52 protein-coding genes and 1 pseudogene (2 of these 53 cut by a window edge) are annotated in these 56,476 nt (G+C 74.0%); 17 read left to right on the top strand and 36 right to left on the bottom strand.

Features of this window, described 5'->3' with window-relative positions; translation table 11 throughout:
* A protein-coding gene (locus tag ACGFIG_RS26270; protein WP_393007218.1) for an RtcB family protein crosses the window boundary here: on the bottom strand, positions 1-1,191 show its 5' portion. Its footprint begins 9 nt before the window's first position; only the first 1,191 of its 1,200 coding nucleotides appear in the window; it begins with the start codon at positions 1,189-1,191; its stop codon lies beyond the left edge, outside the window.
* 465 nt (positions 1,192-1,656) lie between these two features.
* Here ACGFIG_RS26270 and ACGFIG_RS26265 point away from each other — a divergent pair, with 465 nt between their 5' ends.
* The 5 genes from ACGFIG_RS26265 to ACGFIG_RS26245 all read left to right on the top strand — a co-directional run bounded on the left by ACGFIG_RS26265 (position 1,657) and on the right by ACGFIG_RS26245 (position 5,788).
* A complete protein-coding gene (locus ACGFIG_RS26265) occupies positions 1,657-2,112 on the top strand; it encodes a helix-turn-helix domain-containing protein (RefSeq protein WP_393007216.1) in 456 nt (151 codons plus the stop codon).
* Entirely contained in the window at positions 2,105-2,521 is a 417-nt protein-coding gene (locus ACGFIG_RS26260) for a DUF4180 domain-containing protein (protein ID WP_393007214.1), read from the top strand. The genes ACGFIG_RS26265 and ACGFIG_RS26260 overlap by 8 nt, the downstream gene beginning before the upstream one ends.
* Before the next feature lie 105 nt (positions 2,522-2,626).
* Complete coding sequence (locus tag ACGFIG_RS26255) at positions 2,627-3,409, top strand: alpha/beta hydrolase (RefSeq protein ID WP_393007212.1); 783 nt, start codon at positions 2,627-2,629, stop codon at positions 3,407-3,409.
* A gap of 192 nt (positions 3,410-3,601) precedes the next feature.
* Positions 3,602-4,729, top strand: a complete 1,128-nt coding sequence (locus ACGFIG_RS26250) for an acyl-CoA dehydrogenase family protein (protein ID WP_393007413.1) — start codon at positions 3,602-3,604, stop codon at positions 4,727-4,729.
* 270 nt (positions 4,730-4,999) lie between these two features.
* The gene (locus ACGFIG_RS26245) at positions 5,000-5,788 is read left to right on the top strand and encodes an SDR family NAD(P)-dependent oxidoreductase (RefSeq protein ID WP_393007210.1); all 789 of its coding nucleotides are present in this window, start codon (positions 5,000-5,002) and stop codon (positions 5,786-5,788) included.
* Positions 5,789-5,863: 75 nt separating this feature from the next.
* Here the strand turns inward: ACGFIG_RS26245 and ACGFIG_RS26240 are convergent, their stop codons facing one another.
* From ACGFIG_RS26240 to ACGFIG_RS26215, 6 genes are read right to left on the bottom strand one after another with little or no spacing between them, the layout of a single operon-like run.
* The gene (locus ACGFIG_RS26240) at positions 5,864-6,796 is read right to left on the bottom strand and encodes a M15 family metallopeptidase (RefSeq protein ID WP_393007208.1); all 933 of its coding nucleotides are present in this window, start codon (positions 6,794-6,796) and stop codon (positions 5,864-5,866) included.
* Between the two features lie 17 nt (positions 6,797-6,813).
* The gene (locus tag ACGFIG_RS26235) at positions 6,814-7,803 is read right to left on the bottom strand and encodes an acetylxylan esterase (protein WP_393007206.1); all 990 of its coding nucleotides are present in this window, start codon (positions 7,801-7,803) and stop codon (positions 6,814-6,816) included.
* Positions 7,804-7,806: 3 nt separating this feature from the next.
* A complete protein-coding gene (locus ACGFIG_RS26230; protein ID WP_393007204.1) occupies positions 7,807-10,185 on the bottom strand; it encodes a beta-glucosidase in 2,379 nt (792 codons plus the stop codon).
* The gene (locus ACGFIG_RS26225; RefSeq protein WP_393007202.1) at positions 10,182-11,003 is read right to left on the bottom strand and encodes a carbohydrate ABC transporter permease; all 822 of its coding nucleotides are present in this window, start codon (positions 11,001-11,003) and stop codon (positions 10,182-10,184) included. The genes ACGFIG_RS26230 and ACGFIG_RS26225 overlap by 4 nt, the downstream gene beginning before the upstream one ends.
* Positions 11,000-11,941: a carbohydrate ABC transporter permease gene (locus ACGFIG_RS26220; protein WP_393007200.1), complete on the bottom strand. Its 942-nt coding sequence runs from the start codon at positions 11,939-11,941 to the stop codon at positions 11,000-11,002. Before ACGFIG_RS26220 ends, ACGFIG_RS26225 begins: the two co-directional genes overlap by 4 nt.
* A gap of 8 nt (positions 11,942-11,949) precedes the next feature.
* The gene (locus ACGFIG_RS26215; protein ID WP_393007198.1) at positions 11,950-13,248 is read right to left on the bottom strand and encodes an ABC transporter substrate-binding protein; all 1,299 of its coding nucleotides are present in this window, start codon (positions 13,246-13,248) and stop codon (positions 11,950-11,952) included.
* Positions 13,249-13,485: 237 nt separating this feature from the next.
* Between ACGFIG_RS26215 and ACGFIG_RS26210 the strand changes: the two genes are divergently transcribed.
* A complete protein-coding gene (locus ACGFIG_RS26210; protein ID WP_393007196.1) occupies positions 13,486-14,508 on the top strand; it encodes a LacI family DNA-binding transcriptional regulator in 1,023 nt (340 codons plus the stop codon).
* An 86-nt stretch (positions 14,509-14,594) separates the two neighbouring features.
* Here ACGFIG_RS26210 and ACGFIG_RS26205 read toward each other — a convergent pair whose 3' ends face one another.
* Together ACGFIG_RS26205 and ACGFIG_RS26200 are read right to left on the bottom strand one after the other, a co-directional pair.
* Complete coding sequence (locus tag ACGFIG_RS26205; protein WP_393007194.1) at positions 14,595-15,413, bottom strand: peptidylprolyl isomerase; 819 nt, start codon at positions 15,411-15,413, stop codon at positions 14,595-14,597.
* 100 nt (positions 15,414-15,513) lie between these two features.
* Entirely contained in the window at positions 15,514-16,884 is a 1,371-nt protein-coding gene (locus ACGFIG_RS26200; RefSeq protein ID WP_393007192.1) for a D-alanyl-D-alanine carboxypeptidase family protein, read from the bottom strand.
* Positions 16,885-17,157: 273 nt separating this feature from the next.
* Here ACGFIG_RS26200 and ACGFIG_RS26195 point away from each other — a divergent pair, with 273 nt between their 5' ends.
* From ACGFIG_RS26195 to ACGFIG_RS26185, 3 genes are all read left to right on the top strand, one after another.
* Positions 17,158-17,490: a cupin domain-containing protein gene (locus ACGFIG_RS26195; RefSeq protein ID WP_393007190.1), complete on the top strand. Its 333-nt coding sequence runs from the start codon at positions 17,158-17,160 to the stop codon at positions 17,488-17,490.
* Complete coding sequence (locus ACGFIG_RS26190) at positions 17,487-18,281, top strand: YwiC-like family protein (protein ID WP_393007188.1); 795 nt, start codon at positions 17,487-17,489, stop codon at positions 18,279-18,281. Before ACGFIG_RS26195 ends, ACGFIG_RS26190 begins: the two co-directional genes overlap by 4 nt.
* A 122-nt stretch (positions 18,282-18,403) precedes the next feature.
* The gene (locus tag ACGFIG_RS26185) at positions 18,404-19,135 is read left to right on the top strand and encodes a class I SAM-dependent methyltransferase (RefSeq protein ID WP_393007186.1); all 732 of its coding nucleotides are present in this window, start codon (positions 18,404-18,406) and stop codon (positions 19,133-19,135) included.
* A 1-nt stretch (position 19,136) separates the two neighbouring features.
* On the opposite strand, the gene ACGFIG_RS26180 is transcribed toward ACGFIG_RS26185, so the two are convergent.
* On the bottom strand, positions 19,137-19,877 hold the full coding sequence (locus tag ACGFIG_RS26180; RefSeq protein WP_393007184.1) for a MerR family transcriptional regulator: 741 nt from the start codon (positions 19,875-19,877) through the stop codon (positions 19,137-19,139).
* A 177-nt stretch (positions 19,878-20,054) separates the two neighbouring features.
* On the opposite strand from ACGFIG_RS26180, the gene ACGFIG_RS26175 reads away from it, so the two are divergent.
* Positions 20,055-22,328 carry an ATP-binding cassette domain-containing protein gene (locus ACGFIG_RS26175; RefSeq protein WP_393007182.1) on the top strand — a complete coding sequence of 758 codons (2,274 nt, stop codon included), beginning with the start codon at positions 20,055-20,057 and terminating at the stop codon, positions 22,326-22,328.
* 51 nt (positions 22,329-22,379) lie between these two features.
* Here ACGFIG_RS26175 and ACGFIG_RS26170 read toward each other — a convergent pair whose 3' ends face one another.
* Together ACGFIG_RS26170 and ACGFIG_RS26165 are read right to left on the bottom strand one after the other, a co-directional pair.
* Positions 22,380-22,799, bottom strand: coding sequence for a protein-tyrosine phosphatase family protein (locus tag ACGFIG_RS26170; RefSeq protein ID WP_393007180.1), 420 nt, complete (start codon positions 22,797-22,799; stop codon positions 22,380-22,382).
* A gap of 92 nt (positions 22,800-22,891) precedes the next feature.
* Entirely contained in the window at positions 22,892-23,479 is a 588-nt protein-coding gene (locus ACGFIG_RS26165; protein WP_393007178.1) for a helix-turn-helix domain-containing protein, read from the bottom strand.
* 130 nt (positions 23,480-23,609) lie between these two features.
* On the opposite strand from ACGFIG_RS26165, the pseudogene ACGFIG_RS26160 reads away from it, so the two are divergent.
* A pseudogene (locus ACGFIG_RS26160) lies at positions 23,610-24,281 on the top strand (FAD-dependent oxidoreductase); the annotation flags it as partial.
* Positions 24,282-24,336: 55 nt separating this feature from the next.
* On the opposite strand, the gene ACGFIG_RS26155 reads toward ACGFIG_RS26160, so the two are convergent.
* Positions 24,337-24,657 carry a MazG-like family protein gene (locus ACGFIG_RS26155; protein ID WP_393007176.1) on the bottom strand — a complete coding sequence of 107 codons (321 nt, stop codon included), beginning with the start codon at positions 24,655-24,657 and terminating at the stop codon, positions 24,337-24,339.
* A gap of 112 nt (positions 24,658-24,769) precedes the next feature.
* Between ACGFIG_RS26155 and gdhA the strand changes: the two genes are divergently transcribed.
* A complete protein-coding gene (gene gdhA, locus ACGFIG_RS26150; RefSeq protein WP_393007174.1) occupies positions 24,770-26,107 on the top strand; it encodes an NADP-specific glutamate dehydrogenase in 1,338 nt (445 codons plus the stop codon).
* Between the two features lie 41 nt (positions 26,108-26,148).
* Here the strand turns inward: gdhA and ACGFIG_RS26145 are convergent, their stop codons facing one another.
* The 5 genes from ACGFIG_RS26145 to ACGFIG_RS26125 all read right to left on the bottom strand — a co-directional run bounded on the left by ACGFIG_RS26145 (position 26,149) and on the right by ACGFIG_RS26125 (position 33,461).
* Complete coding sequence (locus ACGFIG_RS26145; protein ID WP_393007172.1) at positions 26,149-27,939, bottom strand: extracellular solute-binding protein; 1,791 nt, start codon at positions 27,937-27,939, stop codon at positions 26,149-26,151.
* Between the two features lie 167 nt (positions 27,940-28,106).
* Positions 28,107-29,477, bottom strand: a complete 1,371-nt coding sequence (locus ACGFIG_RS26140) for a protein kinase (protein WP_393007170.1) — start codon at positions 29,475-29,477, stop codon at positions 28,107-28,109.
* Between the two features lie 205 nt (positions 29,478-29,682).
* Complete coding sequence (locus tag ACGFIG_RS26135; RefSeq protein WP_393007168.1) at positions 29,683-30,327, bottom strand: hypothetical protein; 645 nt, start codon at positions 30,325-30,327, stop codon at positions 29,683-29,685.
* A 13-nt stretch (positions 30,328-30,340) separates the two neighbouring features.
* Positions 30,341-32,119: a DUF4012 domain-containing protein gene (locus ACGFIG_RS26130; RefSeq protein WP_393007166.1), complete on the bottom strand. Its 1,779-nt coding sequence runs from the start codon at positions 32,117-32,119 to the stop codon at positions 30,341-30,343.
* A 118-nt stretch (positions 32,120-32,237) separates the two neighbouring features.
* Positions 32,238-33,461, bottom strand: coding sequence for a glycosyltransferase family 4 protein (locus ACGFIG_RS26125; protein ID WP_393007164.1), 1,224 nt, complete (start codon positions 33,459-33,461; stop codon positions 32,238-32,240).
* Positions 33,462-33,623: 162 nt separating this feature from the next.
* On the opposite strand from ACGFIG_RS26125, the gene ACGFIG_RS26120 reads away from it, so the two are divergent.
* Entirely contained in the window at positions 33,624-34,178 is a 555-nt protein-coding gene (locus ACGFIG_RS26120; RefSeq protein WP_393007162.1) for a low molecular weight phosphatase family protein, read from the top strand.
* Here the strand turns inward: ACGFIG_RS26120 and ACGFIG_RS26115 are convergent.
* Positions 34,159-35,619, bottom strand: a complete 1,461-nt coding sequence (locus ACGFIG_RS26115) for a polysaccharide biosynthesis tyrosine autokinase (protein WP_393007160.1) — start codon at positions 35,617-35,619, stop codon at positions 34,159-34,161. The two genes, ACGFIG_RS26120 and ACGFIG_RS26115, sit on opposite strands and share 20 nt — an antisense overlap.
* A 332-nt stretch (positions 35,620-35,951) precedes the next feature.
* On the opposite strand from ACGFIG_RS26115, the gene nhaA reads away from it, so the two are divergent.
* Positions 35,952-37,274: a Na+/H+ antiporter NhaA gene (nhaA, locus tag ACGFIG_RS26110; RefSeq protein WP_393007158.1), complete on the top strand. Its 1,323-nt coding sequence runs from the start codon at positions 35,952-35,954 to the stop codon at positions 37,272-37,274.
* A 202-nt stretch (positions 37,275-37,476) separates the two neighbouring features.
* On the opposite strand, the gene ACGFIG_RS26105 is transcribed toward nhaA, so the two are convergent.
* The 9 genes from ACGFIG_RS26105 to ACGFIG_RS26065 form a co-directional block, all read right to left on the bottom strand.
* Positions 37,477-37,758, bottom strand: a complete 282-nt coding sequence (locus tag ACGFIG_RS26105) for a hypothetical protein (protein ID WP_393007156.1) — start codon at positions 37,756-37,758, stop codon at positions 37,477-37,479.
* Positions 37,755-38,120, bottom strand: a complete 366-nt coding sequence (locus ACGFIG_RS26100) for a DUF1622 domain-containing protein (RefSeq protein ID WP_393007154.1) — start codon at positions 38,118-38,120, stop codon at positions 37,755-37,757. The genes ACGFIG_RS26105 and ACGFIG_RS26100 overlap by 4 nt, the downstream gene beginning before the upstream one ends.
* 129 nt (positions 38,121-38,249) lie before the next feature.
* Positions 38,250-38,837: a TMEM165/GDT1 family protein gene (locus ACGFIG_RS26095; RefSeq protein ID WP_393007411.1), complete on the bottom strand. Its 588-nt coding sequence runs from the start codon at positions 38,835-38,837 to the stop codon at positions 38,250-38,252.
* Between the two features lie 339 nt (positions 38,838-39,176).
* Positions 39,177-40,142 (bottom strand): L-histidine N(alpha)-methyltransferase, encoded by a 966-nt coding sequence (gene egtD / locus ACGFIG_RS26090; protein ID WP_393007152.1) that lies wholly within the window; start codon positions 40,140-40,142, stop codon positions 39,177-39,179.
* Between the two features lie 45 nt (positions 40,143-40,187).
* A complete protein-coding gene (gene egtC / locus ACGFIG_RS26085; RefSeq protein WP_393007150.1) occupies positions 40,188-40,934 on the bottom strand; it encodes an ergothioneine biosynthesis protein EgtC in 747 nt (248 codons plus the stop codon).
* Positions 40,935-41,055: 121 nt separating this feature from the next.
* Positions 41,056-42,378: an ergothioneine biosynthesis protein EgtB gene (gene egtB / locus ACGFIG_RS26080; RefSeq protein WP_393007409.1), complete on the bottom strand. Its 1,323-nt coding sequence runs from the start codon at positions 42,376-42,378 to the stop codon at positions 41,056-41,058.
* 11 nt (positions 42,379-42,389) lie between these two features.
* The gene (gene egtA / locus ACGFIG_RS26075) at positions 42,390-43,622 is read right to left on the bottom strand and encodes an ergothioneine biosynthesis glutamate--cysteine ligase EgtA (RefSeq protein WP_393007148.1); all 1,233 of its coding nucleotides are present in this window, start codon (positions 43,620-43,622) and stop codon (positions 42,390-42,392) included.
* 203 nt (positions 43,623-43,825) lie between these two features.
* Positions 43,826-44,569, bottom strand: coding sequence for a hypothetical protein (locus tag ACGFIG_RS26070; RefSeq protein ID WP_393007146.1), 744 nt, complete (start codon positions 44,567-44,569; stop codon positions 43,826-43,828).
* 16 nt (positions 44,570-44,585) lie between these two features.
* Complete coding sequence (locus ACGFIG_RS26065) at positions 44,586-45,215, bottom strand: RNA polymerase sigma factor (RefSeq protein WP_393007144.1); 630 nt, start codon at positions 45,213-45,215, stop codon at positions 44,586-44,588.
* Between the two features lie 547 nt (positions 45,216-45,762).
* Between ACGFIG_RS26065 and ACGFIG_RS26060 the strand changes: the two genes are divergently transcribed.
* Together ACGFIG_RS26060 and ACGFIG_RS26055 are read left to right on the top strand one after the other, a co-directional pair.
* The gene (locus ACGFIG_RS26060; RefSeq protein ID WP_393007142.1) at positions 45,763-47,121 is read left to right on the top strand and encodes a protein kinase; all 1,359 of its coding nucleotides are present in this window, start codon (positions 45,763-45,765) and stop codon (positions 47,119-47,121) included.
* Between the two features lie 224 nt (positions 47,122-47,345).
* A complete protein-coding gene (locus tag ACGFIG_RS26055) occupies positions 47,346-48,608 on the top strand; it encodes a nucleotide sugar dehydrogenase (RefSeq protein ID WP_393007140.1) in 1,263 nt (420 codons plus the stop codon).
* Between the two features lie 78 nt (positions 48,609-48,686).
* On the opposite strand, the gene ACGFIG_RS26050 is transcribed toward ACGFIG_RS26055, so the two are convergent.
* A complete protein-coding gene (locus ACGFIG_RS26050; protein WP_393007138.1) occupies positions 48,687-49,370 on the bottom strand; it encodes a DUF305 domain-containing protein in 684 nt (227 codons plus the stop codon).
* A 139-nt stretch (positions 49,371-49,509) separates the two neighbouring features.
* On the opposite strand from ACGFIG_RS26050, the gene ACGFIG_RS26045 reads away from it, so the two are divergent.
* Complete coding sequence (locus ACGFIG_RS26045) at positions 49,510-50,952, top strand: LVIVD repeat-containing protein (RefSeq protein ID WP_393007136.1); 1,443 nt, start codon at positions 49,510-49,512, stop codon at positions 50,950-50,952.
* Between the two features lie 101 nt (positions 50,953-51,053).
* On the opposite strand, the gene ACGFIG_RS26040 is transcribed toward ACGFIG_RS26045, so the two are convergent.
* The 7 genes from ACGFIG_RS26040 to ACGFIG_RS26010 all read right to left on the bottom strand — a co-directional run.
* Positions 51,054-51,275 carry a DUF2188 domain-containing protein gene (locus tag ACGFIG_RS26040; RefSeq protein WP_393007407.1) on the bottom strand — a complete coding sequence of 74 codons (222 nt, stop codon included), beginning with the start codon at positions 51,273-51,275 and terminating at the stop codon, positions 51,054-51,056.
* 120 nt (positions 51,276-51,395) lie between these two features.
* Positions 51,396-51,641: a PfkB family carbohydrate kinase gene (locus ACGFIG_RS26035; protein WP_393007134.1), complete on the bottom strand. Its 246-nt coding sequence runs from the start codon at positions 51,639-51,641 to the stop codon at positions 51,396-51,398.
* 79 nt (positions 51,642-51,720) lie between these two features.
* Positions 51,721-53,331 carry an asparagine synthetase B family protein gene (locus ACGFIG_RS26030; RefSeq protein ID WP_393007132.1) on the bottom strand — a complete coding sequence of 537 codons (1,611 nt, stop codon included), beginning with the start codon at positions 53,329-53,331 and terminating at the stop codon, positions 51,721-51,723.
* A 5-nt stretch (positions 53,332-53,336) separates the two neighbouring features.
* Positions 53,337-54,296: a hypothetical protein gene (locus ACGFIG_RS26025; RefSeq protein WP_393007130.1), complete on the bottom strand. Its 960-nt coding sequence runs from the start codon at positions 54,294-54,296 to the stop codon at positions 53,337-53,339.
* 139 nt (positions 54,297-54,435) lie between these two features.
* Positions 54,436-55,230 (bottom strand): isocitrate lyase/phosphoenolpyruvate mutase family protein, encoded by a 795-nt coding sequence (locus ACGFIG_RS26020; protein WP_393007128.1) that lies wholly within the window; start codon positions 55,228-55,230, stop codon positions 54,436-54,438.
* On the bottom strand, positions 55,227-56,243 hold the full coding sequence (locus tag ACGFIG_RS26015; protein ID WP_393007126.1) for a cytochrome P450: 1,017 nt from the start codon (positions 56,241-56,243) through the stop codon (positions 55,227-55,229). The genes ACGFIG_RS26020 and ACGFIG_RS26015 overlap by 4 nt, the downstream gene beginning before the upstream one ends.
* Before the next feature lie 62 nt (positions 56,244-56,305).
* Positions 56,306-56,476, bottom strand: the 3' portion of a protein-coding gene (locus ACGFIG_RS26010) for an ArsR/SmtB family transcription factor (protein ID WP_393007124.1). It continues 576 nt past the right edge of the window; 171 of the gene's 747 nt are visible here — the last part of the coding sequence; the start codon falls outside the window, past its right edge; it ends in the stop codon at positions 56,306-56,308.

The raw sequence follows: 56,476 nt of genomic DNA, 5'->3' as shown, positions 1-56,476 counted from the left end.
CACGCAGACCACCTGCTTGAGGTGCGCCACCACCTCGACCAGATCCTCCTGCTGCGCCATCACCTGGGTGATGTCCTTGTACGCGCCGGGGATCTCGTCGACCACCCCGGCGTCCTTGCGGCACTCCACGCCGGCGGTCTGCGCGGCCAGGTCGACGGTGCTGTACGTCCGCTTCGCCTGTGCCCGCGACATCCGCCGTCCTGCCCCGTGCGAGGCGGAGCAGTACGCGTCCGGGTTCCCCTTGCCCCGCACGACGTACGAGCCGGTGCCCATCGACCCCGGGATGATGCCCAGGTCCCCCCGACCGGCCCGGATCGCCCCCTTGCGGGTGACCAGCACGTCGACGCCGTCGTAGGTCTCCTCCGCCACGTAGTTGTGGTGGCAGCTGATCGGCTCGTCGTAGCTCACCTGCGGGAACTGCTCCCGCACCACGCCGCAGAGCAGGGCGAGCATGACCGCCCGGTTGCGCCGCGCGTACTCCTGCGCCCACCACAGGTCCCGGCGGTAGGCGTCCATCTCCGGCGTGCCGGCGAGGAAGACGGCGAGGTCCCGGTCGGGCAGGTCGGTGTTGTGCGGCAGCCGCCGGGCGACGGCGATGTGCCGCTCCGCCAGTTCCTTGCCGATGTTGCGGGAGCCGGAGTGCAGCATCAGCCACACCCGTCCCTCGTCGGCACCGCCCTGCTCCAGGCAGACCTCGATGAAGTGGTTGCCGCCGCCGAGCGTGCCCAGCTGCCGCTGGGCCCGCGTCTCCAGCTGCGCCACCCGCCGGTCGAGGTCGGCGAACCGGCGCCAGAAGTCGTCCCAACCGGCCTGCTCCAGCCCACGGATCCGACGCGGGTCGACCGGCTTCTCCCGCTGGTTGAACCCGACCGGGATGGTGGCCTCGATGGCCGAGCGCAGCCCGGCCAGGTCGTCCGGCAGGTCGGCGGCGGTCAGCGAGGTGCGGACCGCGGACATGCCGCAACCGATGTCGACACCGACCGCCGCTGGCGATACGGCCTGCCGCATCGCGATGACCGAGCCGACCGTGGCGCCCTTGCCGAAGTGCACGTCGGGCATGACCGCGACGCCCTCCACCCACGGCAGCGCGCCGATGTTGCGCAGTTGCTGGGCGGCCTGCGGCTCGATGCCGTACGGGTCGGTCCAGACCCGGACCGGCGCGCGGGTGCCCGCGAGCGGGGTGTAGCTCATCGTCGTCTCCTGGTGTCGTCGGCTGGTCGCGGTGTCGTCGGCTGGTCGCGGCGGCCCGGCCGTGAGTGGCGACGGGACACCCGCGCCGGCACCGGCATCGGTTCGATCGGGGGCAACGCGGGTCCGGGAGACGAAGAAGCCGCCCGGACCCCGGTGGGGTGGGCGGCTGCGCGTACGCGTCGTCGCTAGACGCGCCGCCACCCCGGCTGCCGGCCCTGCTGGGAACGGCGCTGGTGTCGCACTGGTTTGCCTGTGGGCAGCGGGGCACCACAGCGCGGCGTGAGCCACGTGGCGTCGGTGCGCTGCGACACGGCGTACTCCCCTGGGGCGTCTGGTTGACCTTGCGCCGATGACGGTAGGCGCGTCCCGGCGGTGGCCGCAACAAATATTCATGAATCCTCTCGCGTCGAGCGACGACGAAAAGAACTTCCCTATCGTGCCCAGTCATGGCTAGCGTAGGGAACGATGAGTGAGGAAATGTTCTCGGTGGAGCAGGTCGCCGAGCGGCTGGGCCTGCACGTTCGCACCGTGCGCGGCTACATCCGCGCCGGCCGGCTCGCAGCCGTACGGATCGGCAAGCAGTACCGGATCGCCCGCGCCGACCTCGACGCGCTGACCGGCCGACCGGCACCCGCCCGTCCCGTCGGCGGCGCGGCGGTGGAGGTGTCGAGCATCGTGCAGGTCGACGGCGTCGACCGGGCAGCGGCCGACCGGCTGGGCACGCTCGTCCTGGCTGCGGCGAACACCAACCACGAACCCGCGCATCCACTACGCGTCCAGACCGTCCACGACGAGGATCGGAGCCGCATGAAGATCGTGATCCTGGGCAGCGCCTCGGCCACCGCCGACGTGCTGCGCCTGGTCGACGCCGTGCTCGACGGCGACAACGGCCTGCTCGCCGGGGAGGCCGACGATGCCTGACGTCATCGAGGACCGGGCCGGGGTGCCGGTGCTGGTCTGCGACCCGCACGGCCCGCCCGTGACCACCGAGCAGGACGCGCTGGACCTGATCGGCGCGGCCTTCCTCGGCGCGCAACTGGTGGCCGTGCCGGCGGGCCGGCTCGACGCCTCCTTCTTCTCCCTCGGCACCCGCTTCGCCGGCGAGATAATGCAGAAGTTCGTCAACTACCGCATCCGCCTGGTCGTCGTGGGCGACATCACCGCGCACCTCGCGGCCAGCTCGGCCCTGCGCGCCCTCGTGCACGAGTCGAACCGCTCCAGCCACGTGTGGTTCGTCCCCGACCTCGACGCCCTCGACGCCCGGCTGGCGCCGTCGTCGGGTTCCGGCGGCGCCGGACCCGAGCCGGACGGGGCGCCGACGAACGCCTGACCGGCCCGGGGCGGCGACGCGCCGTGGCCGGGTTGCGCTCCCGGTTCGACGGGGAGGACCGCCGGGTCCTTCCTCGCGCGTGCGGATCCGATACGGTCGACGATCGTGGCCCTGATGCGTGTCGACCTCTACTCCGAGGTGCTCGGTCTCAGCACCTCGATGACGGTGATCCTGCCCCAGCAGACCGCCACGCAGATCGGCATGTCCGGCAGCGCCCCGCAGGGCGACCCGCCCGTGCTCTACCTGCTGCACGGCCTGTCCGACGACGACACGATCTGGCTGCGCCGCACCTCGATCGAACGGTACGTGGCGCCGCTCGGCCTGGCCGTGGTGATGCCCCAGGTCGGCCGCAGCTTCTACACCGACGAGGAGCACGGCAACCGGTACTGGACCTTCCTCAGCGACGAGCTGCCCCGGCTGTGCCAGCGGTTCTTCCGGCTCTCGTCCCGGCGGGAGGACACCTTCGTCGCCGGGCTCTCCATGGGCGGCTACGGGGCGCTGAAGTGGGCCCTGCGCGAGCCGGGCCGGTTCGCGGCGGCGGCGAGCCTCTCCGGCGCGCTCGACGTGGCCGCCCGCTCTCCCACGTCGAGCACGCCCCTCGACGCGGGCGTCTGGCACACCGCCTTCGGCGAGCGCACCGTCGCCGGCAGCGACGACGACGTGCTCGCCCTGCTCGACCGGGCGGCGGTCGCCGACCTGCCCGCCCTGCGCGTCGTGTGCGGCACCGAGGACCTCCTGTACGAGGACAACCGGACCTTCGTGGCGGCGGCCCGCGAGCGGGGCGTCCCGCTCACCGTGGACTTCTCCCCCGGCACGCACGACTGGGCGTACTGGGACACGAAGATCCAGGACGTGCTGGCCTGGCTGCCACTGCGCCCCGGCGGCTGAGCGCCGCAGGGACCCGCCCTCGACGCACCGGGCGTGGTGGCCGGGCACGACCGCCGCGCATGACGGCGACGACGTGCGGGACGCGCCGGCCGTCGCGCGTAGCGTGATCGCGCATCCGCAAGCCCTGGGAGGATACGAACCGTGACCCCGTCTGCCCCTGTGCCCGCGCTCGCGTACTTCGGCGTCGACGCCCTGATCGACGACGACGCCCGGGAGCTCCAGGCCGCCGTACGTGGCTTCGTCGACCGGCGGATCCGCCCGCAGATCGCCACCTGGTACGAGGAGGGCCGGCTGCCCGTCCGGGAACTGGCCCTGGAGCTCGGTGAACTCGGCGTGCTCGGCATGCACCTGCACGGCTACGGCTGCGCCGGCACCTCCGCCGTCGCGTACGGGCTGGCCTGCTTCGAGCTGGAGGCGGGCGACTCTGGGCTGCGCTCCCTGGTCTCGGTGCAGGGATCGCTCGCCATGTACGCCATCTGGCGCTTCGGCTCCGAGGAGCAGAAACAGCAGTGGCTGCCCCGGATGGCCGCCGGCGAGGCGATCGGCTGCTTCGGCCTGACCGAGCCGGACTTCGGCTCCGACCCGGCCGGCATGCGGACCAGGGCCCGCCGCGACGGGAACGACTGGGTGCTCGACGGCACCAAGATGTGGATCACCAACGGTTCCGTCGCGGATGTCGCCGTGGTGTGGGCCCGCACCGACGAGGGCGTACGCGGTTTCCTCGTCCCCGCCGGCACCCCCGGCTTCACCGCCCCGGAGATCACCCGCAAGCTCTCCCTGCGCGCCTCGGTGACCTCGGAACTCGTCCTCGACGGCGTGCGGCTGCCCGCCGACGCGATGCTGCCGGAGGCCGTCGGCCTGTCGGGGCCGTTGACGTGTCTCAACGAGGCCCGGTTCGGCATCGTCTTCGGGGCGTTGGGCGCGGCCCACGACTGTCTGGAGACGACGGTCGCGTACGCCCGCAGCCGCCAGATCTTCGACAAGCCGCTCGCCGCGTACCAGGCCACCCAGCTCAAGCTCGCCGACATGGGGCTGGAGCTGGGCAAGGGGATGCTGCTGGCGTTGCGGATCGGCGCGCTGAAGGACGCCGGCACCCTCGACCACCGGCAGATCAGCCTGGGCAAGCTCAACAGCGTGCGCGAGTCCATCGCCATCGCCCGCGAGTGCCGCTCCATCCTCGGCGCGGCCGGGATCACCCTCGACTACCCGGTCATCCGCCACTCGGCCAACCTCGAATCGGTGCTCACCTACGAGGGCACCTCCGAGGTGCACCAGCTGATCATCGGGCAGGTGCTGACCGGCCACGCCGCCTTCAAGTGAGCGGGGCGGCACCCGCCCACCCCGCGCACGCCGCCTCCGGGATGAGCGGGGCGACGCCACCCGGCCCACGCACGCCGCCTTCCGATGAGCGGGACGGCACCCGCCCGCCCTACGGCGGTCGCTGAACCCGCACGCTGGGAGATGCGCCCGCGCGCCCGCGGTCCGACGATGGAGATCGACAATCCGCAGGCCAACCGCACGCCGCCCCGCCCGTCGCCGGTGACACGCCCGGCCCTGGTCGCGTCGGCGAGAGGGTCGGGGAGGCAACACATGGACACACGGCTCACCGACCGGGTGGTGGTCGTCACCGGCGCCGGTTCGGGCATCGGGCTCGCCACGGCCACACTGCTCGCCGAGGAGGGCGCCAGGGTGGTCGGTGCCGACATCGAACCGAAGGCGCTGGAGGAGATCGCGGGCACGGTGCTGCCGGTGACGGTCGACATGCGGGAGGGCTCAGCCGGTGACCAGGTCATCGCCGCGGCCGTCGCCGAGTTCGGCGGGGTGGACGCCGTCGTCAACAACGTCGGCGTCTACCCCTACCGGGACAACGGGTTCCTCTCCGTGGACGACGGCGAGTGGGAACGGACGCTCAACCTCAACCTCATGTCGGCGGTACGCACCACCAGGGCGGCCCTGCCGCACATGATCCGGGCCGGCCGTGGCTCGCTGGTGCACATCGCCAGCGAGGGAAGCCGCGAGCCGGCGCCGTTCTTCGTGGACTACTGCGTGAGCAAGATGGCCCTGCTCAGCCTGTCCAAGTCCCTATCGATCGAGTTCGGCCCGGCGGGCGTCCGCAGCAACGTGGTGTCGCCGGGAGCCACCCGGACGTCGTTCTGGGACGCGCCCGGCGGCTTCGCCGACAGCCTCGCCAACGAGTTCGGCATGGAGCGCGAGGAGGCCCTCAGCTACTTCGTCAAGGAGGTCCGCAAGCTGCCCACCGGCCGGCTCGGCCGCCCCGACGAGGTGGCCGGGGTCATCGTCTTCCTCATCTCCGATCTCGCCGCGCAGGTGACCGGGGCCGAGTACACCATCAACGGCGGCAGCTACGCCGCGGCCTGATCCGCCCCGTCGCGACCGCCGGGACCCGAACCCCGCGGTGCGGCCGGGAGTGCGGGCCCTCGGTGGACGCGGGCGCTACCCACCCGCCGCCTCGGCGGAGGAGCGGGCCACCGGCACGTCGAAGTACGTGTCCGGCCAGGGTTCGTCGCGGTAGCGGTAGTGCCACCACTCGCGGTCGTAGTTGACGAAGCCGCCGTCGGTCATCAGTTGGCGCAGCAGCCGCCGGTTGTCCCGGGCCACGCCGGTGACCTGCGGCGAGTCGGTGTGCGCGAGCGGGTCGAAGCAGTCGAAGCCGGTGCCCATGTCGACGCCGTTGTCGGCGAACCGCTGCCCCTTCGGGGCGGTGCAGGAGACCAGGGGCTGCCCCGGTGCGTACGGGGGCTGGGTGGCGGTCGGCACGTCGACCAGGGTCAGGTCGACGGTGCTGCCCCGGCTGTGGGCGGTGGGGGCGCCGATGTAGCCCTCGTCGAACAGCTCGGACTTGGCCACCCGGGGATAGAACTCGGCCTTCATCCGCTGCTCGCCCGGCTGCCCGGCCCACTCGACGAAGTCGTCGGCGGCCCGGCGGGGCCGGTAGCAGTCGTACACCTTCAGGCTGCGGCCCCGGGCCAGGGCGGCGTCCTGCACCCGGCGCAGCGCCTCGGCGGCCGGGCGGCTCAGCAGGCAGAGCGGTTCGGCATAGCCGGCGACCGGCCGGCCGACGAAGTTGTGCGCGCCCGCGTACCGGATGTCGGTGCGGATGCGCGGGTCGACGTCGGTGAGGACGACGAGGCCCGGCCCGCGCGAGGTCGGTGACGGCGTGGACGTCCTCGTCGCGGGCGTCGCCGGGACGGACGGTGGTGGCGTCGCCGGGACGGACGGGCCCGGCGCGGCGGGTGGTGCCGGCGACGGCGCGGGCCGGGTGCAGCCGGCCGCGAGCGCCACGATCACGAGCGCCGCCGCGACGGCCCGCCCACCGGCGGTCGCGACGCCCGGAGCGCGCCGGCGGATCCGGGCTGGCCTGGCCACGCACCCTGTCTACCAGGCTAGGGGCCGTCGGGGGCCCGGTCCGGCGACAGGTGTACGCGCAGGAAGCGCACGGCCGCCTCGTCGTCGTCGATCCCGCCGGCCTCGTGGCCGTTGTACCGCCAGACCGCCAGCTCCGTCGGCCCCCGCCAGGCGTTGACGGCGGCGAAGACGGTCGACGGCGGCACGATCTCGTCCATCAGCGCGACGGAGAAGCGGGCCGGCAGGTGGCCCCGGCGGGCGAAGTTCACCCCGTCGACGTAGGCCAGGGTGGCCAGCACCCGCTCCTCGGCGTGCCGGTGGACCGCCAGGTAGTCGCGGATCTCCCGGTAGGGGTGCGCGTCGGTGACCGTGATCGCGCGCGGCACGTCGCACAGGAAGGGCACGCCGGCCACGACGGCCCGCAGGTCGGGCCGCAGCGCGGCCACGGCGAGCGCCGCCGCGCCGCCCTGGCTGTGCCCGAGGACCGCGACCCGCGTCGGGTCGACCGCCGGCAGGGTCCGGGCCGCGTCCACCGCCCGCACCGCGTCCGTGAGGAACCGCCGGTAGTAGTACGTGCGGGGGTCCGTCACGCCCCGGGTGAGCACTCCGGGCGCCTCGGGGCCGGCGGCGGCCGGATCCGGGGTGTCTCCCCGGGCCCAGCCCGCCCCCTGCCCCCGGGTGTCCATCTGCAAATGCGCGAAGCCGGCCGAGGCCCAGAGCAGGTTCTCCAGCGGATGGCCCCGGCCGCCGCCGTAGCCGGCGTACTGCACGAGCGTGGGCAGGGGCGCCTCCGCGCCGCGTGGCAGCCGCAGCCAGGCCCGCACCGGCTGCCCGGCGAAGCCGGGGAAGGTCACGTCGTACGCGTCGATCGTGGCCAGCCCGCAGGGCACCGGCTCGACCCGCACCGGCCAGTCGCACTCCCGGGACTCGGCGAGCGTGTCCGCCCAGAACCGGTCGAAGTCCGCCGGCTCCCGCACCCCGCCCCGGTACGCCCGCAACTGCTCCTCGGGCAGGTCGGTGAGGACCACCGCTCAGCCGGCCGACGGCGTGACGGCGAAGCGGGGGTGCAGCCGCCGGGTGTGGTCGACGTGCCGGGCCGGACCACGCAGCGCGACCGCCGCCACGAGCCGGTGGTCCGTGCTGGACGCCGCCAGCCGCAGCTCCAGCTCCCCCGGCTCCACGACCCGTCGCCCGTCGCGCCCCGTGAAGGCGAACAGGTCGGCCGGCACGGCCAGGTCGACCCGGCAGGCCGCGCCCGCCTCCAACGGCACCCGCAGGTAGCCGACCAGCCGCTGCACCGGCTGGACCACCGAGGCCACCGGGTCGTGGGCGTACACCTGCACCACCTCGCTGCCCCACCGGGAGCCGGTGTTGCGCACCGTGAAGTGCAGCCGCAGCTCCCCGTCGGTCGCCGCGAGCGGCTCGTCGAGCACCAGGCCCGACCAGTCGAACGTGGTGTAGCCCAGGCCGTGCCCGAAGCCGTACGCCGGGGTCGGGTCGACGTTGGAGACGTCGCTGGCCTGGCCCAGTCGGGCCGACAGGTAGGTGGTGGGCTGCGCGCCCGGCCCGCGGGGCACGCTGACCGGCAGCCGCCCCTGCGGGGTGACCCGGCCGCCGAGCACGCCCGCGATCGCCGGGGTGCCCTCCTCGCCGGGGAAGAACGACTGCACGATCGCCGCCGCCTCGGTCACCGCCCGGCCCAGCGCGTACGGGCGCCCGGCGAGCAGCGTCACCACCACGGGCGTGCCGGTGTCCAGCAGCGCGTCGAGCAGGTGCTGCTGCGCCCCGGGCAGGGCCAGCGACTCGGCGTCGCAGCCCTCGCCGCTCGTGCCCCGGCCGAACAGGCCCGCCCGGTCGCCGAGCGCGGCGACGACCACGTCCGCGCCCCGCGCCGCCTCGACCGCCGCCGGCACCCCGCCGGTGTCGTCGCCGTCGACGGAGACCCCGGCCACGGTGACCACGACGCTGTCGGGGAACTCGGCGCGCAGCGCCGCCGCCAGGGTGGGCAGCTCGATGCCCACGGGCACCTCGGGGTGGCGGGATCCGACGTGGGCGGGGAACGAGTAGCAGCCCAGCACCGCCGTGGGGCTCTCCGCCTGCGGCCCGACCAGCGCGATGCGGGCCGGCCGGCGCAGCGGCAGGATGCCGTCGTTGGCCAGCAGCACCACGGAACGCTCGGCGACCTCGCGGGCCAGCGCCCGGTTGGCCGGCGGATCCAGGTCGACGGTGCCGCGCAGCGCGTCCGGGTCGGACAGGTCGGCGCCGGCCAGCGCGGCCGGCACCGGGGTCCAGTCGGCGTCGAGGAGCCCGAGCTGCGCCTTCTGCGTCAGCACCCGGCGCACCGCCCGGTCGATCAGCGCCTCCGGCACCGCGCCGGCCGCGAGCGCCGCACGCAGCGGCTCGCCGAACGTCTTCACCGTGGGCAGCTCGACGTCCACGCCGGCGGCCAGGGCCTCGGCCGCCGCCTCGGCCCAGTCGCCGGCCACCCCGTGCAGGGTGTGCAGGAAGGCGATGCCGAAGTAGTCGGCCACCACGGTGCCCGGGAAGCCCCAGGCGTCGCGGAGCAGGCCGGTCAGCAGCTGCTCGTCGGCCGCCGACGGCATCCCGTCGGTGTCGGTGTAGGCGTGCATCACCGACCGCGCGCCGCCCTCGCGTACGGCCATCTCGAACGGCGGGAGGATCACGTCGGCACGCTCGCGGGGGCCCATCGGCACCGGGCCCAGGTTGCGCCCGCCCCGGGACGCGGAGTAGCCGGCGAAGTGCTTGAGGGTGGCCACCACCCCGGCGGACTCCAGGCCCCGCACGTACGCGGTGGCGATGGTGCCCACCAGGTAGGGGTCCTCGCCGATCGTCTCCTCCACCCGTCCCCAGCGCGCGTCGCGCACCACGTCGAGCACCGGCGCGAGCCCCTGGTGCACGCCGACGCGGCGCAGGTCGGCGCCGATGACGGCGGCCATCCGCCCGATCAGCTCCGGGTCGAAGGTGGCCCCCCAGGACAGCGGAACGGGATACGCGGTGGCGCCCCAGGCGGCGAAGCCGGCCAGGCACTCCTCGTGCGCCATCGCCGGGATGCCGAACCGGTTCGCGGCGGCGACGCGCTGCTGGGTCCGCAGCAGTGACAGCGCACCGAGCGCGGGGTCGACGGGCGCGGTCCCGAACGGCCGGGTGAGCTGGCCGAGGCCGACGTCCAGCAGGTCGTCCAGGTCGACCGGTTCCTCCATGTCGTGCTGGTACGGCGCGACCTCTCCCCCGTCGGCGGCGGCGCCGACCCAGACGCCGTAGAGCTGTGCCACCTTCTCCGGCAGGGTCATCGCGGCGACCAGGGCGTCGACCCGGGTCTCGAGGTCGAGGGTCGGGTCGGTCCAGGTCGCGGCGCCGGTGGCGATGTCGAGGGTCACGTTGTCGGTCACTTTCCTCCGACGCCCATCAGCCCCTGCACCAGGGCCCGCCGGGCGAACAGATAGACGAGCAGGACGGGCACCATCGACAGCACGACCGCGGCGAGCAGGCCGGGAATGTTGATCCCGTACTGCGTCTGGAAGTTGTAGAGGCCGAGGGTGATCACCTTGGTGGAGTCGGACTGGGTGAGGATCAGCGGGAACAGGAAGCCGTTCCACGCCTGGAGGGCGGAGAAGACGGCGATCGTGGCGATCCCGCCGCGCGACAGCGGCAGCACCAGCTGGCGGAACACCCGGGCGGGGCTGGCGCCGTCGATCGCCATCGCCTCGTACAGGTCGGGGGTGATGTCGCGCATGACGCCGCTGAGGATCAGCGCGCACACCGGCAGGCAGAAGGCGGCGGTGGGCAGGATGACGCCGACGAGGTTGTCGTAGAGCCCCGCCTTGCTGATCAGGTAGAAGATCGGCACGATGACCGCCTGCGCCGGGATCGCCAGGCCCAGCAGGAACAGCCGGAACACGCCGGAGGTGAGCCGGCTGCGGCTGCGCACGATGGCGTACGCCAACGGCGGCACGAGCAGCAGCACGATGGCCACCACGCTCGCCGTCACCACGAGGGTGTTGAACAGGTAGCGGCCGAAGCCCTCGTCGAAGGCGCCGGTGTAGTTGTCCAGGGTGAAGGTGTCGGGCAGGGCGATGGGGCCGTTGCGGCCGTACCCCTCGCGGGTCTGCACGGTGATCGCCACCATGACGTAGATCGGCAGGCCGATCAGGAGCAGCCAGGCCGTGGCGGCGATCCCGGCCAGCCAGTTCGGACGGTGTCGCTTCACAGGCCCTCCATCGTGGAGCGCATCCTGTCGTAGCCGGAGACCCGGACCACGATCAGCGAGATGAGGGTGGCGACGACGACGAGGATCAGGGCGATGGCCGCGCCGGCGCCGAAGTCGAAGCTGCGGAACGCCTGCTCGTACATGTGGTAGGCGGTGATGGTGGTGTCGGTGCCCGGCCCGCCCTGGGTGAGGATCAGCACGCTGTCGAACGTGGTGAGCCCGCCGACCACCATGAGGACCACTGACGTGATCATGGCGTTGCGCAGCTGCGGCAGGGTCACGTGGCGGAACTGTCCCCACCGACCGGCGCCGTCGACCTCGGCGGCCTGGTAGAGCACCGCCGGCACGGCGCGGGCCGCGCCCTGGTAGATCAGCGCGTGGAACGGGATGAACTGCCAGCTGCTGACGAAGACCAGCACGGCGATCGCGCCCGTCCGGCTGCCGAAGAGGTTGCCGTCGCCGAACAGCCACGGGGCCTGACCGGGCACGCCGAAGTTCGGGTCGAGCAGCGCCCGCCACAGCACCGACACGGCGGTCGCCGACAGCAGCAGCGGCAGGAAGAAGACGGCGGACAGTACGGCCCGGTTGCGCTGCGGCCCGGCCGCCCACACCCCGATCAGCAGGCTCAGCGGCGTCTGCACCAGCACACCGAGGGCGGTGAGCAGGACACTCAGCCAGAGACTGTTGATCATGACGGGATCGCGGGCCAGTCGCTGCCAGTTGTCCAGCCCGACGTACTCGGGTGAGCCGAGGCCCGCCCAGCTGGTGAAGCTGAGCACGACCACGAGGACCAGCGGGGCGAGCGCGAACAGCCCGAAGAACAGGGTCGCGGGGAGGGCCCAGGCGAAGCCCGGGCGGCTGAGGGTGGGGCCGCCCGGGCTTCGTCGGGCCCGTCGCTGCTCCGTCACGGTGGGGGCGGCGAGGGTGGTGGTGGACATGGCCGCGCTCAGCCCGCCTGCAGGGACTGCATGGCCTTGATGAAGCCGGCGGCGTCCATCCGGCCGTTGCAGTACTGCTGCACCGCCTGGTGGATGGTCGTGGTCGCGGCCGGCGGGTACGCCTGGTCCCAGGAGAGCTGGAAGCTCGGGGCTTCCTTGACCAGGGTGAACTGGTACTTCAGGTAGTCCGGGTTGGTGGCGCCGTCGAGGAACTTCTCGGTGTTGGTCGTGGTCGGCAGGTTGCCGATGGACAGCTGCGCCTGGACGAACTCGTCGGAGTACTGGAGCTTGAGGAACTCGGCCACCGCGTCGGGGTGCTTGGTCTTCTTCAGCACCGAGTAGAAGTTGTTGGTGTTGCCCACCACGTTGCGCGGGTCGCCCTTGCCGCCCGGGACGCTCGGGAAGGCGCTCCAGCCGAGGCCCTCGGCGGCGAAGGTCGGGTTGGCGTCGTTGTGGGTCGAGTAGTTCCAGGAGCCCATCAGCTCGAAGCCGGCCTTGCCGCTGGACAGCAGCGTGGGCGAGCCGCCGTCGGTGAACTTGACCGAGTCGAAGTTGGTGCCGAACGCGCCCGCGTCGGTCAGCTGTCGCAGCAGTTCCAGGGCGCGGCGGCTCTCCGGGCTCTCCCAGGCGCTCTTGTCGCCGCCGAGCGCCTTGGCGAACAGCTCGGGCCCGGCCACCCGGTCGTAGAGGTACTGGTACCACATCTGGGTCGGCCACTTGTCGCCGCCGCCGAGGGCGATCGGGGTGATCCCCTTGCCCTTGAGGGTCCGCACGGCGGCCAGCAGGTCGTCCCACGTCTTCGGCGGGGTGAGGCCGGCGTCGGCGAGGACCTTCTTGTTGTGGAACAGCAGCACCGGCTGCGTGCCGCGCATCGGCACCCCGTACGCCTTGCCGTCGACCGTGGCGGTGTTGAAGACCGAGGGCAGGAAGTTCTGCTTGAGCCCCGGGTCCTTGGCGATCATGTCGTCGAGCGGCAGCAGCAGGTCGGCCTTGATGAACGGGGTGATGCTGCCGCCGCCCCAGTTGAAGAAGACGTCCGGCGCCTGCTTGGTGTTGATGATGGTCTGGAGCTTGGTCTGGTAGTCGGCGCCCGGGATGGTGTCCAGCACCGCCTTGACCTTCGACGTCTTGTTGAACGTGTCGACGAGCTGCTTCTCGACCTTGTTGGTGGCGTCGCCGTACACCAGGATTCGGATCTCGTCCGGGCCGGCGGCCGAGTCACCGTCGCCGCAGGCGGTAAGTGGCAACGCCAGGGCCAGGGCGGCGCCGAGCGCGACGACGCGGGCGAGCCGCGTTCGTACAGTCATGATCGACCTCTCGTGGTGGGGGTGTGGTGGGGGACGTCGCCGCCGGCGCGACGACCGAAAGGTGTCCGACAAGTTTCCGGAATACTTCCGTAACTCGTCCGAACGCTAGAACCGACCTGCCGTGTCGTCAACCCCCGATCGTGGGGCAAGATGGGCCGGTGGAGCGGCCCCGCCGTTCCGGACGTTTTTCGGTGGTCACGGGTACGGTCGGTCCTCCGACCGGTGAAGGAGACGCGGGTGGACGGCGACGACGGGCGCAGGATCACCATCACCGCCATCGCGCGGGAGGCCGGGGTCTCGGTGCCGACCGTGTCCCGGGTGCTCAACGGGCGCTCGGACGTGGCCCCCGGCACCCGCGAGCGGGTGGAGGAGCTGCTGCGCCAGCACGGCTACCAACGTCGGGGCAGCCGTACGGTCAGCCGTGCCGGCCTGCTCGACCTCGTCTTCAACGACCTGGACAGCCCGTGGGCGGTGGAGATCCTGCGGGGGGTCGAGGACGTCGGGCACGGCGCGGGCGTCGGCACCGTGGTCTCCGCGATACACCGCCAGTCGACCGCCGCCCGGCAGTGGCTGCAGAACCTGCGGGCCCGCGCCACCGACGGCGTCATCTTCGTGACCTCGCACCTGAGCCCGCCGCTGCACGCGCAGCTGCGCCGCCTCAACGTGCCCGTGGTCGTCGTCGACCCGGCCGGCGTGCCCGCCACCGACGTGCCCACGGTCGGGGCCACCAACTGGGCCGGCGGGCTGGCCGCGACCGAGCACCTGCTGTCGCTCGGGCACCGGCGGATCGGCTTCGTCGCGGGGCCGGCGCACCTGCTGTGCAGCAGGGCCCGTCTCGACGGGCACCGGGCCGGGCTGGAGGCGGCCGGCGCGCCGGTGGAGGAGAGGCTGGTGCAGCCCGGCGACTTCTACCACGCCTCGGGCTTCGCCGCCGGCACGGCGCTGCTCGACCTCGACGACCCGCCGACGGCCATCTTCGCGGCCAGCGACCAGATGGCCTTCGGCGTCTACGAGGCCGTCCGGCGCCGGGGGCTGCGGATCCCCGACGACGTCAGCGTCGTGGGCTTCGACGACCTGCCCGAGGCCCGCTGGGCCTCACCGCCGCTGACCACCGTCCGGCAGCCACTGGTGGAGATGGGCCGGGTGGCCGCCCGCACCGTGCTGCGGCTGGCGCAGGGCGAGGCCATCGACTCCCCCCGGGTGGAACTCGCCACCAACCTGGTCGTCCGCGACAGCACGGCGGAGCCGCGCCGGCCGTGAGGGCCGGCGCGGCTCCGCGGCGCTCCCGATAAGGTTCCGGAAGTTCCGGTCCGACGCCGCCGGCACGACCACCGGGCCTTCGGGGCTCAGCGGTGCGGGTGGTGGTGCCGGGCCGCCTTCCGGATGTCGACCGGCAGGGCGGGCGCACCGTCCACGGGCGCGGGATCCTCGACGGTGGGGGCGATGCCGCCGGCGGCGATCCGGTCGAGGGTGGCCAGGCCGGCCGCGTCGACCGAGCCGAAGACCGTGTAGTTGGGGCGCAGCGCCGAATCCCCCTGGACCAGGAAGAACTGGCTGCCGTTGGTGTCGGGGCCCGCGTTGGCCATGGCGAGCGTGCCCCGGGCGTAGAGCCGGCGCACCCCGGTCGGGTCGGTCGGCGCCGGCGGCAGGTCGGTGGGCAGCTCGTCGGCGTAGCGGTAGCCGGGGCCACCGGAGCCGGTGCCGGAGGGGTCGCCGCACTGGAGCACCCGCAGCGTCGGGTACGCGGTGAGCCGGTGACACGAGGTCCGGTCGTAGAAGCGGTGGCGCACCAGGTGCAGGAAACTCTGCACGGTGCAGGGGGCCGCCTCCCGGTCGAGGGTCAACCCGATCGGCCCCTGGTTGGTCCGCAACGTGACCCGCACGGTGCCCCGGTCGGGGGTGCGCCGCGGGTCTGGCGGCAGCGGGACCGGCCGGGCGGCCGGGTCCTCGGGCGTCTCGGTGTAGGCGCACGGGCCGGGCGTCACCCGGGCGGTGGCGGCATCGGCCGGGGACCCGCCGGGCGCGGCGACCGCGGCGGCGCCACCACCGGTGACCAGCGCCCCCGCGACCAAGGCCACCCCGGCGAGGCGGGTCAGCGTACGGGCCGGCCGGCGGGGTGCCCCGATCGACGGCGGGACGGGGTGCGGTCGGGGTTCGCTCGACACGGGGATCCTCCCTGGACTGACGACGCCAGAAAGACCGGAGTCTATGGATCCCGTCGTCGGTTGTCGATCCGCCCCGCCTGCGCGTCGGGCAGCGCCCGTCCTACCGGCCCCGTGCCACGCGCCGACGCCAGAGCAGCGCGGTCCCCAGCAGCGCGACCGCCGCCGCCACGGCCGCGGCAACCGGCCAGCGCGCGATCAGCCCGCCCCCGAACGGACCGCTGGCCGCGGCCGGACGCGGGACGCCGGAGGCGGCGAGCGGGGGCGGCGAGGGGGTCGCCGACGCGGTCAGCTCCCCCGGCTCGACCAGTCGGCCGACGGCGGACCCGCGGGGCAGCGAGAAGCCCCAGTCGAGCAGGGCGGCACCCTGCTCCCAGCCCCGGGCCGGCTGCGGCTCGGCGCCGAGCAGTGTGACCACGAGCCGCCGCCCGTCCCGCTGGGCCGCCCCGACGTAGGTGTGCCGGGCCAGGTCGGTGAAGCCGGTCTTGCCGCCGAGCGCGCCCGGGTAGCGATGGACGAGCTGGTTCTCGTTCTGGATCTCGAAGCCCTTGGTCCGCTGCGCCGGCTGGGCGGGAATGCGGTGCGTCTCGGTCAGCGCGTACCGGCGGAACGTCGGGTCGGCGAAGCAGGCCCGGGCGATCAGCGCCAGGTCGTACGCGCTGGTGAACTGGCCCCGTCCGTCGAGCCCGGAGGGGGTGACCGCGTGCGTCTGGAGGGCGCCGAGGCGGTGCGCCTCCTCGTTCATCGCCCGTACGCCGCCGGCCATCCCGCCCGACCCGCCGCCGAGGCGGGCCAGCACGTTGGCCGCCTCGTTGCCGGACTGCAGCAGCAGCCCGAGCCAGACGGTCTCGATCCGGTACCGTCCGCCGGCGACGAGGCCGACGGCCGAGGAGCCCGGTTCGATGTCCATGTCCCCGTCGGTGACGGTGACGACCTGCTGCGGGTCGAGCCGGGGCAGCATGGTGGCCGCCAGCAGCAGCTTCTGCACGCTGGCCGGGGTGCCGTACTCGTGCGGCCCGCAGCCGCCCAGCACCTGACCGCTGTCCAGGTCGGCGACCAGCCACGAGGTCGCGGTGACCGCCGGCGGGCGGGCGGCCCCCGCCGGGACGACCAGGCCGGCGGTGTCCAGCGCGGGGCCGCCCACGGCCCGCTCCTGCGGCACTGCCGGTGGCGGCGACGGGCGCGGTGGCCGCGACACCGGCGGCGCGGACGCCTTCGGGCAGGGTGCGGGGGGCACGACGCCGGTCACGGGCGTGGCCACGCCGGACCCGGCGGCACCGGGCGCGGCGGCACCGGGCGCGACCCGAGCGGAGCCGGGCACGGCCTGCACCGAGCCGGGCGCGACCGGGACGGGTGCCGCCGGAACCGGGGCGGGCGTGGCCGGCGCGGAGGCGGCGGGACCGGCGGCGGGGACAGGTGCGCCGGCGCCGAGGAGGGCGGCGGCCGCCGTGGCCGCCAGCAGCCGAACCTTCATGTCCCGCACCCTAGTCGGCCCGGTTCGGGGTGCGGGCCGGGTTCGCCAGGCCCGGGGGTCGGAAAGGCCCCCGGCACTGCGTCGCTCACCCCCGCCCGGACGGCTGCGGCACGGGCCACGGCGGCTTCGGGACCAACGGCCCTGCCGCCGGGCAGCACCGGGACGGAAGCTGGGAACTGAAAGCGGTAGACGATCTTCCGGTTTGCGCGGCGGAAGCCGTCCACGGCGACGACCCCGCAGCGCGGGCCGGACGACACCGACGAAGGGACGACCATGGAAGCCCTCTCGCTGACCCGTTTCGCCGACGAGCAGCTCGACGCCGCCCGGGAGGCCGCCAGCGGACGCAGTGCCCGTTCCCTGCACGCGGGCCGGGACCGTCGGCTGCGGCAGACCCTGCTGGCCCTGCGGGGCGGCCGGTCTCTCGACGAGCACGACAGCCCGGGTGAGGCGACGCTGCAGGTGCTCGTGGGTCGGGTACGTCTGGTCGCCGGTGACGAGTCCTGGGAGGGCGATGCCGGCGACCTCGTGGTCATCCCGCCGCTGCGGCACGCGCTGCACGCCGTCACCGACGCCGCCGTCCTGCTCACCGTGACGCCACGGCCGTGACCACCGTCCCGGCCCACCGTCGCCGCCCGGTAGCCGGCCCGGCCGGGCGGCCCACGACGGGCACCTCCGGTCGTCCCCGGGGCCGGTCGCCGGGGTGGGTGCCGCCACAGCACGGAGCGTGGGCGATGCTCCTGCTGCCCGTCCTGGCGGCGTTGACCGCCACCGGCCCGCACCCGCTGCACCTGCCCCTGCTCGGAGCCGCGTTCGCCGCGTACCCGCTGTCGTACTTCGGGTTGCAGGCGGTCAAGACCGGGCGGTTGCGCCGGGTACGGCCGCAGCTCGTCGGGTACGGCCTCGCCACGGTCGCGCTGGCCGCGCCGGTGCTGGTGGCCCGGCCCGCGATCCTGGCCTACGCCCCGCTCTACGCGGTCCTCGCCGCTGTCAACGCCGGTTACGCGCGCCGGCGCCGGGACCGGGCGTTCGGCAACGACCTGGCCTTCGTGGCGCAGTGCGGGCTGCTCGGTCCCGTGGTCGCCACGGTCGCCGGGATGCCGTGGACCAGCGTGGCCGGGGTGACGGTGGTGGTGCTGGGCTACCTGGTCGGGAGCGTCCTGCACGTCAAGACGATGATCCGGGAGCGGGACAACGTCCGGTACCGGTGGGTGTCGTGGGCGTACCACGTCGTCGCCGCCGTCGCCGCGCTGCTCTGGGCGTCGGTGCCGGTCGCCGTCGTCTTCGCGCTGCTGCTCGCCCGAGCGCTGTTGCTCGCCGGACGCCGGGTCGCGCCGGTACGGGTGGGGTTGGTCGAGACGGCGTGCGCCCTGCTGGTGCTGGCGGCGGTGACGCTCTGACCGTGCCGGCGCGGGCCGCCCGCGTCGGATGGCTCACAAGCCGTTGCCTCCCGCCTGCCGCGCCGACTAGAACCGGGGGACGATCGCCCGGACCTCCCGGCGACGGTGGCGAGGTGATGGCCGTGGCGCTGATCCCGTACGACGACACCGACGCGGCGGCCTTCGCCGCGACCCGGGAACTGCCGCGCAGCGGCCTGGAGCGGTGGCGGCACGCCGTGCAGCAGCACCTGCGCCCGCGCCCCGGCGCCACCGTGCTCGACGTCGGAGCCGGCACCGGCGCCTGGGCCACCGCCTTCACCGACTGGTTCGGCGTCCGGGTGGTGGGCGTGGAGCCCGCCGGGGCGATGCGGTCGCGCGCCACCCACCGGCCGCTACTCGCCGGCGACGCCGTGGCGCTGCCGCTGCGCGACGGCACGGCGGACGCGGCGTGGCTGTCCACCATGATCCACCACGTCACCGACCTCGACGCCGCGGCGCGCGAGCTGCGCCGGGTGCTCCGGCCGGGCGCCCCCGTGCTGATCCGCTCGCCGTTCCCCGGCCGGCACCACCGGATCACGCTGTTCCGCTGGTTCCCCGAGGCCGTACGGGTCCTCGACACCTACCCCGGCCTGGCGCGGGTACGCGCGACGTTCGCCGCGGCCGGGTTCACCGTCAGCACGGTCGAGCCCGTCGCGCAGACCACGGCGGCGTCGCTGGCCGAGGTCGCCGAGCGTCTCGACCGCCGGGCCCACACCCCGCTCCAGTTGATCACCGATGAGGAGTACGCCGCCGGCCTGGCCCGGCTCCGGGCCGCCGCCGCCGACGCGGTCACCGGCCCGGTCGTCGACCACCTCGACCTGCTGGTGCTGCGCTGAGTCACCCCGGCAGGGCCGGGTCGAGGTGGCGCAGGTAGTCGTACAGGGCCGCCGAGGCGCGCAGCCGCCGCAGGCTGCGCCCGTGCAGCTCCTGCTCCCGCCTGCCCAGCTCAGCGTGGACCCGCTGGGCGCTGCCGGTGGTACGCATCTCGGCCAGCACGGCCGCGACGATGTCGAACGGGTACGCCCCCCGGCGCAGCAGCGCGACGACCTGCGCGGCGCGCACCTCGGCCGCGTCGTACACCCGGTAGCCGGTGCCGCGCTCGCGGACCGGCCGGAGCAGGCCGCGCTGCTCCCACAGCCGCAGCTTCGAGGTGCGGACGCCGACCAGGTCGGCGACCTCGCCGATGCGCGCCCCGCGCCGGGGCGCCGGCAGGACGGCGGCCGGGCTGGCCACCACGGTCTCGAAGGCGCCGAGCACCCGCCGGATGTCGGCCCGCTCCCGGTCCAGCTCGGCGTGGCCGGCGTCGAGCGTCGCCAGCGCCGCCGCCAGGTCGCCCCGGTGCACCGCGACCATGATCTCCCGGGTACGCGCCCAGCCGTGCCCCTCGGCCAGCCGCCGGACCACCGCGAGCGCCCGCACGTGCTCGTCGGTGAAGACGCGGTACCCGGCGGGGGTGCGCTCGACCGGCGGCAGCACGCCGAGGTCGACGTAGTTGCGCACCTGCTGGACGGAGATGCCGGCGGTCGCCGCGACCTGCGCCCCCCGCCACCGTCCGGCCCGCGCTCCCGAATCCCCCACCCGGCCACCCTAGCCGACTCCACGTGGTTTGAGACTTTCAGCCCTGCTTCGGGCAGTCATCCCAGCCCAATGAGGCAAAACCCTCCACGGGAGCTCCAATGAGACGATTGAAGGCGGCCTGGCCACCGTAGATGCACCTCGGGCGGAACTGCGCCCACGATCTCGCGAAGGGTTCGCATGCAGCAGCCAGCACGGTCCGCCGCCGACAGCCACGACATGATCGAGGTACGCGGCGCCCGGGAGAACAACCTCGCCTCCGTCTCGGTCGACATCCCCAAGCGCCGGCTGACCGTCTTCACCGGCGTCTCCGGCTCCGGCAAGTCGTCCCTGGTCTTCGGAACCATCGCCGCCGAGTCGCAGCGCATGATCAACGAGACCTACAGCGCCTTCCTCCAGTCGTTCATGCCGAACCTGAGCCGCCCCGACGTCGACTCGCTACGCAACCTGAGCGCGGCCATCGTCGTCGACCAGGAGCGGATGGGCGCGAACTCGCGCTCCACCGTCGGCACCGCCACCGACGCGTACGCGATGCTGCGGATCGTCTTCAGCCGGCTCGGCACCCCGTACGTCGGTGGGGCCGGCGCGTTCAGCTTCAACCTGGCCGAGGGCATGTGCCCGACCTGCGAGGGGCTCGGGCGGGTCTCCGACCTCGACGTCGGTGAGTTGGTCGACGTGGAGCGCTCGCTCAACGACGGCGCGATCAAGGTGCCGAACTTCGCCGTCGACTCGTGGTACTGGCAGAACATCGTCCACTCCGGGCTGTTCGACCCCGACACCAAGCTCCAGGACTTCACGCCGCAGCAGTGGGAGGACTTCCTCCACAAGCCGGCCACGAAGATCAAGGTGGGCGGCAACAACTGGACGTACGAGGGCCTGATCGTCAAGGTCCGCCGGCTCTACCTGAGCAGGGACCGGGAGTCGATGCAGGCGCACATCCGCGCCTTCGTCGACCGGGCGGTCACCTTCGCCACCTGCGCCGACTGCGGCGGGGCCCGGCTCAACCAGGCGGCGCTGTCGGCCCGGATCGCCGGGCGCAACATCGCGGAGTGCTCGGCGATGCAGATCAGCGACCTGGCCGGCTTCGTCCGCGCGATCGACGACCCGTCGGTCGCCCCGCTGGTCGGCAACCTGCGCGACCTGCTCGACTCGTTGGTCGAGATCGGCCTGGGCTACCTCAGCCTGGACCGCGAGTCCGCCACGCTCTCCGGCGGCGAGGCGCAACGGGTGAAGATGGTCCGGCACCTCGGCTCCAGCCTCTCCGACGTCACGTACGTCTTCGACGAACCGACCGTCGGCCTGCACCCGCACGACATCGCCCGGATGAACGACCTGCTGCTGCGGCTGCGCGACAAGGGCAACACGGTGCTCGTCGTGGAGCACAAGCCCGAGACGATCGCCATCGCCGACCACGTGGTCGACCTCGGGCCCGGGGCCGGCACGGCCGGCGGCCGGATCTGCTTCACCGGTGACGTCGCCGGCCTGCGCCGCTCCGACACCCTCACCGGCCGGCACCTCGACCATCGGGTACGCCTGCGCGAGCACGTACGCCGGCCGTCCGGCCAGTTGCCGATCCGCGGCGCCGACCTGCACAACCTGCGCGACGTCGACGTCGACGTCCCACTCGGGGTGCTGACCGTGGTCACCGGGGTGGCCGGCTCGGGCAAGAGCTCGCTCATCCACGGTTCGCTGCACCGCCGCGACGGCGTGGTGGTCGTCGACCAGTCGCCGATCCGGGGCTCCCGGCGCAGCAACCCGGCCACCTACACCGGCCTGCTGGACCCGATCCGCACCGCCTTCGCCAAGGCCAACGGGGTCAAGGCCGCGCTGTTCAGCGCCAACTCCGAGGGGGCCTGCCCGACCTGCAAGGGCATCGGCCTCGTCTACACCGACCTGGCGATGATGGCCGGTGTCGCCTCGGTCTGCGAGCGCTGCGAGGGGCGGCGCTTCACCGACGAGGTGCTCACCTACCGGCTGCGCGGGAAGAACATCAGCGAGGTGCTCGCGATGTCGGCCACCGAGGCGCGGGACTTCTTCTCCGGCGGCGCCGCCCGGGCGATCCTGGACCGGCTGGTCGACGTCGGGCTCGGCTACCTCACCCTGGGCCAGCCGCTCAACACGCTCTCCGGCGGCGAGCGGCAGCGGCTCAAGCTGGCCATCCGGATGGCCGAGCGCGGAAACACGTACGTGCTCGACGAGCCGACCACCGGCCTGCACCTGGCCGACGTGGACCAACTGCTGGCCCTGCTGGACCGGCTGGTCGACGCCGGCAACACCGTCGTCGTCATCGAGCACCACCAGGCGGTCATGGCGCACGCCGACTGGCTGATCGACCTCGGCCCGGGGGCGGGGCACGACGGTGGCCGGATCGTCTTCACCGGCACGCCGGCCGATCTGGTCGCCCACGGCGACACGCTGACCGCCCGGCACCTGCGCGAGTACGTCTCCCGTTGAGCCGCCGCACCGGCCGGGCACCGCCGACTGCGGGTGCCAGGTGGCGGCGGGTCAGGTGAGGCGGCGCAGCCAGCGACGCTGCCAGGGCGTCTCCACGGCCCGCGGCCGGTAGGTGGCGCGTACCCAGTCCACCGCCCGCTCGGGCGGCAGCCCGTCGAGGATCGCCAACGCCGCCAGCGCCGTGCCCGTACGCCCGGTGCCGCCCCGGCAGGCCACCTCGACGCGTTCGCCGTCGTGGGCGCGGCGCAGGGCCTCGGTCAGGGCGTCGATCGCGTCCGCCCGGTCGACGGGAACCCAGAAGTCGGGCCACCGGATCCGCCGGTGCGGCCAGGCTGGCGTCGGCCCGGGCGCCAGCAGCAGGGCGAAGTCGGCGGGTGACGCCTCGTCCGCGATGCGTCGTCCCCGCACCCGCGCCCCGCTGGGGAGTGCGACGACCCCCGTCTGCTCGCCCCACACCCGTACCTCACTCATCCCCTCATCCTTCCGTCTGCCCCCGCTCCCCCGCCGCCCCGCCCGCACCCCCGAGGATCGGGGGGCGGGGCGCGCGGAAGGCGCGAGGGGGGTCAGGGTTCGGCTCTGGGGCGGGCACGCAGGTGGGCGCGTTCGCCCTGTCGGCCGAAGAGGCTGAGGAACTCCACCGGCTCGGCGTCGGCCGACCCGAACCAGTGCGGTACGCGGGTGTCGAACTCCGCCGCCTCCCCCGGCGTCAGCACGAGGTCCTGGTCGCCGAGGACGACCCGCAGCCGCCCGTTGAGCACGTAGAGCCACTCGTAGCCCTCGTGGGTCTGCGGATCGGGCTCCGCCCTGCGGTCGCCGCCCGGGATCACCAGCTTGTACGCCTGGATGCCGCCGGGCCGGCGGGTCAGCGGCAGCATGGTCATCCCGTGGCGGGTGACCGGGCGCAGGTGGATGCGCGGATCCCCGGTGGAGGGGGCGTCGACGAGTTCGTCGAGCGTGACGCCGTGCGCCCTGGCCAGCGGGAGCAGCAGTTCGAGGGTCGGCCGGCGGACACCGGACTCCAGCCGCGACAGCGTGCTCACCGAGATGCCGGTCGCCGCCGACAGGTCGGCAAGGGTGGTCTCCCGCTGCCGGCGCAGCGCGCGCAGCCGGGGCCCGACCGCGCCGAGCGTCTGGTCCAGTTCGTCACCCATGCCGCCATCTTGCCACTTCGGCAACAATGTTTGCCACCACGCCCGTCGCGACCGCAGGGTGGTCGCGGGAGGTGGTCACAGTGACCGATCGGCTGGATGACGGCTACGACGTGGTGGTGATCGGCGGTGGCTGGTGGACGAGCTGCCGGACGTCCCGGGGCTGCGGGAGCGGTGGGGCACCGACGTGCTGCACTGCCCGTACTGCCACGGGTGGGAGGTCCGCGACCGGGCCATCGGCGTACTGGCCAGCGGGCCGTTCTCGGTGCACCAGGCACTGCTGTTCCGGCAGTTGAGCGCCGACGTCACGTACTTCCGGCACACCATGGCGCTCTCCGACGAGCAGGAGGAACAGCTGGCGGCCCGGGAGATCCGCGTGGTCGACGGCGAGGTCGCGGCCCTGGAGGTCGTCGGGGACCGCCTCGTGGGCGTACGGCTGGGCGACGGCACGGTGGCCGGCCGCGCCGCGCTGGTCGTGTCGTCCCGGATGGTGGCGCGCGCGGGTTTCCTCGCGGCCCTCGGGCTCACGGCGACCGAACACCCGGCGGGGGTCGGCGAGCACGTCCCCGCCGACCCGACGGGCCGCACCGACGTGCCCGGGGTGTGGGTGGCGGGCAACGTCACGGACCCGGCGGCCCAGGTCGGTGCCGCCGCGGCGGCCGGCGTGGTCGTCGCGGCCCAGATCAACGCCGATCTCGTCGCCGAGGAGACCCGACGGGCAGTGGCCGCCCGCCGCGACCCGTTCTCCGCGCGCTCCGGGGCAGCGCTGCGCGAACCGGTGGGTGATCGACATCACGGTCTGTGACGCCACGACGGGCCGTCGGCGGGCGGACGACGCGTGGTCGGCGGGCGGGGCCGGCTCAGTCCGGCGGCGGCCCGACGCGGGCACGGACCTTCCCGGCGCACGCGCCGAGCACGGCACGGGCGTCCAGCCCGAGGCTCTCGATCGCGACCAGCGCGGTGAACGCCACGTCCGCCAGCTCCGCCGCCACGTCCTCCCGGCTGTGCGTGACCCCCTTGCGCGGGTTCTGGCCGAGCAGGCCGATCCAGGCACCGGCCGCCTCCCCCGCCTCCTCGGTGAGTTTGAGGATCCGGCAGGTCATTTCGGTCTCTCCGGTGCCGTTGGCGGCGTCCAGCCAGCCGCGCGAGGCCCGCACCGCGTCCCAGATCGTGTCGTCCACGGGACCAGTGAACCGGACCAGGGTTACGGTCCGTATCGCGGGACAGTTGGCGGGTAAGCCGGCATGGGTGATAGCAACAGGGCTACCAGCGCAAACGAAGGGACGTGTCGGTATGCCGGAAACCGTGGAGACGGTGTTCACCAGCGTGGTCGCCCGCAATCCGGGTGAGCCTGAGTTCCACCAGGCGGTACGCGAGGTGCTGGAGAGCATCGGCCCGGCGCTGGCCCGACACCCCGAGTACAGCGAGGCGCAGATCATCGAGCGGATCTGCGAACCGGAGCGGCAGGTCATCTTCCGCGTGCCGTGGGAGGACGACCGCGGCCGGATCCAGGTCAACCGGGGCTTCCGGGTGGAGTTCAACAGCGCGCTCGGCCCGTTCAAGGGCGGGCTGCGCTTCCACCCGTCGGTCTACCTCGGGATCGTGAAGTTCCTCGGCTTCGAGCAGATCTTCAAGAACGCGCTGACCGGGCTGTCGATCGGTGGCGGCAAGGGCGGCTCGGACTTCGATCCGAAGGGGCGCTCGGACCGGGAGGTCATGCGGTTCTGCCAGAGCTTCATGACCGAGCTGTACCGGCACATCGGCGCGGAGACCGACGTGCCGGCCGGGGACATCGGCGTGGGCGGCCGCGAGATCGGCTACCTGTTCGGCCAGTACAAGCGGATCACCAACCGGTACGAGTCGGGGGTGTTCACCGGCAAGGGCCTGGCGTACGGGGGCGCGCAGGTGCGCCGCGAGGCGACCGGCTACGGGGCGGTCTTCTTCGCCGACGAGATGCTCCGGCAGGCCGGGGACAGCCTGGAGGGCAAGCGGGTGGTGGTCTCCGGCTCCGGCAACGTGGCGATCTACGCGATCGAGAAGGTGCACCAGCTCGGCGGGCGGGTGGTCGCCTGCTCCGACTCGTCCGGCTACGTGCTCGACGACAAGGGCATCGACCTGGAGCTGCTCAGGGAGCTGAAGGAGCAGCGCCGGGCCAGGCTCGACGACTACGCCCGGCACGTGCCGCACGCGGTGGCGGTCTCCGGTCGTACCGTCTGGGAGGTGCCCTGCGAGCTGGCGCTGCCGTGCGCGACGCAGAACGAGATCGGCGGCGCGGAGGCCGCGGCGCTCGCCGCCGGCGGCTGCGTCGCGGTGGTGGAGGGCGCGAACATGCCCACCACGCCCGAAGCGGTACGCATCCTCGGCCGGGCCGGGGTGCGGTTCGCGCCGGGCAAGGCGGCCAACGCCGGCGGCGTGGCGGTGAGCGCGCTCGAGATGCAGCAGAACGCCAGCCGGGAGTCGTGGACGTTCGCCGAGTCGGAGCAGCGGCTGCGCGAGATCATGCGGGACATCCACGACCGCTGCTGGAGCACCGCGGAGGAGTACGGGCTGCCCGGCGACTACGTGGCCGGGGCGAACATCGACGGGTTCCGCCGGGTGGCCGAGGCGATGCTGGCGCACGGCGTGATCTGACCGGGCGACGCGGTCCGTCGCGTCGCCCGGCCCCGGCAGGTTCAGAAGCTGCTGACCAGCTTCACGAACGCCTCGTCGATCATGGCGGGGTCGGTGGCGTCGAACGCCTTGCCCGCCGACGCCTTGGCGATGCGGTCCAGGGTGGCGAAGTCGGACTCCCGGTCGAAGGCGATGCAGAAGACCTTGACCGGGCGCTTCGGGTCGAGGGTGACGTCGGCGAGCAGCCGGGCCAGGTCGTTGTCCCGGCTGTACTCGTTCTTGCCGTCGGTCAGCACGACGACGGCGTTGATCCGCTGCGGGTCGTAGCGGTCGAGCACCTCCCGGTGGGCGGCGCGGACCGTCGCGTAGAGCGCGGTGTCGCCCGCGACGTGCAGGCCGGCGATCCGGCTGGTGAGCCGTTTCTGGTCGAACTCGCCGAGCCGGACCTCCTCCCGGTACGGGCCGTTGGGCCGCTTCGACGTCTCGGACGAGAACGACCAGAGCCCGACCCGGTCCTCGGAGTTGAGCAGCGCGAGCCCCTTCGCCGCCGCCGCCGAGGCGACCTGGAAGCGGGTGCGGTCGCCGACGGGGGCCTCCATCGATCCGGACGTGTCCAGCGCGATCAGGATGTTGGCCTTCTTGCGCAGCGTGCTCCAGCCGTCCAGCATCGCCTCGACCACCGCCGGGTTCGGCGGCGCGAAGTAGGTCAACCCGCCGGCGGGCTCGGCGCCGACGCTGGCGAGCAGCTGCGCCGAGGCCCGCCGCTCGTGGTCACGGAAGCCGAGGCGGGCGAAGCTCTCCTGCTGGGTGTCCTCGGTCAGGAACTTCAGGAAGTCGGCCGCCGCCACGCGCTGACGTTCGTCGGCGGACGGCAGCACCACGAACGGGTGGTCCAGGTTGAAGGTGCCCTCCTTCGGGTGGACGGCGACCAGCGGAACCTTCGGCCGGGTGCCCCGTTCCTGGCCCTCCTGCCGGGGGCTCAGCCCGCCCTCGTTGTAGAGGTGGACCAGCTCCTCCTGCATCACGATGGCGCTCATGTCGCCGGTGCCGGCGCCCCCACCGGCCAGGTCGGCCTCGGCGAGGTCGCGCAGCAGGTCCACCGAGTCGTCGCTGTAGTGCGACACGTTGGCCTCGATCTGCCGGACGAACCGGGTCACCTTCGGGTCCGACAGGTCGGCGCGGGTCAGGTCGCTGGAGCGGTTCGCGGCGGCGTAGTAGGTGGCGATCGTCGCCGCCAACCCCGAGGTGGAGAGGTTCGGGTTGTCCTTGCCGAACGTGAAGCGACCCCACTCCGGCCGGCCGAAGCCCGCCCAGCCCTGCCGCCCCGAGAGGCCGAGGACCTCCCCCCAGCCCATCGGCCCGCGCTGGCGTACCAGCTCGCCCTTGGGCTGCGGCATGGCGATGACCAGCGGGCTGTTGGCGATCGACGGGTACTGGTCCGGGGTCTGCGGCGCCCGCCCGGCGGCCCGGTCGAGCAGCTGGAGCTGACCGGTCCAGAGGCTCGACGTCGGCAGCCAGACCTGCGGCTCGGGCAGCCCGGTGCCGCGCCAGCCGGCGGCCAGCGTCTCGGCGGCCTTGCCGGAGTTCAGCGCACTGACGTGCACCTGGGCGCAGCTGCCGTCGTCGAGCGACCGGCCGCTGTCGTTGTACCGCTCGGCCAGCTCGACCAGCAACGCCGCCTTCTCGGTCGAGGAGTTGACGTCCAGGCGGACGGCGCAGTCGGCCCGGGGCCGGTCGGTGCCCGCGTCCCGTTGCCTCACGAGCACGAACGCCCCGGCGATGACCACCAGCCCGGCGGTGACGGCGGCGGTGTAGGGCAACCACTGTCGTGCGCGCGACGGGGCTGGGGCCATGGGACGTCCTCCTCGGCGGGTCGACTGATGGCAGTCAACCTATCGCTGCGACGCCACCGGCGGTGCCAGGCCCCGTGCCCGCCGCCAGTGGCGGGTCTGACCGCTGGGCGGCCTGACCGCCCGTGACGACGGGCACCGGCCGGACGACCGGAACTCCCGATCCACCGTCAGGAGTGGTCGGACCGGCCGCCGAGCGCCGCCGCCACCAGCAACCGGACAACGTAGACCACGACGAAGGCGATCGCACCGGTCGCCGCGGCCACGTCCACCGCGCTCGACGCGACGTATCCGGCGGCGGCGCCGACCGAGCCGAGGAAGATCGCGATCGAGACGCCCCCGGCGTCGACGGACTCGCGGCGCAGCCGCCGCCCCCAGCCACCGCCCGCCGGTTCGGACGGCGAAGCGACCGCACCCCCGACGGCGGCAGAGCGGTGCGGTGCCGCCGGCCCGTCGAGTGGCGGTGCCGCCGGCTCCGGCCCGTCCGCCGACGGCGACACGGGCTGAGACGGCGCCACGGGCTGAGACGGAGACACGGGCCGGGACAGCGACACGGGCGATGTCGCCGGCAGCGTCGGTCCGGGCCCCGCCGCCGCAACCGGCGGGTCCTGGCCCGCGCGGGGCAACGGGAGCGGCTGGTTCGGCGTCGACGCGCCGGCGGTCTCGTTGCCCAACTGGAGCACGGTCTCGCGGCGCAGCGGGCCGGCGTCCCCGACCTGCCCGAGCAGCCGCATCAGCACCTGCTCGGCCTCCGGCCGCTCGGCCGGATCCTTGGCCAGGCACTGCCGGACCAGCTCGTCCAGACCCGACGGCAGCGGCGGCAGGTCGGGCGGCTCGTTCAGCACCCGGTGCATCACCGCGAAGAGCGAGTCGGTGCCGAACGGCGGCCGGCCGCCGGCGGCGAAGGCGATGGTGGCGGCCCAGGCGAAGACGTCGCAGGGTGGCCCGACCGAGTCGTTGCGGAACCGCTCCGGGGCCATGTACGCGGCGGTACCCATCACCTGGCTGGTCACCGTCTCGGTGACGCCCAGGGCGCGGGCGATGCCGAAGTCGATCACCCTCGGGCCGTCCCGGCCGAGCACCACGTTCTCGGGCTTGAGGTCACAGTGCACGACGTCGCAGCGGTGGATCGCGGCGAGCGCGGTGGCGGTGCCGACGGCGAGCCGGTGCAGCGCGTTGCCGGCGACCGGGCCGTTCTCGCGGACGCGCCGGTAGAGGGTCGGGCCCTCGATGAACTCGCTGACCACATAGGGCCGTTCGCCGTCCACGTCGGCGAAGAGCACCTGCGCGGTGCAGAACGGGACGACGCGGCGGGCCGCGGCGATCTCCTTCATGAACTGCGAGCGGGCCCGGGGGTCACTCAGGTCGATGTTGATCATTTTGACCGCCACCTGGTGGCCCTGGTCGTCCTCGCCGAGGTAGACCACTCCCTGACCGCCCGCACCCAGCCGGCCCACCAGCCGGTAGGGGCCGGCGGTGACGGGGTCGTGCGTCCACAGAGGTGCCAGCCCCGGCACCGGCGCGCCGGCCAGTCCTGTCATACCGACTCCATCGATGTCCTGTCCCGACCACCGGGCGGCGGAGGACACCGCCATGGTGCCATGCTCCCGCCTACCGGCCACGCATCCCCGGACGGCCGGCGGCATCGGGGTCGACCACGACGACGCGGGCTGGCGCCCGTCGGAGTTGTCCGACGGGCGCCAGCCTTCTGCGGTGTCCGGGCCCTGCCCGGGGAGAGTTTCACCGTCAGCGCGCGGCTCCCATGCCGAACCGGTGGCGCTTGCGCCAGACCAGCGACAGCAGCAGGAGCACCGCGCCGGCGCCGACGAGGCCGCCGCCGAACTTCATCGGGGTGCTCAGGCTGTCGCCCGTGACGGGCAGCCCCGGCGTGTGCTTCTTGAGCACGGTCAGCGTCGCGGTCGCCACCTGCCGCGGTGGCGTCTGGCCCTCGGCGCGGAAGGTGTAGGTGCCGTGGTGGCGCGGCGTGTAGGTGGTGCGGAAGTAGCCGTTGTCGTCAGCCGTCACCTCCAGGGTCCTGGGGTTCGGCTGGGGCGCCCGCTGGAACGAGACGGGCGCCATCGCGACCATCTCGCCGTTGCTGCGGCGCGCCTGGTCGGCGCCCGGTACGGCGGCGGCGAGCGGAGACGTGCTGACGGTGATGATGACCGTCTCGCCCGACTTCCAGCCGCGGCCGATCAGGGTGGCGGTCTGGCCGACCACGACGGTCGGCGGGATCACCGTGAGTGTCGGGGTGCCGCCCGGCGGGTAGACCGGGGGCTGTGGCGTTCCGGTGCCGGGCGTCGGCTGCGGCTGCGCCGCCCCCGCTGCGGTCGGCGCGGCCAGCACGGCCAGGCCGACCGTGAGCGCCATGATGATGCGGGATAGCCGCATGATTGGTTCCCTCCTACTGATCACAGCTTGGTGCGGAAACAACTTGGGTGGTCCATGGAGTGGCGGTGGGAGTCAGCCACAGCTCGGCGGTGCCGACGCCGGTGGTCGCCGTCAGGACGGTGACCTCCAACGTGCGAGCGTCCCCCGGGCCTACCTCGACGTTGGCCGTGGTCACCTGGCGTCGCCGCTCGGTGCCGCTGCCCACCGCCGTCTCGGCGCCGTCCAGCCGGGCGGCGAGCACCGCCCCACCGGCCGGGCTGTGCACCGACACCAACGTGCGGACGGTGTACGGGTCACCGGCCAGACCGAGGCCGAGGACCGACTTGCTGAGACCCGATTTCGGCGCCGACGAACGCAGGGTGACCCGGAGCCGGAGCTCCCGGCGGCCGTCGGGCCGGCAGTCGCCAACCGTGAGGGTCGCCGACGGCCGGAGGTAGTAGCCGAGCTTCGCGCCACTGCCGTCGTTGAGGAACACGCCGACCGTGGGCACGGTGTCCTTCTCCGGAAGCGCCCCGGCCATCCGGCTGTCGCCGATCGTCCGTTGCTCTTCTGGTCGGGCACTCCAGAACAATATCCGCCGTTCCGTGACAGCACGGTCAAATGAGGACAATAAAGCCTTCGGGTCTACTTCCTTCGTGACCAACGCGTCGAACACGGCAGCGGCGGAGGCGGCGAAGAAGGCGTCCTGCTTCTCGTTGTCCATCCGCTGGTAGCTGTCGCTGAGCACCGTCTGCACGACCTTCTCGGCCGCCAGCGGGACGCCGCCGGGCACCATCACCGGGCCGGTCGCCTTGAGCAGGTACGACAGCACGACCGGGTCGACGGCGAGCACGCCGTCCACCGTGGTCCCGGTACGCCGCCGGAACATCTCACGGTAGAGGGCGGCGGCGGTCGGGAAGTGCGGGGTGAGGTTGACGTCGGCCGGGTAGGTGCCGGGCAGGTCGGCCCAGAGTCTGCGTACCTCCGCGGGCACCTTCAGCGGTGGCTGGAACAGGCCCAGCGCACTGCTGGTGCCCTGCTTGCCCATCCTGACCCGGCCGTCGGCCGCGTGGATGACGGCGTACGCGCCGATCATGCCGCCGGTGGCACGCAGCTCGGCGGGGTTCTGGGAGACGACGAGGTAGTCGCGGGGACCGTCGGCGCCCAGCAGCGGCGGGAGCAGTCGGGTGGCCTGCCCCGCGGCGGCGGTCAGGCCGCCCAGCCGGTCTATCTCGCCCCGCAGGTCGGTGAGCGCCTGCCGGACCTGTCCGACCAGTCCGTCGGTGGGGACCGCCGCGAGGCTGTCCCGGGCGCCCTGGACCGTGGCGTCGACCGCGTTCAGCTCAGCCGACAGGGCCCGCAGCCGGTCCACGTCCAGCCGTCCGCCCGCCGGCACCAGGCTGGTCAGGTCGGCGCGCAGCAGCGGCGGGAACGCCTGCCGGGCCAGGTCGTCCACGGCCACCGCGATCTGCCGGACCGCCGCCAGGTTGTCCCCCGCGTACGGGGTGTGCCGACCGATCCACCAGCCGGGGTCACCGGTCGCCGACCGGGCGCTGCCGGACTGCTCCTGCAACGCCGCGAGGGTGCGCTGCGCCTTGGCGGTGTCGCCCCCGAGCACCTGGGCGCTGAGTTCCCGGGCCAGGCCGGCGGCGTTGAGCAGGTGGGCGCGGGCCTGCCAGCCCCGGAAGCCCACCCAGCCGCCGGTGAGCAGCAGCAGCGAACCCACCACGAGGGTGGCGAGCAGGGCCGGGCGCACCTGCCGCCGGCGGCGGGAACGGCCACGCCGCCGACGCCGTCTCGCGCTCTCGGTCACACCACACGTCCTTCCTGGGCAGCGGCGGGCGGACCCGTTCCGCTGCTGTTCCTACTGCTAACGATCGTTCTCACCCGGAGATGACGCTGTTGACCGGTACGCGAGCCCCGCTCACCGCTCATCTGGGCTTCGAGGTCCCCGCGGCCGCCTCGTACAGCAGCCGCTCGATCCGGTCCACGCCCGCCGACATGGACATCTCCCGCAGGTACGCCTCCCGGCCGCGCCGGCCCATGTCGGCCCGGGCGGGCGGCGGAATGGTGGCCGCCAGCCAGAACCGGTCCGCCAGGCTCGCCCAGTCCTCCGGTGGGCAGGAGAGCCCCGCCCGGGCCCGCTCCACCAGCTCGGCGGTGTCGCCGCCGGCGGAGGCCACCACCGGAGCGGCGCAGGAGAACGCCGCCTGGAGCTTCGCCGGCAGGGTGCTGCGCAGCTCGGGAAGGTCCCGCAGCATGACGAGCTGGTAGTCGGCGGCGGCGTACAGCTCCGGCATGTCGGCCGGAGACCGCCGCTCGACGAAACGCACGTTCTCGGCACGCAGGTCGTCGGCGAGCCCCCGCACCCGCCGCTCGTCCGCGCCCGAGCCCACCAGGACGAGGTCCACCGTCTGCTCCAGCGCCGCCGCCGCCCGTACCGCGGTCTCCAGGCCCTGCCGGGCGCCGATGGTGCCGGCGTGCATCACCACGCAGCGCTCGTCGCGCCGCACCAGCCGGTGGGCCGCCCGGCTGGGCCGGGCCGGGTGGAAGATCCGCTCGTCGGTCCAGTTGAGGACCATCCGCACCCGGGCGGGGTCCGCGCCCGCCGCGACCACCCGCTCGCGCAGCGACGGCGCGGCGACCGCGATCCCGTCGGCCGCCCGGTAGGCACGCGCCATCGAGGCGGCGATCCGCCCGGCCCACCGCCCGTTCTCGGCCCCGACCGGCTCGTCCTCCGCCCAGACGTCCTGCACGTGCACGACCGTCGGCACCCGGCCCAGCAGCCGGAGCAGGGCCGCCGCGGCGAAGGCGTTCGCCGGCGGCAGGTGTACGTAGAGGGCGTCGACGTCGGCCAGGAACGACCGTCCGGCCAGCGCCGCGCTGCCGGCGAACGACAGGTGGCCCGCCATCCGGCCGCGCACCGACCCGTCGCCCGCCGAGTAACGCGGGATCCGCCGGACGGTCAGCCGCTCGCTGCGGGTCTCGTGCCGCCAGCGCTGCCGCCAGCCCGGGTAGACGTGCCCGCCCGGATAGTCGGGGAAGCCCGTCAGCACCTTCACCTCGTGCCCCCGGACGGCGAGCTCCTCGGCGAGGCTGCCCGGGATGAACGCCGGCTCGGGCGGGAAGTGGTAGGACAGGATCCCGATCCTCACCGGCGCGCCTCCGTCCGGACCGGGCGGCTCGGCGCGGCACCGTGACGTGGACGCGGCCGGCGCGCGTACGATGCCGACAACCCCTCCACGTCCGGCCGGTTCCGACGGCCAGCCGCCGTCCCGGCGCCACCGCCCGCGACGGCACCGACGAGAGGGGTCCGCATGGTCGACCGGGTGCTGTTCGTCTGCCACGCCAACCTGTGCCGCTCACCGATGGCCGAGTACATCGCCCGGCGCCTGCTGGCCGGGCTCGCGGTGACGGTCGCCAGCGCCGGCACCGACGCCGTCGACGACCTGTCGATGCACCCGTACGCGGCGGGCCTGGCGGCGGAGACCGGCGGGGACCCCGCCGACTTCCGCAGCCGCCGACTGCGCCCGGAGTACCTGGCCGGGGCGACGCTGGTGCTCACGGCGACGCGCCGCCAGCGCTCGGTCTGCACCGCGCTCGCGCCGGCCGCGCTGCACCGGACGTTCACCCTCCGGCAGTTCGGCCGGCTGGCCGCGGCCGCCGAGCCCACGACGGATCCGGCCAGCGGCCCCCTGCGGGCGGCGGTCGAGGCGGCCGCCCGCGCCCGGGGGCGGCTGCAACCCGCCGCCGGGGACGCGGACGACCTGCGGGACCCGATCGGCGGTACCGTCGCCGACTTCCGACGCTGCGCGGAGGAGATCGAACGGTCCATGCGACCCCTCGCGGCGCTCATCGGGACAGCCGGGTGAGTTCCTGCGTACGGTCGCTGACGACGCCGTCGATCCGCTCCGCGTGCCGGGCGGTCGGGGCCGAACCGGCCGGCGCGTCCGCGGTCGCGGTAGCGGCGACCACCCGGTAGGCCTCGTACTGGTACGCCTCCGCCTTGGCCACCTTGGCCATGTTCAGTACGCAGCCGAGCAGCCGGACGGAGACCGAGTTCAGGGCACGGGCGGCCTGCGCCACCTGGCTGCGTGAGGTGCGGCCCTGCTGGGAGACCAGCAGCGCGCCGTCGGCCTGCACGGCCACCACCACGCCGTCGGTCACGGCCAGCAGCGGGGCGGTGTCGATGATGACGATGTCGGCGGACTCCCGCAGGGCGAGCAGCAGGTCCGCCATCGCCTTGGAGCCGAGCAGCTCGCTGGGGTTGGGCGGCGCCGACCCGCTCGGGAGCACCAGCAGGGACTTGTCGCCCCAGCGCTGCACCACGTCGCCGACCTGGACGTCGCCGACCAGCACGTCGGTCAGCCCGATGCCCGCGTCGAGCCCCAGGTAGTCGGCGACCTTCGGGCGGCGCAGGTCGGCGTCGACCAGCAGCACCCGCCAGCCGGCCTCGGCCAGGGCGATCGCCAGGTTGCAGGAGAGCGTGGTCTTGCCCTCGCCCTGCAGGGCGCTGGTGACCGCGATGACGCGCGCGGGCTCGTGCACGTCGACGAAGCGCAGGTTGGTACGCAGCTTGCGGACCGCCTCGGCCCGGGCGGAGTTCGCCGCCTCGCCGACGATCAACGGCTCCGACTTCGCGGTGCTCTCGAAGGGGATCTCGCCGAGCAGCGGGCTGCCGGTGGTGCGCTGGAGGCCGGCGGCGTCGCGCAGGCGGACGTCGGCGACGCCCCGCAGGATCGCCAGGCCCACGCCGGCGAGCAGGCCGAGCAGCGTACCGACGGCGACGTTGCGGACGGGCTGCGGCGAGACGGGGGTCGGGGTGACCCGGGGCCCGCTGACCACCTCGATGCGGATCGGGCCGGCCTTGCCGTCCTGGGTCGTCTCCACCTTCTGCACCAGCTCGACGAACTTCGCGGAGAGCACTTCGGCGACCTTGAGCGCGCGGTTCTGGTCCGTGTCGGTCACCGACGCGCGCAGCAGCACGGTGCCGGTCTCGGTGGAGGTGCTGACCCGACGCTGGATCTCCTCGGCGGTGAGCCCGACCGGGTTCTCGGCGACCACGCTCTGCGCGAGGCGGTCGCTGGTCAGCAGTTCCGCGTAGGACTTGACGCGCTGCTGGAGGAAGAGGCCGCCCTGGTAGGCGTCGGTGACGCCCTGGCTGGGCGTGGTGACGAAGAAGGTCACCGACGCCACGTAGCGGGGCTGCGCCCGGACGGTGACGAGTGCGGTGACGCCGAGCGCGACCATGACGGTGAGGAGCACGATCCACCAGTGCCGGCGCACGAGGCGGAGTTGGCGATACAGGTCCATCAGGCGGGCCTCCGTACCAGGCCGGTAACGCCAAAGAACTTCACGAAAACCCCCAAGGTCGACTTAATCTCGTGAAACCATTAAAGCGACTCATACGCCTTATGTCCCGAGTTACGTACTTTCACCCCTTGACATATGCGCCCGACCCACCACCGGACAAACGGGCGTACGGCGTCCCGGGTGGCGGGGAGAAGCGACCGGACGTGAAGTGGCCCGCAGACGGGCGTCCGGAGTCGCCGGTCAGGGCAGAGCTGGATAGGGTCGGGGGCGGTGTGCCGGGAAGCCTGGTCGGCGTCGCACAGTGCTGCCCGAGACCCGAGGTGGATCCCCGCATGACCGACCGCACCCCGCACGCCGACCCGTCGCCCCCGAACCGCCGGTTCTTCTCGCGTACGTCCTGGCCGGAAGCCCGTTTCCTGGCCGACGTGCTGCGGACCGAGACCGTCGGCGGCGGCCTCCTGCTGCTCGGCGCGGTGATCGCGCTCGCCTGGGCCAACTCGCCCTGGGAGTCCTCCTACGCCGCCCTCAGCACGTGGGTGCCCTGGCCGGGCGGCGCAGGCCTGCACCTGGACCTGGACCTGACCGCCTGGGCCGCCGACGGCCTGCTGGCCATCTTCTTCTTCGTCGTCGGGCTGGAACTCAAGCGGGAGTTCGTCGCGGGCGAGCTGCGCGACCCCCGCCGCGCCGTGCTGCCCGTGGTCGCGGCGGTCGGCGGCATGGTGGCGCCCGCCCTGATCTACCTCGCGGTGAACCTCGCCGCCGGCGGCGACGGGCTGCGGGGCTGGGCCATCCCCACCGCGACGGACATCGCCTTCGCCCTGGCCGTGCTCGCCGTCATCGGCTCCCACCTGCCGCAGGGCCTGCGCGCCTTCCTGCTCACCCTCGCGGTGGTCGACGACCTGCTCGCCATCACGGTCATCGCGTTCTTCTACACCGACGACTTCAGCCCGCTGCCGCTGCTCGCCTCCCTGGCCCCGATCGCCGTCTTCGGCCTGCTCGTGCAGCGGCGCAAGACCTGGTGGTGGGCCCTGATCCCGCTCGCCGTCACCGCCTGGGCCCTCATGCACGCCTCCGGGGTGCACGCCACCGTGGCGGGCGTCCTGCTGGGCTTCACCGTGCCCGTCCTGCGGGGCAGGACCGGCTCCCCGCACGGGCTCGCCGAGCACCTGGAGCACCGCTGGCGCCCGATCTCGGCCGGGTTCGCCGTGCCCGTCTTCGCGTTCTTCGCGGCCGGCGTCTCGCTGCGGGGCGCCGACCTGGGCGCGATCGTCACCGACCCGATCGTGCTCGGCGTCGTCGCGGGCCTGGTGCTCGGCAAGGCCGTCGGGATCTTCGGCTCGACCTTCCTGCTCGCCCGGTTCACCCGGGCCCGGCTCGACGAGGACATCACCTGGACGGACCTGCTCGGGGTGGCGCTGCTCGCCGGGATCGGGTTCACCGTCTCCCTGCTGATCGGCGAACTCGCGTTCGGTCCGGGCAGCACCGCCGACGACAACGTCAAGGCGGCCGTGCTGGCCGGCTCGGTGATCTCCGCGGTGCTCGCCACCGTCGTGCTGCGGCGGCGCAACGCCGCCTACCGGCGGATCGCCGAGGCGGAACAGGTCGACGCCGACCACGACGGCGTGCCGGACGTCTACCAGCGCGGGCAGGGCTGACCGGTACCAGCGCGGGCAGGGCGGACCGGGCCGGCTGGCTCGGCGGAGCACGAGGCGTGGCGGACCGCCGCGCCGCCGGTGGGCCGCCGCGCCGACGTGGGCCGCGCCGCCGGTGGGCCGCGCCGGCGGCGGGACCGCGCCCGGTCGGCGTCGGCCCGTCGCCCCGGTCGGCCGTGGCGGCCCGCTGCCGGGTCGCCGTGGTTCAGCGGGTCGCGTCCGGAGCCCGCGCCGACGGCTGCCGGGCCGGGCCGGGCGGCCCGCCGGCGGTGAGCGCGGCCCAGAGCAGCCGGCGCAGCCCGACGATCGCCGCCGCCGCGGCCAGCTCCGTCCAGCCCTGGCCGCTCGCCAGCCGCAACAGGCCCGCGGCGACGAGCAGGTCCAGCAGTACCCGCATCGCCGACCGCCAGGAACCCGTGCCGAGCAGCACGGCCAGCCCGGCCAGGGCGGCGGCCGCCGTGACGGCGGTGACCAGGGCACGGATCACCTGCCGCGCTCCGCCGCGCTGATCTGCCGCTGCTCCTGGCGGATCTCCCGGCCCAGGAAGTAGTTCAGCGCGGTCCGGATCGCGGCGATCGCCGCCAGCTGGCCGATCTGGGTGAAGGTCGGCGAGACCGCCGTACGCAGGATGTCGGCCGCGAGCTGGAACTCCAGCCCGAGCGTGAGGAACCGCCCCAGGGAGAGCCGGATCGGGGTGAACACGGCGGCGCTGCGGTGCCGCAGCCCTTCGACCACGAACCGCAGCGCCGCCCACGCCGCCCCGACGAAGATGACCGTCGCCCCGGCGACCTCCACCGCGGTGACCAGGGCCTGGTAGCCGTGGCGCAGGATCTCCTCGACACCCACCACCCGCTGGCGTTACCCGGCCAGCATGGCGGTAGTCGGCCAGCGTGACTGGTAGTCGGCCAGCAAGGCGGCAGTCGGCCGGCGCGGCGGGCCCGGCGGCGGTCGGCGCGGCGGGCCCGGCGGCGGTCGGGGTCAGGTGAGCTGCGTGACGGCCTCCAGGATCAGCCAGAGCCCGCAGATCGCGAAGAGCACTGCGGCGCCGTACTTGATGGTCTTCTCCGGCAGTCGCCGGCCCAGCATCCGCCCGACGAGGATGGCGAGCGCGTCCGCCGCGACCATGCCGATCGTCGAGCCGAGCCAGGTGCCGAACCAGCCGTACTGGGTGGCGAGGGTGATCGTGGCGAGCATGGTCTTGTCGCCCAGCTCGGCCAGGAAGAACGCGACCGAGACCGCGACGATGGCCGACTTGCTGTTCTTCTCGGCCTTGCGCTTCTCCTCCTCGGTGAGGGTGTCACCGCGCAGGGTCCACGCCCCGAAGCCGAGGAACGCCAGGCCCGCGACGAGCGAGATCCACTCCGTCGGCAGCGCGGCACCGAGCCCGTAGCCGATCGCCACCGAGGCCAGGTGCACCACGGCGGTGGCGATGGTGATCCCGATGAGGACCGGTACGGTCTTGAAGCGGGTGGCGAAGGTCAGGGCCATCAGCTGGGACTTGTCCCCCAGCTCCGCGACGAAGATGACGCCGAAGCTGACCGCCAGCGCGACGAGGAAACCTTCCATGACATCCTTCCGGATCATGCCGGGAGGAGGTACGGGGGCGCCCTCGACCCGGCTGCTACAGCCTGGGTCGAAGGTCTCGCCCGCCTCGGATCACGAGGCCGCGTGGCCGGATGCGGAACGCACCAGTGTGTCGACCACGACATTGGGGGCTACTCCCCTTCGCGCCGCCCAGCCTAGCGGACCGCCGCAGGGGTCCGCCCCGGCGGGTGAGGCTGCTCACCCGCCGGGGTCCGCACCGGCGCGCTCGACGCCCGTACCGGCGTCGCCGCCCACGGGCACCCGGCCCACGGGCACCCGGCCCACGGGCACCCGGCCCACCGGCACCCGGTCACCGGACGGTCACTCGGCGCGGGCCAGGGTCACGCCGAACAGGCCGTCCGGGTCGGTCCAGAAGTCGTGGGCGGCGAGGCGGGCCGCGCCCAGTTCCGCGGCGATGCCCTCGGGCCGGAACTTCGCCGACACCTCCGTACGCAGTTCCTCCCCCTCGGCGAAGGTGACCGTCAGGTCGAGCACCCGTACGCGCATCGGCCGCCGTGCCCGCAGCCGCATCTCGATCCACTCCCGCCGCGGGTCCCAGAGCGCCACGTGGGCGAAGCCCTCCGGGTCGAAGTCGGCGCCCAGCTCCCGGTTGACCACCCGCAGCACGTTGCGGTTGAACTCGGCGGTGACCCCGGCCGCGTCGTCGTACGCCGGCACGACCACGGCCGGATCCTTCACCAGGTCGGTGCCGATCAGCAGCCAGTCCCCCGGCTCCAGCGCGTCCCGCATCCCGGCGAGGAACCGCGCCCGCTCGGCGGGCAGGAGGTTGCCGATCGTGCCGCCGAGGAAGAGCACCAGCCGGCGCCCCCCGGTCGGCAGGCGGTCCAGGTGGCGGGTGAAGTCCCCCACGATTCCGCGTACCCGCAGCCCGGGATAGTCGGCCGCGATCTGGGCGGTGGACTGCCGCAGCGCGCTGACCGACACGTCCAGCGGCACGAACGTGCCCAGCCCGCCCCGGCGGGTGAACGCGTCCAGCAGCAGCCGGGTCTTCTCCGACGAACCCGAACCGAGCTCGATCAGCGTCTTGGCGCCGGTCAGCTCGGCGATCGTGGCCGCCCGCTCGGCCAGCACCGCGCGCTCGGCCCGGGTCGGGTAGTACTCGTCCAACCGGGTGATCTCCTCGAACAGCTCGCTGCCCCGCGCGTCGTAGAACCACTTGGGCGGCAGCCACTTCTCCTCGGCCGTCAGGCCGGTGCGGACGTCCTCCCGCAGGCTGCGGCCCAGGTCCTGCTCCTCCAGGTGGATCTCCAGCGGCTCCGCGCCCATGTCATCCCCTTCGTCGTCGGATGGAACGTGCCTGTGGGCCGGCGGTCAGACCTCGGCGAGGGCGCGGACGCGCACCCCCGTCGAGGTGGCCTCCACCAGCCGCCCCTCCGGCACCGCCTGCCAGCCGGGGTCGTCGTCGTGCGGCTCGGACGCCAGCAGCACCGACGCCGGCGTCGCGCGTAGCGACAGCGCGTGGCCGGCGACGCTGGCCACGACGCTGCGCCCGTCGGTGAGCAGCAGGTTGAGCCGGGACCCGGGTGCGGCCCCGGCCACCGCCGTCACGGTCTCGGCGATCGCGCGCGCCGGCTTCACCCCGGCCCGCAGCCGGTGGCGGACCAACGCCCACAGCAACGCCGAGTCGGTGGACGCGTCGAGGGTGAGCAGATCGCGTACGGGCAGGGTGGCGGCGAGCGCGACCATCGAGTCGGGCCAGCCCCGCACCACCCCGTTGTGGCTGAACAGCCAACGTCCCTCGGCGAACGGGGCGGCGGCCCCGTCGAGCACCGCCATGCCGACGGTGGCGGAACGGACGGCGGCCAGCACCGCGCCGGCCGACGTGACCGCCGCGAGCTGGGCGATGGTCGGGTCGCTCCAGATCGGCTGCGACCGCCGGTAGCGCACCGGCTCGCCGTCGCCCGGGTACCAGCCGACGCCGAAGCCGTCGGCGTTGATCGTCCCGCCGCCGCGCATGTCGCGCGGCGCCCAGGACTGCCGCACGAGGGAGTACGGCGGGTCGAACAGCAGCTCCCGCAGGGTCACCGGCGGTCCCAGGTAGGCCAGGTGGCGACACATCAGGCCGCACCGCCCTGCCCGGCGGCGGGACGGCCCGGGTGCCCGGCACCCGTGCCACACGGCCCGGCGGCGGGACGGCCCCGCGCAAGGCAGGCGAGCCGGCGGCCCGGTGGCGACGCCATCACGGCTGCGCCTCCTCCGGCCGGGCGTCGCGCGCGCAGCGGAAGCCGCTGAAGATCTGCCGCCGGATCGGGTAGTCCCAGTTGCGGAAGGTGCCCCGGCAGGCGGCCCGGTCGGTGCCGAACGAACCGCCGCGCAGCACCAGGTACTCCTCGCCGAAGAAGACCTCCGAGTATTCGCGGTAGGGGAACGCGGTGAAGCCGGGGTGCCCCCGGAACGGGGTGCAGGTCCACTCCCACACGTCGCCGATGAGCTGGTGCACGCCCAGCGGCGAGGCGCCGGCCGGGTAGGCGCCCACCGGCGCGGGCCACAGGTGCCGCTGGCCCAGGTTGGCGTGCTCGGCGGTGGGGTCGTCGTCGCCCCAGGGGAAGCGGCGGGAGCGGCCGGTGGCCGGGTCCCAGCGGGCCGCCTTCTCCCACTCCGCCTCGGTCGGCAGCCGCTTGCCGGCCCAGGCCGCGTACGCCTGCGCCTCGTACTGGCAGACGTGCACCACCGGCTCGTCGTCGCGTACCGGCGTCCACCGCCCGAACCGCCGGCAGGCCCAGCCGTCGCCGTCGCGCCGCCAGTGCATCGGCGCGACCAGCCGCGCCTCCTGGCGGTGCGCCCAGCCGGCCGGGCTCCACCAGCGCGGGTCGTCGTAGCCGCCGTCGGCGATGAACTCGCGGTAGCGCCCGTTGGTCACCGGCGCGGCGTCGATCACGTACGCCGGCAGGTGGACCCGGTGGGCGGGGCGCTCGTTGTCCAGCGCCCACGGGTCGGTGTCGGTGCCCATGGTGAACTCGCCGGCCGGCACCAGCACCTCGGCGTCGACCCGCACCTTCGGCTCCGGCGGCGGCGGGGCGTGCAGCACCGCCGGGCCGGCGCGCAGTTGGTGGGTGGCGAGCATCGTCTCGTCGTGCTGCTGCTCGTGCTGCACGATCATCCCGAAGGCGAAGCCGTCGGCGACCAGCGGCCGCTCGGTGAACGCGACCCGGTCCAGCAGGTCGAGCACCTTGTCCCGGACGGTGAGCAGGTAGGCGCGGGCCTCCTGCGGGGGCAGCAGTGGCAGCGCCGGGCGGTCCCGGCGGGGCTGCTTGAACGCGTCGTACAGGTCGTCGATGTCCCGCCGGACGGGTTCGCGCCCGCCCACGTCCCGGACCAGCCAGAGTTCCTCCTGGTTGCCGACGTGGGCGAGGTCCCAGACCAGCGGGGACATCAGCGGCGAGTGCTGCCGCATCAGGTCGTCCTCGTCGACCGTCTCGGTGAGCAGGGCGGTGCGGGCGCGGGTGCGCTCCAGCTCCGCCGCGATCCGGCTGCGCAGCTGCTCCGCGCCCGCCCGGTGGATGGTCGCTCCGGTCACCGGTGGCTCCTTCCCGCGGCGTGCCGCCGCCGTCGTAGGCCTCGGTCGATGTCATCGTGCAGGGCCGCCGGCAGGTCGAGCCGGGGCAGGGCCGCGAGGGCCAGGTCGAACAGGTCGGCCGCCGCGGCGGCCAGCGCCGGATCGCGCAGACCGTGGCGGGCGGCGGCGTGCCAGCGGTGCGCCACCGGCCCGGCGACGACGCGGGCCGCGCGGACCGTGCCGGGGTCGGCGAGCAGGGCGGCCAGCATCGCGAGCGGGAGCACCCAGCCCCGACCGGGTTGCGCGTCGAGGTAGCGCAGCTCCAGGTAGCCCCGGGGTCGCACCGGCGGAAAGAGGGTGCTCACGTGGTAGTCGAGGTCGTCGGTGGTGGGCGGCCGGGGCAGCGCCCCGTCGACCCAGTCGGCGAAGGTGATCCCCGGCGGCGGCGTCCAGTCGGGGCCGTCGTCGCGCACGCAGAGCAGCGGGGCGGCGAGGACGTAGCTGGTCCAGGCGGTGACCGGGTCGACGTCGGTGTCCGGCGTCCAGACGGGCCGGGTGCGGGCCGGTTCGATGCCGTACCAGGCCGCCATCCGGGCGGACGCCCAGCCGGTGCTGCGCCCCGCGTGCCGGTCGGCCGTGGCGAACGCGGCCAGCAGGGGCGGCCCGAGCGCGTGCGCCGCCGCCCAGCGCTCCGGCAGGTGTTCCGGCTCCCCGGCGTCCAGGCAGACCTGGAGACCGGCGGTGCTGTACATCATCGTCCGGCCGGCCGGCCCACGTCGGTCGAAGACGTGGCGCATGGCGCGGTAGCGCGGGCCCTCGACCACCGGACGGGGCGGCCGGTGCGGGTCGATGCCGCTGCGCCCGAGGACCAGACCGGCGGCGGCGAGCAGCCCGCTCAGCTCGGCGATGTCGCCGTCGGCGGCGTGGACGAGGGTTGCGACGGAGGAGCGTGGCGGGGTGGATATCTCCACCTGCCCGCCGGGCTCGACGGTCACGATGCCGCCGTGCGCGAGCGGCTCGGCGGGGCTCGCGCAGTCGAGGGTGCGGGGGCTGTGCCGCCCCAGGGCCGCCCGTAGCCGCTCGCCGTCGACCGGGCGGGCGGGATCGGCGGCGTCGTGCACGGTCCACTCGAGTTCGACGCCGGTGCGCGTCGGTGGACCGGTCTTGAAGCAGATGCGCGCGAGGTGGCCCTCGGCGGCGGCGGACTCCCGCAGGACGGTGGTCCGGTCGAGCTCCGGCGACGTCACCACAGGACGGTCTCCCTTCCCCGGCCGACTTCCAAGCCGTGTCACCGTAACGCCACCCACCGTCATCGGCGAGGGCAGCGGCGACCCACCCACTTCTGTCTAGCAGACGATTTTCGTGCCTCCGGGCGGAACGTGCAGCGGAAGCGGCGGACCGGCCCGACCGGTACGGGCCGGCGGAATCGGCCGCCCGGGGCGACCGCGACGGGTCAGTCGTCGGAGGTCGGGACCGGGGTCGGGGACGTCGCCTTCTCCGGCGGCTGCTTCGCCGCCGCGTCGGGCACCAGCTCCCCGCAGAAGTCCTCGACCCGCTCCCGGCCCCCCGCAGCGGTGACGAGGCGGGCGAACGAGGGGTTGTCCAGCGCCTTCTCCCGCTGCTCCGGCTTCTTCGCCACGTACGCCCGGCAGAGGCCGCGCAGTTGTTCGGCGGGCGGCTGTGGCGTCTCCGCCGCGTCGCCGGCGGTGGTGCCGGGGACCGGTGCGCGCGAGGTGGGGGCGGCGGTGGGGCCGGGTGGCGGCGCCGGGGTGGGGTGGCCGTCTCCGGTGGCCGCCGTCGGCCCGTCCCGATCCGGCTCCGTGCTGGTCGGCGCCGGGGTGGCGGGGCGCGGCGGCGGAGCCGGATCGTCGGCACGGTCCAGGGTGACGGCCGCGAAGGCGGCGCCCGCCGTCGCGGTGATCGCGATACCCGCACCCCAGGCGACCGCGCCAGCGGTGAAGCGGCGGCGGCGTGGTGCCGGGGCCTGTGCCGCGGCGCCGACCGCGCGGGCCGCGCGGAAGGCGGCCACGGCGGCCTCCTCCCCGGCCAGCTCACCGGGGCGGGTGGGGGCGGCGGCCGCGGCGAGCAGCCGGGCGAGCGGCTCGGGGTCGGCGGTGTCCGGCGCCCGGCCGTCCGCGCGCGCCGCGTCGAGCAGCCGGTCGTGGTCGACCGGCCGCTCGGTCCGGCGGAAGAACATCCTGTATCCCCTCACGTCAGCCGTCCGCCGGTTCGGCGTGCGACGCCTGCCGCCGTCCGGTCCGCGGTCGGGGCGGCACGACGGCCTCGAGGGTGGCCGGCGACCGGGCCGGGTCGTGGCGTTCCAGCAGGGCGGCGAGCCGGCGCAGCCCCCGGTGGGCTGCGGTGCGTACGGCGCCGGGCCGGCGGCCGAGCACCCGTCCGGCGGTCTCGGCGTCCAGTCCCACGACCGCACGCAGCAAAACGGCCTCGGCCTCGCGGGGCGGCAGGGTGGCGATCAGCGCGAGCGCCGCCTCGGTGCCGATCGCCTCACCGGCCCGCTCGGCGGTGTTCGCGTCACCGGCCAGTTCGGCGAGCGCCTGCACCGGCACCGGCAGCGAGGGCCGACGGCGCTGCCGGCGCAGGTGGTCCATGGCCCGGTTGCGGGCGATGGTGACGGTCCAGGCCCGGAACTCGCCGCCGGTGAAGGTGGGCAGGTCACGGGAGACCTGCAGCCAGGTCTCCGAGGCGACGTCCTCGGCGTCCGCGCCGACCAGGGCGGTGAGGTAGCGGAGCAGACCGGGCTGAAGGCTGCGGTAGAGGAAGCGGAAGGCGTCCTCGTCGCCGGCCTGGGCCGCCACGACCGCCTCGTTCAGCTCACCCGCCATCGGGCCGCCGCCTCCGTCCCGTGGACACGCGCAGGCGGCGCACGCCGACATGGACGTGCGCAAGGCAAGCACGGTCCGGCAACCGGACCTGATCCCGCACCCTCAGCCCCCCGCTGACCTGATCACACCCGGGCCCGGCCGCCCGGACGACACGTCCGAACTCCTGTCCAGCCGGCACTGCCTGTGGCGCAGGTGCCGCGGCGACGCGGTGGGGCGGGCCCGAGCCGGGCTAACGCTAGGAGCGCCGGGTCGATCGGGCAAGTCTGGCCGACCGGCAAAAGAGTGAAAATTATCTAGCCGTTCGGGCGGCCTGTCGTCGTAACGGATCAGGGCCGCGGGACGCTGCGCTCGCGGGCCGGCTGCCGGCAGCCCCGCGTTCGACCAGCGTGGGACCGAGAGGGAACAAATGCCGTCACCCACGGTCTGCGGGTGGTCACAGCGTATCCGAGGCCGAAGGGGTTCCGCCGCCCCCGTTCCGTGGCCCGTGCGGCCCGGGCGGGGCGACCGGCGGCGCGCCGATCCCGGCCGGTCTGGGTACGGTGGTGCTGTGTTGTCATCGGAGGTCGTACTCAGCGGTCGCTACCGCCTGGACGAGCGTGTCGCCACGGGCGGCATGGGCGACGTCTGGCGGGGCAAGGACCTCGTCCTCGGCCGACAGGTCGCGGTCAAGGTCCTGCTGCCGGCGCTGGTCTCCGACCCCGACTTCATCGCCCGTTTCCGCGCCGAGGCCCGGATCATGGCGGCCCTGCGCCACCCGGGCATCGTCCAGGTCTTCGACTGCGGCGAGGACGACCTGCCCGACGGCAGCCGGGCCGACTACCTGGTCATGGAGTTCGTGACCGGCCAGCCGCTGTCGAAGCGGATCGAGGCCGCCGGGCACCTCGACGTGGCCGAGACGATGGCGATCGTGGCGCAGGTCGCCCAGGCGCTGCACGCCGCGCACCTCGGCGGCATCGTGCACCGCGACGTCAAGCCGAGCAACCTGCTGGTGCAGGAGGACGGCAGCGTCGTGCTGGTCGACTTCGGCGTCGCCCGGTCGACCAACGTCACCAGCATCACCAGCACGAACGCGGTGCCCGGCACCGCGCTCTACATGGCGCCCGAGCAGGCGGCCGGCCGGCCGGTGTCGGGTGCGACCGACATCTACGCCCTCGGCGCCGTGGCCTACTGCTGCCTCAGCGGCAGCCCGCCGTTCACCGGCGACAACCCGTTGCAGGTCGCCGTACGCCACCTCGACGACGAGCCGCCGGAGCTGCCGCACCACGTTCCGGAGGCGGTCCGCGCGCTGGTCTCCCGCGCCCTGGCCAAGGACCCGGCGGAGCGCTTCAGCAGCGCGGCGGCGATGGCGGAGGCCGCCCGCGCGGCCGTCTCCGACCCCTCCGCGCCGACCGCCATGGTGCCCGCCGCCGCGTCGGCGGGCGGCATCGCCCCGGGCACCCGCACCGACACGCAGGTCGCCGCGACCGCCAGCCGGCGTCGCCGGCGCGGCACCCTCGTCGGTGCGGCGACGGCGGTGCTGGTGGCGCTGGCGGGGCTGGGCGCGGCGCTCGGCGCGTCCGGCGAGGCCGACGCACCGGCGGTCAAGGTCCCGCAGGCGACCACCCCGGCCACGGAGCCGAGCGACGACGAGCAGGCGCCGACGGAGCAGGAGACCGAGCCCGTCAGCCCCGGCCGCCCGTTCCGGCCCACCGGCGCCACCTCCAGCCCTTCGCCGTCGGCGACCGCGGTCCCGGCCTCTCCCCAGCCCAGCGGATCCGGGGCACCGGCCTCCCCGGACCCCTCCGGCACGGCCGACCCGCCGGGCCCGTCGCCCAGCGTCGTCCCCACGCAGAGCACGCCGCCGGTGGCGGAGCCGACCGAGACGCAGAGCACCCCGGGCGAGCCGGCCAACCCGCCGGCGGGCTGACCCCGCCCGGGCGGCGGTCCACCTGCCAGGGCGCGGCGGACACGGGCCCGGCCGTTCGACACCCACCCGGGGTCCACGCGCCCCGGCGGGCCGCGCGACGTGACCCCCGCGCTGACGCTGCGCTCGTCTCACCGGCACCGATATCCCCAAACCGGACGTACGGGCACACAGATCGCTCTAGGCTCCCGAACAGGTTCTTTCCGCCGTCTGCCTCGGGAGCCCGGGTGAGCGTTGAGAAGTTGGTCGTGATCGGCCAGGGGTACGTCGGACTGCCGCTCGCGATGCGAGCCGTCGAGGCCGGCCTGGACGTGGTCGGCCTCGACGTCGACTCCGACCGGGTCAAGCGGCTCGCGTCGGGCGAGTCGTTCGTCGAGGACATCCCCGCCGACCGGCTCGGCCGGGCGCTGGGCAGCGGCCGGTACCGGCCGAGCACGGCGTACACCGACGCGGAGGGCTTCGACATCTGCGTGATCACGGTGCCCACGCCGCTGCGCGACGGCACCCCCGACCTCAGCTTCGTGGAGCAGGCCGGCATCGGCATCGGCCCGTACGTGCGGCCGGGCTGCACGGTGATCCTGGAGTCCACCACCTACCCCGGCACCACCGAGGAGCTGCTGCGTCCGCTACTGGAGTCGGCCAGCGGCCTGCACAGCCCGGGCGAGTTCCACCTCGGCTACAGCCCCGAGCGGATCGACCCGGGCAACCGAACCTGGCGGCTTGAGAACACCCCGAAGGTGGTCTCCGGGATCGACGAGGCCGCGCTCGCCCGGGTGGACGGGTTCTACCGCCGGCTGGTGGAGCGGACCGTGCCGGTGGACTCCACCCGGGTGGCGGAGCTGACCAAACTCATCGAGAACACGTTCCGCCAGGTGAACATCGCGCTGATCAACGAGCTGACGATGCTCTCCCACCACCTCGACATCGACGTCTGGCAGGCGATCGAGGCGGCGGAGACCAAGCCGTTCGGCTTCATGCCGTTCCGACCCGGCCCGGGGGTCGGCGGGCACTGCCTGCCGATCGACCCGTGCTACCTGTCCTGGCAGGTCAAGCGGCGCCTCGGGCGGCAGTTCCGGTTCATCGAACTGGCCAACGACGTCAACCACGAGATGCCCGAGCACGTGGCCCAACGGATCATGAACGGGTTGAACCGGACCGGCCGTACCGTCAGCGGGGCCCGGCTGCTGCTGCTCGGGCTGGCGTACAAGAAGAACACCGGCGACATGCGGGACTCCCCCGCCGTCGACGTCGCCCGCCGCCTGCGGGCCCTCGGCGCGGACGTCCGGGCGGTGGAGCCCTACGCGGAGGCGCACCAGATCCCCGACGGCGTGCTCGTGGTGGACCTGACCGAACGGGAGGTCGCGGCGGCGGACGCGGTCGTGGTGGTCACCGACCACGACGACTTCGACTACGACCTGGTGACCCGGCACGCCCGGTACGTCTTCGACACCCGCAACCGCTGCGCCGGCCCCGTGGTGGAGCGCCTGTAGGCCCGGCACCGCTGGCCGGTCCCGCCGCCCGGCGGGACCGGCCGGCGGATGTCACCGCGCCGGGTCGGGCCGCCCGGGTCAGCCCAGCAGCTCCCGCATCCGGTCGATCTCGACGGTCTGCTCGGTGGCGACGGAGTTGGCGAACTCCGAGAGGGTGAGGTCGGCGCCGACCTTGAGCAGGTCCGTGGCCATCTGGACCGCGCCCTGGTGGTGCTCCGTCATCATCCGTACGAGGAGCCGGTCGAACTCGGCGCCCCGCGCCGCCGCGAGTTGCCGGATGGCCTCGGGCGTCTGCATGCCCCGCATGGTGCCGTGGTCGTGCCCGGTCACCTCGGTGGAGAGCCCGCGCGCCTGCAACCAGCCCCGCATCATGCCGATCTCCGGCCCCTGGCTGGCCCGGATCCGTTCGGCGAGGGCGCGCAGGGCCGGGTCGCCGGCGCGGTCGCCGGCCAGTTCCGCCATCTCCAGCGCCTGGGCGTGGTGTGGGATCATCATCCTGACGAACCAGACGTCCATCGAGTTGTGCCGGGACGTGGTCGCGTCGCGCAGTTCCTCGGCGGGCCGGATCGCGGCGGTCTCGCCGGGACGGCCGGGAACGATCACCGGGGGCCGGCTCGGCTCGGCCGGGGCGGACGTCGGGGCGGCCTGTCCCGCCGGCGTCACGGTCGGCTCGTCGGCGGAGCGGAACAGGGCGACCACCACCACCGCCAGCAGACACGCGGATATGACGACGGCGAGGACTCGCGCGCGGCGGTTGGTCATGAAACCACTTCCTCCGGTAGAGGTCATGGCGATGCTATACATCGACGGGTGGGCTTTAATGTGATTCAGGACACATCGATGGAACTCTTCGGCCGGTAAGGTGTCCACAATCGCCATCCCCCTGCGAAGGGCATCGCCGATGATCAGTTTCCGCACCCTGCGAGCCAGGCGGCTCACCACCGTGAGCCTGGCCGCGGCCGGCCTACTCCTCGCCAGCGTCGCCACCGCCGCACCAGGAAGTGCCGGCGCGGCGACGCCGTCCGCCCCGTCGGGCACCACCAACACCATCCCCGGCGTCGACGAGATCGTCAGCAGCCCCAACCTCCAGCAGGTCGCCAACCTGCCGAAGCAGGCGCCGCTGGACGCCACGAACAGCGACCTCGCCTTCCAGGGCCGATACGCCTTCGCCGGCAACTACAACGGCTTCGTCATCTACGACATCTCCCGGCCGACCGCGCCGACGGTGGTGGCGCAGGTCTACTGCCCCGGGTCGCAGAACGACATCTCCGTCCACGGTGACCTGCTGTTCCTCTCCACCGACTCCTCGCGCAGCGACGACTCCTGCAACAGCACCAGCGCGCCGGCGACGGAGAAGGCGTCCTGGGAGGGCATCAAGGTCTTCGACATCAGCGACAAGGCCAGTCCCCGCTACATCAAGTCGGTGGAGACGGCCTGCGGATCGCACACCCACACCCTCGTGCCGGGCAAGGACCGCAGGACCGTCTACCTGTACGTCTCCTCGTACAGCCCGCGCGCCGAGTTCCCCGACTGCCAGCCCCCGCACGACTCCATCTCCATCGTGAAGGTCCCGGTCGCCTCGCCCACGGACGCGGCGGTGGTGGCCACCCCGAACCTCTTCCCGGACGGCGGCTACGAGGGGCGTCCCGGCGGTTCGGCGACCACCGGTTGCCACGACATCACCGCCTACCCGGAGAAGAACCTCGCCGCCGGCGCGTGCATGGGTGACGGCATCCTGATGGACATCTCGAACCGGGAGGCCCCCCGGCTGATCAACCGGGTCCGGGACACCGTCAACTTCGCGTTCTGGCACTCGGCCACGTTCAACAACGCCGGCACCAAGGTGGTCTTCACCGACGAGCTGGGCGGCGGCGGGGCGGCCACCTGCAACGAGGCGATCGGACCCGACCGGGGCGCCGACGCCATCTACGACATCACCGGTCGCGGCAACGCCCGGACGATGGTCTTCCGCAGCTACTACAAGATCCCCCGGATGAACGCCGACACCGAGAACTGCGTGGCGCACAACGGCTCGCTGATCCCGGTGCTCGGGCGCGACATCATGGTCCAGGCGTGGTACCAGGGCGGCATCTCCGTCTGGGACTTCACCGACTCGGCCAACCCGAAGGAGATCGCGTTCTGGGAGCGGGGCCCGCTCTCGGCCGACCGACTCGTCGGCGGTGGCACCTGGTCCGCGTACTACTACAACGGCTACATCTACTCCAACGACATGGTCAAGGGCCTCGACGTCCTGAAGCTGACCGACTGGCGGACCTGGACGGCGAACCTCGTCCGGTACCGCGAGCTGAACGTGCAGACCCAGCCCAGCTACCTGGGCTGGTAGTCACCGCCGACGGGCCCGACCCCCGCACGGGGGTCGGGCCCGTTCGTGTCCGACTCGGACGCGGCGGCGGTTGCCGGCCGCGTCGATGAGCGGCGCGGCGGTCAGCCGGCCGGCGGGTACGGATCGTTCTGGTAGGTGTACTCCGTCTCGATCTTCCCGTCGGAGGTGTGCACGACGAGCTGGCTCGGCTCGTTGCCGTGCGCCGCCCGGCGCCCGGCCTCGACGGCGAGCTGCTTGGTGTCGAACGTGCCGACGACCTGGTTGCCCTGCTCGACCTTCCAGCCGCCGTCGTTCGGCACGACGTGGTACTGGTTGCGCTTCATGTCGGTCACCCGCCTCTCGGTCAGGCTTGCGGGATACCCGTGCCCCGGCGACGGAAAACACTCCTGTGTGGACGAGCGGACCCGGCGGCGGCCCGAGGCGGGCTGGCGGTGCGGTGCCGGTCAGCCGGCCGGGATCCGGTCGAGCTGCGCGCGGATCACCTCGGGGGTCAACGCCGGCCGGCCCCCGAGCAGGCCGACGGCGGCGACGAGCTGCGCCAGCCCGACGGCCTGGTTGGCCCCCTTGCCGCCGAGCAGTTCGCGCCGCCGCCGTACCGGGGCGGTGCCACCGGCCTCCGGGACCTCGTCCACCAGCAGCACGAGGTCCCGGGCCACCTGCCCCACCACCATCACGTCCAGTCCCGTCATGCCGGAGCACTACCCGCCGCCGCGTCGGTTGATCCTTCGCCGGGCGCGAGGAGTGCCGGTCCGCGCGGGGAGTGTGCCGTCAGCCCGGCAGCGGCGCCTCGTCGCCCCGGGTACGGCGCGGTCCGACCAGCCGGCGCACCATCGGGGCGGCGTTCCACTTCGCCGCGCCCACCAGGTCGCGGGCGTGCTCCAGCACCGTGTAGTCCGGCCGCGCGCGGCCGTCGGCGATGGCCCGGTCCAGGTCGTTGCCGCACCGGGTCAGCACGGAGTCGAAGTCGCGGCGCACCGGTTCGAGCAGGTGGTAGCCGAACGAGCGGTGCAGCCGCGCGAAGAGCGGCTTGTAGAGCCGGGCCCGCTCGTGCAGCCCCGAGGAGTACGACATCGGGTTCTTCGGCCGGCGCCGGACGTAGTCGGGCAGCAGGTCGGCGAAGGCCCGTCGGACGATCCACTTCTCCTGCCCCTCGCGCATCTTCAGCCCGATCGGCAGCCGCATCGCCAGCTCGACCAGGCTCAGGTCGAGAAAGGGCACGCGGGCCTCCACACCGTGCCCCATGCTGGCCCGGTCGACGCGCTGCAACTCCGTACGGCAGAGGTTGCGGATCTTGTGCAGGAAGAGCCGGCGGGACGCCTCGGGGCCCACCTCGTGGTACATCGGGTAGCCGCCGAAGAGTTCGTCCGAGCCGTCCCCGGTGAGCACCACCTTCACGCCCAGCTCGCGCAGCCGACGGAACAGCGGCACGGTGACCACGGCGTTGATGATGTCGCCGTACTCGGTCAGCTCGGACATCCGGATGGCCTCCCGGATGTCGGCCAGGCGGATGTCCCGGGGGCGCAGCTCGACCACCTCGTGGGGCACCCCCAGGTCCTTCGCCAGCCGGCGCGCGTACGCCACGTCGGGGCTGTCGGGCACCCCGACCGTGACCGCCACGCAGTCGGGGTGCATCTCGCGCACGTGCAGCAGGGCCAGCGAACTGTCCAGCCCGCCGGAGAGCACCACCCCCACGGTGAGGTCGGTGTCCACCCGCATCCGGATGCTGTCGGTGAGGGCGGCACGGACGAGCAGGGCGGCCTCGTCCGGGTCGCCCACCACCGGCAGCCCGTCGCCGAGGGTGAGCAGGTCGACGTACGCGCGCAGCCGGACCGAGCCGTCGGGCTCGGCCCACCCGTGGTGCCCGGGCGGCACCTCGACGATCGGGGTGCGGTGCCCGACCAGGGCCTTGACCTCACTGGCGACGTGCAGGCAGCCGGGCGTGCGGGTCCAGTACAGCGGCTTGACGCCGAGCGGGTCCCGGACCAGGTAGGCCCGGCCGGTGGCCCGCTCCACGACGGCGAAGGCGTACTCGCCGCGCAGCCGGGTCACCATGTCCTCGCCCCACCGCAGGAAGGCGGCGAGCACCACCTCGGTGTCGCTGGCGCTGCGGAAGTGGTGTCCGAGCCGGATCAGCTCGGCGCGCAGCTCGTGGTGGTTGAAGACCTCGCCGTTGTAGCAGAGCAGCCATCGTTCGTCGGCGGAGGCCCACGGCTGCCCGGCCCGGTCCCGGTCCACGATCGGCAGCCGGCGGGTGCCGGTGAGCAGGCCGTTCTCGTAGCGGGTCTCGGTGACCTCGCCGCGCGGGTCGAGGGTGGCGAGCATCCGCCGGAAGATCGTCGGATCGGCCTCGGGGCCGAGGCTCAACGCGATGCCGCACATCGGTCTCAGACCCCCATCTCGGCTTCGTACGCCCGGCGCAGCCGACGGCGCGCCGACGGTGCGAGGCACAGGTGCCACGCCTGCCCCTCGTCGACCACGTTGACCTCGCCGGCGCGCTGCCGGGCCAGCAGCAGCTCGGCCAGGGTGTCCCGGACGCCGAACCGGGCGAACCATGCCATCTCGACGTCGACCGCCCAGCCGAGGCAGTGGCCGCTGGGCACCATGGCGGCGTACCCGAGTCGGCGCAGCCGGTGCTGGTGCTCCACGCTGCGGACCAGGCTGGTCACCCACAGGGGCGGAGTGGCGGGCGGGCTGCTGGCGGCGAGTTCCCGGGCGACGTCGTTGAGCAGTGCCACCACCTCCCGGCGGGCGCGCCGGAACCGCAGCCCGGCGGTACGCGGGGTGGCGTCGGGCCACAACCGGCGCCGGGCCGCCCGCATGCCGCGCCCGAGCAGCGTCCGCGGCTGCTCGGTGTAGCGGAAGCGCAGCAGGTCCCGCCGGCGCAGCCACTCCAGGTCGACCAGCTCGGGACTGGCGTCGACCTGGGCGTCGGTGCGGAAGGTGGGGCTGTCGGGCCACCACATCACGTCGACGCGGGAGAGCAGGTAGATCCGGACCAGTGCGGTGAGGTCGGCGGCGGAGCTGCGCGCGTTCGGCTGGTAGCGGGCCATCTCTAGCAACAGCGTCTCGCGGGCGCCGACGAGGCCCTGCGGGGTGGCGTCGAGCACGGCGGCGATCGCGGGCTCGCGCAGCCGTTCGTCGATCAGCACCTGCCGGGCGGTGGCGCAGGACGCCCCGGCGAGGGCGCCGACCTCCACCAGCAGCTCTGCCACGGCCGCGCGGTAGGCGTCGAGGTCCGGCGCGGCGGGCCTCGACGGCGTGGCGAACGCGCGCCGCCGGGTCGGGGCGGCGGACGTGGCGGAGGAACCAGGCTGCTGTCGCGGGCTTCGGCTGGGCACTCGCATGGTCGGGTCCTCTCTCCCGTCACGACGTCACGGTGTGCATTGCCCTGTGCACACCGTAATCAGACGTGACGGGATGAGCCCGAACAATCCTCCTATTTACTCCTACCGGGCGGCCGACGGTCCCGCCGAGCACGAACGGTCACGGTCGGGACGGAGCGCTCAACCGCTGCACCTCGTCGTACGAGGGCGGTCGGGTGGGCAGGGTGGCACCGGAGCGGACCGCGTCCAGGGTGTCCAGGGCGGCCCCGAACGCGGCCCGGAACAGCAGCGAGCCCGTGCTGACCCGGGCCACGCCGAGCGCGCGCAGCTCGTCGAGGGTGGGGCCGCCCGGCCGGTACAGCACGTTGAGCGGCGCGCCGATCTCCGCGACCAGCGCCGCGACCGTGTCGGCGTCCGGCGTTCCCGGTACGAAGATCCCGTCGGCCCCGGCCGCCTCGTAGGCGTGGGCCCGGCGCAGGGTCTCCGGCAGCGGATCGGGCAGGCCGAGCCACCACGTGTCGGTGCGGGCGTTGACGAACACCTGCGGTGCGGCGGCCTTGACGGCGGCCACCTTCGCCGCCGTCAGCTCGGCGGAATCGAGGGTGCCGTCAGCACGGCCGTCCTCAAGGTTGATGCCGACCACCCCGTGCGCGGCCAGCTCCACCGCCAGCTCGGCGACGGCCGCCGGGTCGTCGGCACACCCCGCCTCCACGTCGACGGTCACCAGCACCGGCAGGTGACACAGCATCCGGGCCAGGCGCACGTTCTCCGCCCGGGTCGCGGCCGCCCCGTCCGGCAGGCCGGCGGACGCGGCGACGCCCAGGCTGGTGGTGCCGACCGCCGGGTAGCCGCGCGCGGCGAACGCGGCGGCGCTGGCATGGTCCCAGACGTTGGGCAGCAGCAGCGGCCGGCCGGCGTGGTGCAGGGCGCGGAAGGCGGCGCAGCGGTCGTTCATCGGGACACCACCTCGACACTCGTCGGGACGCGCAGCAGCGCGTGCGGTTCGTGGGTCGCGGGTGCGGCGACGACGCGGTACCGGCGGCGCAGCACGTCCACCACCCCGGCTGCCAGGGCGGGCGCGTGCCGCTGCCCGGGGCAGCCGCGCGGGCCCGCGCCGAAGGTCAGCGACGCACCGGGGCGGCCGGGCACGAAGCGGTCCGGGTCACCGTGTGCCGCCGGGTCGCGGTTGGCCGCGTCGAACCGCAGCAGGACCTCGTCGCCCGGCGGGAGATCGGCACCGGACAGCCGGACCGGCGCGACCGTCACCCGCCGGGTGCCGCGCACCGGCGGATCGAGCCGGAGCACCTCGGCGAGCAGTTCGGTGGTCGGCACGGTCGGCGGCAACGCCAGCCCGTGCCGGGCGGCGGCGCCGACCAGCCCGGCCGTGGCGTCGCACGCCTGGACCAGCAGGCCGATCCGGTTCGCCACCGCCTCGGGCGGGCCCGGCAGCCCCATCGCCAGCAGCGTCGCCACCGCGGCGTCGGCGGCGGCGACGCGCGCGGCGTCCGCGCCGGGGTGGTAGGCGGCGGCTACCGCGGTCACCGCCGGCACCACCGCGTCCGGATCGGCGAGCCCCAGCCGGGCCGCCAGCACCCGCAGCGGTACGCGCCGCGCGAGCACGGCCATCACGTCCAGGCGGTCACCGGCGCGGTCGAGCGCGTCCCCGGTCAGCCGCGCGGCTTCGACGCGCAGCTCGTCGGGGTCCACAGCGGCCAGGGCGGCCACGCCGACCGCCCGGCGCGCGGGGTGCCGCTCCGGCGTGCTGAACCGGCTGACGGCACCGCGCAGCCAGGCCAGGGTGCCCGGTGGCCCGTCCCCGGCGACGGGAACCTGGCAGGCCGGATCGGTGAGCACGGCCCACACGTCGGCGTGCCGGGTCACCGTCCAGCCGGTGTCGGGGTCGAGGACGGGCGGGCCGCAGGACGGTGTGCCGGGTGCGGGTGGGATGACGAGCTCATCGACGATCACGCCGCGACCGTACGGCCGGGTCGGTTCGGTACCGGCCGAACCGTCGTGGGACGGTTCTCCGCTCAGGCGCGGCCGCCGCCGGTGTCGCGGGTCGCCTCCGGCGCGAGGTCCGCCGGGGCGAGGCCGAGGGCGGCGGCCAGCGCGGGGCCGCCGGCCGGGGTCAACCGGACCGCCCGGCCGGCGCCCCTGGTGAGCCAGCCCGCCGCGAAGAAGCGGTCGCACAGTGCGGCGCC

This window comes from Micromonospora sp. NPDC049048 (assembly GCF_043197615.1).
GTDB lineage: Bacteria > Actinomycetota > Actinomycetes > Mycobacteriales > Micromonosporaceae > Micromonospora.
Note: the sequence above shows the minus strand (reverse complement) of the source record. Positions and strands in the feature narration are given on the sequence as shown.

Excerpts from the sequence above, each read along its gene's own strand:
- ACGFIG_RS26265 (WP_393007216.1), top strand. The coding sequence starts at position 1,657 with ATGAGTGAGGAAATGTTCTCGGTGGAGCAGGTCGCCGAGCGGCTGGGC.
- ACGFIG_RS26260 (WP_393007214.1), top strand. The coding sequence starts at position 2,105 with ATGCCTGACGTCATCGAGGACCGGGCCGGGGTGCCGGTGCTGGTCTGC.
- ACGFIG_RS26245 (WP_393007210.1), top strand. The coding sequence starts at position 5,000 with ATGGACACACGGCTCACCGACCGGGTGGTGGTCGTCACCGGCGCCGGT.
- ACGFIG_RS26220 (WP_393007200.1), bottom strand. The coding sequence starts at position 11,941 with ATGTCCACCACCACCCTCGCCGCCCCCACCGTGACGGAGCAGCGACGG.
- ACGFIG_RS26215 (WP_393007198.1), bottom strand. The coding sequence starts at position 13,248 with ATGACTGTACGAACGCGGCTCGCCCGCGTCGTCGCGCTCGGCGCCGCC.
- ACGFIG_RS26200 (WP_393007192.1), bottom strand. The coding sequence starts at position 16,884 with ATGAAGGTTCGGCTGCTGGCGGCCACGGCGGCCGCCGCCCTCCTCGGC.
- ACGFIG_RS26195 (WP_393007190.1), top strand. The coding sequence starts at position 17,158 with ATGGAAGCCCTCTCGCTGACCCGTTTCGCCGACGAGCAGCTCGACGCC.
- ACGFIG_RS26175 (WP_393007182.1), top strand. The coding sequence starts at position 20,055 with ATGCAGCAGCCAGCACGGTCCGCCGCCGACAGCCACGACATGATCGAG.
- ACGFIG_RS26170 (WP_393007180.1), bottom strand. The coding sequence starts at position 22,799 with ATGAGTGAGGTACGGGTGTGGGGCGAGCAGACGGGGGTCGTCGCACTC.
- ACGFIG_RS26165 (WP_393007178.1), bottom strand. The coding sequence starts at position 23,479 with ATGGGTGACGAACTGGACCAGACGCTCGGCGCGGTCGGGCCCCGGCTG.
- gdhA (WP_393007174.1), top strand. The coding sequence starts at position 24,770 with ATGCCGGAAACCGTGGAGACGGTGTTCACCAGCGTGGTCGCCCGCAAT.
- ACGFIG_RS26145 (WP_393007172.1), bottom strand. The coding sequence starts at position 27,939 with ATGGCCCCAGCCCCGTCGCGCGCACGACAGTGGTTGCCCTACACCGCC.
- ACGFIG_RS26140 (WP_393007170.1), bottom strand. The coding sequence starts at position 29,477 with ATGACAGGACTGGCCGGCGCGCCGGTGCCGGGGCTGGCACCTCTGTGG.
- ACGFIG_RS26135 (WP_393007168.1), bottom strand. The coding sequence starts at position 30,327 with ATGCGGCTATCCCGCATCATCATGGCGCTCACGGTCGGCCTGGCCGTG.
- ACGFIG_RS26120 (WP_393007162.1), top strand. The coding sequence starts at position 33,624 with ATGGTCGACCGGGTGCTGTTCGTCTGCCACGCCAACCTGTGCCGCTCA.
- ACGFIG_RS26115 (WP_393007160.1), bottom strand. The coding sequence starts at position 35,619 with ATGGACCTGTATCGCCAACTCCGCCTCGTGCGCCGGCACTGGTGGATC.
- nhaA (WP_393007158.1), top strand. The coding sequence starts at position 35,952 with ATGACCGACCGCACCCCGCACGCCGACCCGTCGCCCCCGAACCGCCGG.
- ACGFIG_RS26095 (WP_393007411.1), bottom strand. The coding sequence starts at position 38,837 with ATGGAAGGTTTCCTCGTCGCGCTGGCGGTCAGCTTCGGCGTCATCTTC.
- egtD (WP_393007152.1), bottom strand. The coding sequence starts at position 40,142 with ATGGGCGCGGAGCCGCTGGAGATCCACCTGGAGGAGCAGGACCTGGGC.
- egtC (WP_393007150.1), bottom strand. The coding sequence starts at position 40,934 with ATGTGTCGCCACCTGGCCTACCTGGGACCGCCGGTGACCCTGCGGGAG.
- ACGFIG_RS26070 (WP_393007146.1), bottom strand. The coding sequence starts at position 44,569 with ATGTTCTTCCGCCGGACCGAGCGGCCGGTCGACCACGACCGGCTGCTC.
- ACGFIG_RS26065 (WP_393007144.1), bottom strand. The coding sequence starts at position 45,215 with ATGGCGGGTGAGCTGAACGAGGCGGTCGTGGCGGCCCAGGCCGGCGAC.
- ACGFIG_RS26050 (WP_393007138.1), bottom strand. The coding sequence starts at position 49,370 with ATGACCAACCGCCGCGCGCGAGTCCTCGCCGTCGTCATATCCGCGTGT.
- ACGFIG_RS26045 (WP_393007136.1), top strand. The coding sequence starts at position 49,510 with ATGATCAGTTTCCGCACCCTGCGAGCCAGGCGGCTCACCACCGTGAGC.
- ACGFIG_RS26040 (WP_393007407.1), bottom strand. The coding sequence starts at position 51,275 with ATGAAGCGCAACCAGTACCACGTCGTGCCGAACGACGGCGGCTGGAAG.
- ACGFIG_RS26035 (WP_393007134.1), bottom strand. The coding sequence starts at position 51,641 with ATGACGGGACTGGACGTGATGGTGGTGGGGCAGGTGGCCCGGGACCTC.
- ACGFIG_RS26030 (WP_393007132.1), bottom strand. The coding sequence starts at position 53,331 with ATGTGCGGCATCGCGTTGAGCCTCGGCCCCGAGGCCGATCCGACGATC.
- ACGFIG_RS26025 (WP_393007130.1), bottom strand. The coding sequence starts at position 54,296 with ATGCGAGTGCCCAGCCGAAGCCCGCGACAGCAGCCTGGTTCCTCCGCC.
- ACGFIG_RS26020 (WP_393007128.1), bottom strand. The coding sequence starts at position 55,230 with ATGAACGACCGCTGCGCCGCCTTCCGCGCCCTGCACCACGCCGGCCGG.